At 55.6% G+C, this 57671-nt stretch carries 50 protein-coding genes and 1 pseudogene (1 of these 51 only partly in view); 26 read left to right on the top strand and 25 right to left on the bottom strand.

All coding sequences use genetic code 11. The features are described 5' to 3' along the window. From fhuA to hrpB, 3 genes are all read right to left on the bottom strand, one after another. On the bottom strand, nt 1–1670 hold the 5' portion of the coding sequence (gene fhuA / locus PAG01S_RS17900) for a ferrichrome porin FhuA (RefSeq protein ID WP_062759499.1). It extends 535 nt beyond the left edge of the window; 1670 of the gene's 2205 nt are visible here — the first part of the coding sequence; its start codon is at nt 1668–1670; its stop codon lies beyond the left edge, outside the window. Nucleotides 1671–1869: 199 nt separating this feature from the next. Next, on the bottom strand, nt 1870–4410 hold the full coding sequence (gene mrcB / locus PAG01S_RS17895; RefSeq protein WP_010671853.1) for a bifunctional glycosyl transferase/transpeptidase: 2541 nt from the start codon (nt 4408–4410) through the stop codon (nt 1870–1872). A gap of 98 nt (nt 4411–4508) precedes the next feature. Beyond that, nucleotides 4509–6992, bottom strand: coding sequence for an ATP-dependent helicase HrpB (hrpB, locus tag PAG01S_RS17890; RefSeq protein ID WP_062759498.1), 2484 nt, complete (start codon nt 6990–6992; stop codon nt 4509–4511). A gap of 36 nt (nt 6993–7028) precedes the next feature. Between hrpB and thpR the strand changes: the two genes are divergently transcribed. The 9 genes from thpR to panD all read left to right on the top strand — a co-directional run bounded on the left by thpR (nt 7029) and on the right by panD (nt 14086). Beyond that, nucleotides 7029–7586: an RNA 2',3'-cyclic phosphodiesterase gene (gene thpR, locus PAG01S_RS17885; protein ID WP_010671851.1), complete on the top strand. Its 558-nt coding sequence runs from the start codon at nt 7029–7031 to the stop codon at nt 7584–7586. Further along, a complete protein-coding gene (gene sfsA / locus PAG01S_RS17880; RefSeq protein ID WP_033756614.1) occupies nt 7564–8268 on the top strand; it encodes a DNA/RNA nuclease SfsA in 705 nt (234 codons plus the stop codon). The genes thpR and sfsA overlap by 23 nt, the downstream gene beginning before the upstream one ends. Nucleotides 8269–8515: 247 nt before the next feature. Beyond that, on the top strand, nt 8516–8971 hold the full coding sequence (dksA, locus tag PAG01S_RS17875; RefSeq protein WP_010254035.1) for an RNA polymerase-binding protein DksA: 456 nt from the start codon (nt 8516–8518) through the stop codon (nt 8969–8971). Nucleotides 8972–9044: 73 nt separating this feature from the next. Next, nucleotides 9045–9923, top strand: a complete 879-nt coding sequence (gene gluQRS, locus PAG01S_RS17870) for a tRNA glutamyl-Q(34) synthetase GluQRS (protein WP_033756612.1) — start codon at nt 9045–9047, stop codon at nt 9921–9923. A gap of 86 nt (nt 9924–10009) precedes the next feature. Beyond that, complete coding sequence (gene pcnB, locus PAG01S_RS17865; RefSeq protein ID WP_203583884.1) at nt 10010–11428, top strand: polynucleotide adenylyltransferase PcnB; 1419 nt, start codon at nt 10010–10012, stop codon at nt 11426–11428. Then, nucleotides 11425–11910: a 2-amino-4-hydroxy-6-hydroxymethyldihydropteridine diphosphokinase gene (gene folK / locus PAG01S_RS17860; RefSeq protein WP_022625440.1), complete on the top strand. Its 486-nt coding sequence runs from the start codon at nt 11425–11427 to the stop codon at nt 11908–11910. The genes pcnB and folK overlap by 4 nt, the downstream gene beginning before the upstream one ends. 83 nt (nt 11911–11993) lie before the next feature. Beyond that, entirely contained in the window at nt 11994–12788 is a 795-nt protein-coding gene (panB, locus tag PAG01S_RS17855) for a 3-methyl-2-oxobutanoate hydroxymethyltransferase (RefSeq protein WP_010254026.1), read from the top strand. A 15-nt stretch (nt 12789–12803) separates the two neighbouring features. After that, a complete protein-coding gene (gene panC, locus PAG01S_RS17850; RefSeq protein WP_010671847.1) occupies nt 12804–13658 on the top strand; it encodes a pantoate--beta-alanine ligase in 855 nt (284 codons plus the stop codon). A 47-nt stretch (nt 13659–13705) separates the two neighbouring features. After that, complete coding sequence (panD, locus tag PAG01S_RS17845) at nt 13706–14086, top strand: aspartate 1-decarboxylase (protein ID WP_010254022.1); 381 nt, start codon at nt 13706–13708, stop codon at nt 14084–14086. Between the two features lie 65 nt (nt 14087–14151). On the opposite strand, the gene PAG01S_RS17840 is transcribed toward panD, so the two are convergent. The 3 genes from PAG01S_RS17840 to PAG01S_RS17825 form a co-directional block, all read right to left on the bottom strand. Continuing rightward, the gene (locus tag PAG01S_RS17840) at nt 14152–15165 is read right to left on the bottom strand and encodes an acyltransferase family protein (RefSeq protein ID WP_010671846.1); all 1014 of its coding nucleotides are present in this window, start codon (nt 15163–15165) and stop codon (nt 14152–14154) included. A gap of 424 nt (nt 15166–15589) precedes the next feature. After that, on the bottom strand, nt 15590–16360 hold the full coding sequence (locus PAG01S_RS17830; protein ID WP_010254018.1) for an ABC transporter permease: 771 nt from the start codon (nt 16358–16360) through the stop codon (nt 15590–15592). Then, entirely contained in the window at nt 16357–17286 is a 930-nt protein-coding gene (locus PAG01S_RS17825) for an ABC transporter ATP-binding protein (RefSeq protein ID WP_010254017.1), read from the bottom strand. Before PAG01S_RS17825 ends, PAG01S_RS17830 begins: the two co-directional genes overlap by 4 nt. A gap of 108 nt (nt 17287–17394) precedes the next feature. Here PAG01S_RS17825 and can point away from each other — a divergent pair, with 108 nt between their 5' ends. Further along, nucleotides 17395–18051: a carbonate dehydratase gene (gene can / locus PAG01S_RS17820; RefSeq protein WP_029519477.1), complete on the top strand. Its 657-nt coding sequence runs from the start codon at nt 17395–17397 to the stop codon at nt 18049–18051. 80 nt (nt 18052–18131) lie between these two features. On the opposite strand, the gene hpt is transcribed toward can, so the two are convergent. Next, nucleotides 18132–18668: a hypoxanthine phosphoribosyltransferase gene (gene hpt, locus PAG01S_RS17815; RefSeq protein WP_010254010.1), complete on the bottom strand. Its 537-nt coding sequence runs from the start codon at nt 18666–18668 to the stop codon at nt 18132–18134. Between the two features lie 235 nt (nt 18669–18903). On the opposite strand from hpt, the gene PAG01S_RS17810 reads away from it, so the two are divergent. Then, entirely contained in the window at nt 18904–20187 is a 1284-nt protein-coding gene (locus tag PAG01S_RS17810) for a cystathionine gamma-synthase family protein (protein WP_062759497.1), read from the top strand. On the opposite strand, the gene cueO is transcribed toward PAG01S_RS17810, so the two are convergent. Continuing rightward, entirely contained in the window at nt 20188–21774 is a 1587-nt protein-coding gene (gene cueO / locus PAG01S_RS17805) for a multicopper oxidase CueO (protein WP_062759496.1), read from the bottom strand. Nucleotides 21775–21955: 181 nt separating this feature from the next. Here cueO and PAG01S_RS17800 point away from each other — a divergent pair, with 181 nt between their 5' ends. From PAG01S_RS17800 to PAG01S_RS17785, 4 genes are all read left to right on the top strand, one after another. Continuing rightward, a complete protein-coding gene (locus tag PAG01S_RS17800; RefSeq protein WP_003854673.1) occupies nt 21956–22303 on the top strand; it encodes a YacC family pilotin-like protein in 348 nt (115 codons plus the stop codon). 102 nt (nt 22304–22405) lie between these two features. After that, nucleotides 22406–23269: a polyamine aminopropyltransferase gene (speE, locus tag PAG01S_RS17795; protein ID WP_010253980.1), complete on the top strand. Its 864-nt coding sequence runs from the start codon at nt 22406–22408 to the stop codon at nt 23267–23269. A gap of 28 nt (nt 23270–23297) precedes the next feature. Then, nucleotides 23298–24107, top strand: coding sequence for an adenosylmethionine decarboxylase (speD, locus tag PAG01S_RS17790; protein ID WP_010253978.1), 810 nt, complete (start codon nt 23298–23300; stop codon nt 24105–24107). A 177-nt stretch (nt 24108–24284) separates the two neighbouring features. Then, nucleotides 24285–25577: a glycoside hydrolase family 28 protein gene (locus tag PAG01S_RS17785; RefSeq protein ID WP_010671842.1), complete on the top strand. Its 1293-nt coding sequence runs from the start codon at nt 24285–24287 to the stop codon at nt 25575–25577. Nucleotides 25578–25932: 355 nt separating this feature from the next. On the opposite strand, the gene yacL is transcribed toward PAG01S_RS17785, so the two are convergent. The 3 genes from yacL to PAG01S_RS17770 form a co-directional block, all read right to left on the bottom strand. Then, complete coding sequence (gene yacL / locus PAG01S_RS17780; RefSeq protein ID WP_010253973.1) at nt 25933–26310, bottom strand: protein YacL; 378 nt, start codon at nt 26308–26310, stop codon at nt 25933–25935. A 190-nt stretch (nt 26311–26500) separates the two neighbouring features. Then, nucleotides 26501–29098: a bifunctional aconitate hydratase 2/2-methylisocitrate dehydratase gene (acnB, locus tag PAG01S_RS17775; RefSeq protein WP_031593569.1), complete on the bottom strand. Its 2598-nt coding sequence runs from the start codon at nt 29096–29098 to the stop codon at nt 26501–26503. A 553-nt stretch (nt 29099–29651) separates the two neighbouring features. Continuing rightward, nucleotides 29652–30161 (bottom strand): phenolic acid decarboxylase, encoded by a 510-nt coding sequence (locus tag PAG01S_RS17770; protein WP_010253965.1) that lies wholly within the window; start codon nt 30159–30161, stop codon nt 29652–29654. Between the two features lie 105 nt (nt 30162–30266). Here PAG01S_RS17770 and PAG01S_RS17765 point away from each other — a divergent pair, with 105 nt between their 5' ends. Next, the gene (locus PAG01S_RS17765; protein WP_062759495.1) at nt 30267–31166 is read left to right on the top strand and encodes a LysR family transcriptional regulator; all 900 of its coding nucleotides are present in this window, start codon (nt 30267–30269) and stop codon (nt 31164–31166) included. A gap of 428 nt (nt 31167–31594) precedes the next feature. Here PAG01S_RS17765 and PAG01S_RS17760 read toward each other — a convergent pair whose 3' ends face one another. The 8 genes and pseudogenes from PAG01S_RS17760 to pdhR all read right to left on the bottom strand — a co-directional run bounded on the left by PAG01S_RS17760 (nt 31595) and on the right by pdhR (nt 40779). Next, complete coding sequence (locus PAG01S_RS17760) at nt 31595–32524, bottom strand: Rpn family recombination-promoting nuclease/putative transposase (protein WP_033770970.1); 930 nt, start codon at nt 32522–32524, stop codon at nt 31595–31597. A gap of 236 nt (nt 32525–32760) precedes the next feature. Further along, nucleotides 32761–32850: pseudogene (locus tag PAG01S_RS22670) on the bottom strand (CRISPR-associated protein Cas1); the annotation flags it as partial. An 81-nt stretch (nt 32851–32931) separates the two neighbouring features. Beyond that, nucleotides 32932–33357 (bottom strand): type II toxin-antitoxin system HicB family antitoxin, encoded by a 426-nt coding sequence (locus PAG01S_RS17750; protein ID WP_033756573.1) that lies wholly within the window; start codon nt 33355–33357, stop codon nt 32932–32934. Between the two features lie 26 nt (nt 33358–33383). After that, a complete protein-coding gene (locus PAG01S_RS21945) occupies nt 33384–33563 on the bottom strand; it encodes a type II toxin-antitoxin system HicA family toxin (protein ID WP_010253953.1) in 180 nt (59 codons plus the stop codon). A gap of 182 nt (nt 33564–33745) precedes the next feature. Next, nucleotides 33746–35170 carry a dihydrolipoyl dehydrogenase gene (lpdA, locus tag PAG01S_RS17745; protein ID WP_010253950.1) on the bottom strand — a complete coding sequence of 475 codons (1425 nt, stop codon included), beginning with the start codon at nt 35168–35170 and terminating at the stop codon, nt 33746–33748. 160 nt (nt 35171–35330) lie between these two features. Further along, a complete protein-coding gene (gene aceF / locus PAG01S_RS17740) occupies nt 35331–37232 on the bottom strand; it encodes a pyruvate dehydrogenase complex dihydrolipoyllysine-residue acetyltransferase (protein ID WP_010671838.1) in 1902 nt (633 codons plus the stop codon). Between the two features lie 14 nt (nt 37233–37246). Beyond that, a complete protein-coding gene (gene aceE / locus PAG01S_RS17735; protein ID WP_010253944.1) occupies nt 37247–39913 on the bottom strand; it encodes a pyruvate dehydrogenase (acetyl-transferring), homodimeric type in 2667 nt (888 codons plus the stop codon). A 101-nt stretch (nt 39914–40014) separates the two neighbouring features. Beyond that, nucleotides 40015–40779, bottom strand: coding sequence for a pyruvate dehydrogenase complex transcriptional repressor PdhR (gene pdhR / locus PAG01S_RS17730; protein ID WP_010253942.1), 765 nt, complete (start codon nt 40777–40779; stop codon nt 40015–40017). Nucleotides 40780–41294: 515 nt separating this feature from the next. Here pdhR and aroP point away from each other — a divergent pair. From aroP to PAG01S_RS17715, 3 genes are all read left to right on the top strand, one after another. Beyond that, complete coding sequence (gene aroP, locus PAG01S_RS17725; RefSeq protein WP_010253939.1) at nt 41295–42650, top strand: aromatic amino acid transporter AroP; 1356 nt, start codon at nt 41295–41297, stop codon at nt 42648–42650. Nucleotides 42651–42848: 198 nt separating this feature from the next. After that, a complete protein-coding gene (locus PAG01S_RS17720; protein ID WP_062759494.1) occupies nt 42849–44261 on the top strand; it encodes a glycoside-pentoside-hexuronide (GPH):cation symporter in 1413 nt (470 codons plus the stop codon). Then, nucleotides 44258–45217, top strand: a complete 960-nt coding sequence (locus tag PAG01S_RS17715) for a glycoside hydrolase family 43 protein (protein WP_062759493.1) — start codon at nt 44258–44260, stop codon at nt 45215–45217. The genes PAG01S_RS17720 and PAG01S_RS17715 overlap by 4 nt, the downstream gene beginning before the upstream one ends. On the opposite strand, the gene ampE is transcribed toward PAG01S_RS17715, so the two are convergent. Both ampE and ampD read right to left on the bottom strand, forming a co-directional pair. Beyond that, nucleotides 45199–46053 carry a beta-lactamase regulator AmpE gene (ampE, locus tag PAG01S_RS17710; protein WP_031593556.1) on the bottom strand — a complete coding sequence of 285 codons (855 nt, stop codon included), beginning with the start codon at nt 46051–46053 and terminating at the stop codon, nt 45199–45201. The two genes, PAG01S_RS17715 and ampE, sit on opposite strands and share 19 nt — an antisense overlap. A 16-nt stretch (nt 46054–46069) precedes the next feature. Continuing rightward, nucleotides 46070–46621, bottom strand: a complete 552-nt coding sequence (ampD, locus tag PAG01S_RS17705; RefSeq protein ID WP_062759492.1) for a 1,6-anhydro-N-acetylmuramyl-L-alanine amidase AmpD — start codon at nt 46619–46621, stop codon at nt 46070–46072. Between the two features lie 196 nt (nt 46622–46817). Here ampD and nadC point away from each other — a divergent pair, with 196 nt between their 5' ends. From nadC to hofC, 4 genes are all read left to right on the top strand, one after another. Then, nucleotides 46818–47714, top strand: a complete 897-nt coding sequence (gene nadC, locus PAG01S_RS17700) for a carboxylating nicotinate-nucleotide diphosphorylase (protein ID WP_062759491.1) — start codon at nt 46818–46820, stop codon at nt 47712–47714. 174 nt (nt 47715–47888) lie between these two features. Beyond that, the gene (ppdD, locus tag PAG01S_RS17695) at nt 47889–48344 is read left to right on the top strand and encodes a prepilin peptidase-dependent pilin (protein WP_062759490.1); all 456 of its coding nucleotides are present in this window, start codon (nt 47889–47891) and stop codon (nt 48342–48344) included. Continuing rightward, nucleotides 48331–49716 carry a type II secretion system protein GspE gene (gene gspE, locus PAG01S_RS17690; protein WP_033770961.1) on the top strand — a complete coding sequence of 462 codons (1386 nt, stop codon included), beginning with the start codon at nt 48331–48333 and terminating at the stop codon, nt 49714–49716. The genes ppdD and gspE overlap by 14 nt, the downstream gene beginning before the upstream one ends. Then, nucleotides 49709–50908: a protein transport protein HofC gene (gene hofC / locus PAG01S_RS17685; RefSeq protein ID WP_062759489.1), complete on the top strand. Its 1200-nt coding sequence runs from the start codon at nt 49709–49711 to the stop codon at nt 50906–50908. Before gspE ends, hofC begins: the two co-directional genes overlap by 8 nt. A 25-nt stretch (nt 50909–50933) precedes the next feature. Here hofC and PAG01S_RS17680 read toward each other — a convergent pair whose 3' ends face one another. Continuing rightward, complete coding sequence (locus tag PAG01S_RS17680) at nt 50934–51974, bottom strand: GMP reductase (protein WP_010671832.1); 1041 nt, start codon at nt 51972–51974, stop codon at nt 50934–50936. A 234-nt stretch (nt 51975–52208) separates the two neighbouring features. On the opposite strand from PAG01S_RS17680, the gene coaE reads away from it, so the two are divergent. The 3 genes from coaE to yacG are packed head-to-tail and all read left to right on the top strand — an operon-like array spanning nt 52209 to nt 53771. After that, nucleotides 52209–52817 (top strand): dephospho-CoA kinase, encoded by a 609-nt coding sequence (gene coaE, locus PAG01S_RS17675; RefSeq protein ID WP_010253911.1) that lies wholly within the window; start codon nt 52209–52211, stop codon nt 52815–52817. A gap of 4 nt (nt 52818–52821) precedes the next feature. Next, nucleotides 52822–53565 (top strand): cell division protein ZapD, encoded by a 744-nt coding sequence (gene zapD, locus PAG01S_RS17670; protein ID WP_033756556.1) that lies wholly within the window; start codon nt 52822–52824, stop codon nt 53563–53565. Nucleotides 53566–53573: 8 nt separating this feature from the next. Next, complete coding sequence (gene yacG, locus PAG01S_RS17665) at nt 53574–53771, top strand: DNA gyrase inhibitor YacG (protein WP_010253903.1); 198 nt, start codon at nt 53574–53576, stop codon at nt 53769–53771. Between the two features lie 35 nt (nt 53772–53806). On the opposite strand, the gene mutT is transcribed toward yacG, so the two are convergent. The 3 genes from mutT to secM form a co-directional block, all read right to left on the bottom strand. Continuing rightward, nucleotides 53807–54202 carry an 8-oxo-dGTP diphosphatase MutT gene (gene mutT, locus PAG01S_RS17660; RefSeq protein ID WP_010253900.1) on the bottom strand — a complete coding sequence of 132 codons (396 nt, stop codon included), beginning with the start codon at nt 54200–54202 and terminating at the stop codon, nt 53807–53809. Nucleotides 54203–54356: 154 nt separating this feature from the next. Beyond that, nucleotides 54357–57065: a preprotein translocase subunit SecA gene (gene secA, locus PAG01S_RS17655; RefSeq protein ID WP_010671827.1), complete on the bottom strand. Its 2709-nt coding sequence runs from the start codon at nt 57063–57065 to the stop codon at nt 54357–54359. A gap of 74 nt (nt 57066–57139) precedes the next feature. Continuing rightward, on the bottom strand, nt 57140–57646 hold the full coding sequence (gene secM, locus PAG01S_RS17650; RefSeq protein ID WP_323054595.1) for a secA translation cis-regulator SecM: 507 nt from the start codon (nt 57644–57646) through the stop codon (nt 57140–57142). Nucleotides 57647–57671: the final 25 nt, after the last annotated feature.

The raw sequence follows: 57671 nt of genomic DNA, 5'->3' as shown, positions 1-57671 counted from the left end.
TTGGTCAGCTGATAAAGCGCTGCGGTGAGCACCACCGGACGATCTTTCGGCACATATTTCACGCCCGCTTCATACTGCTTAGCGCGTGACGGATCAAATGCCTGACCGTCATAGGTCGCACCCGCATTCGGAATAAAAGCTTCGCTGTAGCTGAAGTAAGGCGCGATGCCGTTATCAAACACATAGTTCAGGCCGCCGCGCCAGGTAAAGGCCTGATCGTTCTGGCGATCAACGCTATCCGCCACCCGATCGTAAACCGAGTTCATGGCATAGTCGTAGCGGCCACCCAGCGTCAGCACCCAGCGGTTCCACTCCATCTGGTCCTGAGCATAGAGGCCGGTCTGACGCTGTTTGTTGAGATGCTGATAAGGATCGGCAAATGGCGTTACGCTGTTATCACCATATTGCGGATTAACCGCATTCAGGCTGGAGGCAGTGCCAAACTGTGCGTCGATATCATTGCGGGTACGCTGGAAGTCCACGCCCAGCAGCAGCGTATGATCAACCTGGCCGGTGGCGAATTTCGCCTGCGCCTGGGTATCGACCGCCAGTTGGTTGAGCTTCTCTTCTGAAACCGCCGAACCGCGCGTGATTTCCTGAGTCGCCGGCAGGAAACCATTGCCGTAAATGCTGCGGTAATCGGTGCGCAGGTCGGCATAACGCAGGTTCTGGCGCAGCGTCCAGGTGTCGTTAAAGCTGTGCTCGGCGTTATAACCGACCATTTTGGTGTTGCGTGAAATCTTGTTGCTCTGCTCGCCTTCATCAAAGTTGGTCGGCAGTTTGTACTGGCTGCCATCGGCGCGGGTGATCGGTACCACCGAGCCCTGACGCGGCAGCCAGCCGTAATAACCGGTTTCTGGCTCGTTCTGGAAATAGGTCAGCAGGTCAATGCGGGTGCGATCGTCGGGACGCCAGCTGAAAGCCGGTGCGATGGTGTAGCGCTTCTCTTTGTTCATCGCCTGCTGCGCATCCTGACTGCGCGCCTGGCCGGTCAGGCGATAGCTGTAGACGCCGTCGTCGTCCAGCGCGCCGCCAAAGTCAAAGCCGGTCGAGAAGAGGTTATCGTTGCCCATCTGGAACTGCACTTCGCGCAGGGTTTCCTGGGTCGGACGCTTACTCACCAGCGAGACCACGCCGCCGGGATTGCTCTTACCGTAGAGCACCGAAACCGGGCCGCGCAGCAGTTCAGCGCGTTCCAGGAAGTAAGGATCGATGGCAAACTCAGAGTAGTTATCACCCTGCAGTTTCAGACCATCCAGATACTGATTGGTGTTGGTTTCGCTGAAACCGCGAATCGACAGCGCATCAATCACGTCTGAGCTGCCCCGGTTACCGGTCAGCACGCCAGGCGTGTAGTTAAACGCCCCTTTCACGCTGGTTACGTTACGCATCTCCATCTCTTCACGGGTGACCACGGAGATGGACTGCGGATTTTTTTCAATGGGGGTATCAGTTTTGGTCCCGGTGGCGCTGCGTTTCGCTGCCACGGTGGGTGCTGGTCCCCAGGCGCTTTCCGCCTCGACGCCGCTGCCGCCATCAGCCGAGACGACCATCGTCTCCGCCTGCGCGGCGTAAAGAGAGGAGCTCAGGCTCAGTGAGATCATGATGCCCAGAAGCGGTCGGGAAAATGTTTTTTTGGTGTTGTCAGAAAAAGTCGTTCGCGCATTCATAAAAGTGTCTCTTAACAATAGGCTCAGGCAGGCGAATCGAAACGATAATGATTATTATAACGCTTAGATAATATGCGAAATTCAGCAGGCACTGCAAGCAGAAATCCCAGTAGTGACGCCGTTTGCAGGCCGATTGACGCGTATTGATCAGGAACAAAAAAAGGGCGCCGAAGCGCCCTTTTTAACCTGTCTGACTGATTTATTTGCCAAACATATCTTTTATCCACCCTGCTACGCCGTCGCTATCTTTCTGCTCCTGCTGTTGCTGGGCCGGTTGTTGCGGCTGCTGCTGTTGCTGTTGTTGCTGCTGCTGATCGAAGAGCTGTTGTTGCTGCTGAACCTGCTGCTGCTGTTGCTGACACAGCGCATTCGGATCCAGCGCCCACACTGGCAGAGAACGCCAGGTGCTGCTGCCCGTGCCGCAGACAAAGTTACCGGCAGAATCCACATTCATCAGCGACACATCTTCCGGCGGCGTCAGCTGTAACGGCATCGGGGCCTGAATGTCCAGGTAGCGACGGTAGAGCTGCATCGCGCCGCTGGCACCATAGAGTTTGGTCGGCTGGTTGTTATCGCGTCCCACCCAGGTGATCGCCACTTCTTTGCCATCAATACCGGCAAACCAGCTGTCCACCAGATCGTTGGTAGTACCGGTTTTGCCCGCCAGATGCGCATTCGGGAAACGCGCGCCCAGCGCACGGGCGGTACCGTGGTCAGCTACCTGTTGCATGGTGTAGAGCGTCAGATAAGCGGCCTGCGCCGGCTCAACACGCTGCGCCTGCGGATAGCTCTGATAGAGCACGCTGCCATCTTCCGCAATCACCGAACGCACCGCTGACAGCGACGCGCGGTTGCCGCCGCTGGCAATCGACTGGAACGCCTGAGCCACTTCAACCGGCGTCAGGTTTAAGGCACCCAGCAGCATCGATGGCACCGGATGCAGCTGCTCTTTCGGCACGCCCAGCTTGTTCCAGGTATCCACCACCGCATCCAGCCCCAGCGTCATGCCGAGGTTTACGGTCGGCACGTTCATTGAGTTGGTCAGCGCATCCACCAGCATCACTTTGCCGCTGAAGCGACGATCGTCGTTCATCGGTTTCCAGATGCTGCCGTTTGGCTGTTTCAGCGCAATCGGTTCATCGGCGATCCAGCTGTTCAGCCGGTAGCTGTTTGGCTGACTCAGCGCGGTCAGGTAAGTCGCCGGTTTCGCCAGTGAGCCGATAGAGCGGCGTGCCTGCAGCGCACGGTTGTAACCCGCATACTGTGGATCGGCACCGCCGACCATGGCGCGGACTTCACCGCTGAAACGGTCAACCACCACCATCGCGGTTTCCAGATCTTTCAGACCACGCTGTTTTTTCAGCGTCGGAATGCCATCGATCACCGCCTTTTCGGCCGCATCCTGCGACACCGGATCCAGCGTGGTGAAGATTTTCACCCCGGAGAGATCTTTCACCTTGTCGCCCAGTTTCGCCTGAAGCTCGTTACGCACCATCTGCATAAAGGCCGGCTGCGGCGTAATCACGCCGCCTTTTGGCTGCACGCCCAGCGGACGGGCCGACAGCATGTCATACAGCTCCTGGTCGATCACTTTCTGCTGCTGCAACAGGCGCAGCACGAGGTTGCGTCGTTCCAGCGCCAGTTTCGGGTTACGCCACGGATTATAGAGCGACGCGCCTTTCACCATGCCGACCAGCATCGCCTGCTGATCCAGACTCAGCTCATCAACCGGACGGCCAAAGTAGTAGAGGCTGGCCAGCGGGAAACCGCGGATCTGATCGCTGCCAGCCTGACCGAGATAGACCTCGTTCAGGTAGAGCTCCAGGATGCGATCTTTGCTGTAGCGCGCATCCATGATCACCGCCATGTAGGCTTCACGCGCTTTACGCCACAGCGAACGCTCGTTGGTGAGGAACAGGTTCTTCACCAGCTGCTGCGTCAGCGTACTGCCGCCCTGCACCGCTTTCCCGGCCGTGATGTTCGCCAGGAAGGCGCGGCCGATGGAGTAAGGGCTGATGCCATCATGCTCATAGAAATGGCGATCTTCGGTGGCGATCAGCGTATCGACCAGCAGATCCGGGAAACCGGCGCGCGGTACGAAGAGTCGCTGTTCACCGTTCGGCGACTGCAGCATGGTGATCAGGCGCGGATCGAGGCGGAAAAAGCCAAAATCACGACCGGTTTCAAGGTTTTTAATCTCGCTCAGCTCATCTTTACTGAAGCTCATGCGCGCGTGGATCTGCCCCTCTTTACTGTCGGGGAAATCAAACGGGCGACGCAGCAGATCGATGGTGTTGCCCTTCACCGAAAACTCGCCAGGGCGGGTAATACGGGAGACTTCGCGATACTGAGTACCTTCCAGCAGCGCCACCATTTCACTTTTGTTGTAGGCCATGCCGGGTTCCAGGCTGACCATGCGGCCATAGACGGTGGCGGGCAGTTGCCACACTTTACCGTCAATCCGGCTGCGAATTTCCGAGTCGAGGTAGATGCCCCACGCGGCCATGACCACCACAAACACCAGGAACAGTTTGATTACCCATCCCAGCCAACGGCGTTTGCCGCGCGGCGGTTTTCCACCTTTACCTTTACGTGGCACCGGCGCTTCCTCCTCGTCATCATTAAAATCGTCCTGATCGATATCCTGTTCGATATCCCTGCGTCGTCCCCGGCCCGCACTGCTGCGCGGCGGCAACGGTTTACCTTTGCGCCCTATTGGTTCGCGATCGTTCCCAGACATTACTTTTCTTCTCCAGGCAGTGCTTACGGCAGCGCCGCTACTCTAACTGCTTTCTCGCGTGCCGCATGGCAGAACCCTCTGAATTCGATCCAGCGGACTCAACCCTGCGGGGACATTTTTTTGGTTCGCCTTGTTGGCAAGGCGGTGGCCGGATCCTCGGGCCAGGGATGTTTAGGATAACGTCCCTTCATCTCTTTCCTGACCTCCGGCCAGGCACCGCGCCAGAACGCCGCCAGATCGCGGGTGATCTGCAACGGGCGCTGGGCGGGCGATAACAGCTCCAGCACCAGCGGAATTCGTCCTTCCGCCACGGTGGGATTCTGCGCCTCGCCAAACATCTCCTGAATCCTTACCGCCAGCGCGGGCGGCTTCTCCGCATCGTAGCGGATTGGCAGCCGGCTTCCGGTGGGCACAGTGTAATGAGTTGGCAGCACAGTATCCAGCCGCTGACGCTGTGACCATGTGAGTAAATGTAAGAGTGCCGTGGTCAGGTTCACCGCCTGCAGGCTGCGGAGATCGCGTACCGCTGACATCTGCGGCAACAGCCACTGCGGCAGGCTCTCAAGCAGGGTTTCATCGTCGGTCGCGGGCCAGCTCTCTTCCGGCAGCCACCGGGCCGCACACTGGATGCGCAGGCGCAGCTGTTCGGCCTCCGGCGTCCAGCCCAGTACCGACAGACCTTTTTCGGCGATCCAGCGCAGCATGGCCGCGTGCAGCACCTCCGGTTCCGGGCGCGCCATCGGCTGGGTTTTCAGTATCAGCGCGCCAATCTGCTCACGTCTGAAAGCACGCAGCGTGCCTTTCTCTTCGTCCCATTCCACTTCGGTCCGGCGCTCAATCAGGGCGGGCTGCTGCTGGCACAGCGTTTCAATATCGACCGGCAGTGCCAGCAACATCCGGGCATCCGGTGTGGCACTGCCCTGCAACAGAGCAGGCGCAATCAGCCATTCATTACGCGTCAGGCCATCCTGCTCATCGAGTCTGGCGCCCAGCCCGTTGGCCAGCTGATAGCGACCACTCTGATCGCGTCGCCGCGCCAGCCGATCGCCAAAGCCCACCGCCAGCAATCCGGCGAAACGATCTTCATCGATGCGCCCGCCACGGATTTTAAGCCGCTGCTGCCACTGCTGCGCCCGCCGCTGCCATTGCGCCTGCAGCCGATGCAGCGCATCACGCAGGTCGGCGCTGCCGCTGCGGGGAGGATCTTCCAGAATCGCCACCAGCAGCGCGGCGCTGGCGACCGCATCCGGCTCATCGCCTGCGGCACACAGTATGGCGGCGAGTCGGGGATCGCATCCCAGCTGCGCCATGCGCCGTCCCAGCGTGTTGAGCAGGCCGTTGTTGTCCAGTGCTCCCAGTCGGGTCAGCTGCTGCTGCGCCGCATCCAGATTTCTGGCGGGCGGCAGATCCAGCCACTGCAGCTGTTGCGGCTGGGTACAGCCCCACTGCAGCAGATCCAGCCACAGTGACGAGAGATCGCTGTTAACGATTTCCGGTTCGCTCTGCGCCGCCGCTCGTGATGCCTGCTCCTGCGGCACCAGATGCAGGCAGAGCCCCGGCATCAGTCGCCCGGCGCGACCCGCTCGCTGGATCATCGATGCCTGGCTGATTCGCTGGGTCTGCAGACGCGTCACGCCGCTGCGGGCGTCAAACAGAGCGCTGCGTTCCAGCGCACTGTCGACCACCAGCCGAATCCCCTCAATGGTCAGGCTGGTTTCGGCGATATTGGTGGCAAGCACCACTTTGCGGCGGCCGTCGGCGGCAGGCAGAATTGCCCGGCGCTGCGCCGCCAGCGGCAGTGCGCCATAGAGCGGCGTCAGATCAACGTCGTCACTGATGCGTGATTCCAGCTCGCGCTTCACCCGTTCGATCTCCGCCACACCCGGCAGAAACAGCAGCAGCGAACCGCTCTCATCCCGCAGCAGCTGGGCGACTTCACGCGCGACCGCCTCTTCAAAACGCACATTCTGATTCAGTGACGCGTAACGCCGCTCAACCGGATAGCTGCGCCCTTCTGAGACGATCAGTGGCGCATCCGGCAGCAGCGCCGCCAGCCGGGCGTTGTCCAGCGTGGCGGACATCAGCATGATTTTAAGGTCGTCGCGCAGCCCCTGCTGTACATCAAGCAGCAGCGCCAGCGCCAGATCGGCCTGCAGGCTGCGCTCGTGAAATTCATCGAGGATCACCAGCGACACGCCTTCCAGCATCGGGTCGTGCTGAAGCATGCGCGTGAGCATGCCTTCGGTCACCACTTCCAGCCGGGTCTGTGGCCCGACGCAGCTTTCGCCACGCATCCGGAATCCCACCGTGCCACCCGGCTGCTCGCCGAGTTGCTCCGCCAGCCGCTGCGCCACATTACGCGCCGCCAGCCGACGTGGCTCCAGCATGATGATCCGTCCTGGCAGCGCCGCCTGCTGTAACAACTGCAGCGGCAGCCAGGTCGATTTGCCTGCCCCCGTGGGCGCGGCCAGCAGGATTTGTGGGGCGTCACTCAGCGCCGCCAGGATGTCAGGCAGCACCGCGCTGACCGGTAAATCGCTCACAGCAAACTCCGCTTCTGCCTGTGCTAAGATGGCGCGCATTGTAGCATCCATCCGTGATATTTGCCGGAGAGCGCCATGGCGACACAACGCTTATTTTTTGCCATCAGCCTGCCTGACGAGATGCAGCAAGAGCTGGTGCGCTGGCGGGCCGATACCTTTCCTGCGGAGGCGGGCCAGCCGGTGGTCGCGGCGAATCTGCACCTGACGCTGGCGTTTCTGGGTGAAGTTGCGCCGGAAACCTCACAGCGCCTGCAGACGCTGGCCTCCCGTATTGTGCAGCCCGGTTTTGATCTCGACCTTGATGATGCCGGACACTGGCCGCGCCCCGGCGTGGTCTGGCTCGGCTGCCAGCGCGCGCCACGCGGTCTGTTGCAGCTCGCCAGCCTGCTGCGGGCCCAGGCCGCCCGGCATGGCTGTTACCAGAGCCCCCAGCCGTTTCATCCGCACATCACGCTGTTACGCCACGCCACGCAGCCGGTGACGTTACCGCCGCGCGGCTTTCACTGGCGTTTTCGCGTCTCTACCTTTTCTCTGTTCGCCTCTGAATATGCCCGGGGCCGCACCCGCTATCGCGCCCTGGCTAGCTGGCCATTACATTCTCAGGATCCACATGCACTTCTCTCCGCCCCTTAAACCCGCCCGTCTGATTGCCCGTTACAAACGTTTTTTGGCCGATGTGGTGACGCCAGAGGGCGACGTTCTGACGATTCACTGCGCCAATACCGGCGCCATGACCGGCTGCGCCACGCCGGGCGATCGGGTCTGGTATTCGACGTCCGACAGCCTGACGCGCAAATACCCCCACAGCTGGGAGCTGACCGAAACACAACAGGGCCACTGGATCTGCGTGAATACGCTGCGCGCCAACCAACTGGTGGCTGAGGCGCTGGAGCAGGAACGGCTGCCGGCGCTGGCCGGTTATACGCATCGTCAGGCGGAAGTGAGATATGGCACTGAAAAAAGCAGAATTGATTTCCTGCTCAAAGCAGAGGCCCGGCGCAACTGCTATATTGAGGTGAAATCCGTAACCCTTCTACATGAAGGAAAAGGGTATTTTCCGGATGCGGTGACGATTCGAGGACAGAAACACCTGCGTGAACTGGCGACAGTTGCGGCAGAGGGTCATCGGGCCGTTTTGTTGTTTGCCGTTTTGCACTCGGGGATTGAGGACGTTTCTCCGGCACGTCACATTGATGTGGCGTATGCAGAACAACTGGCTCAGGCGCAGCAGGAGGGCGTAGAGGTTTTAGCGTATCAGGCAGACTTATCGGCGGAGGGAATGTTTCTTAAATCGCCGATCAACGTAACCTTGTAATATCTTTTGCAATTTTATGTGTTAAGAATGTTCTGAGCTAAGGGCCAACTACGCTGTTCCTCACAGGCTTGTCAAGGTGTGTTCATGAAGAATTGCCAACCCTGACTGCTTCTGTTATTTATAGCGGCCTGTTTTTTTCCCCAATGGGGGATCGATGTACCCCGCAGACGTCAAATGCAGGCTGGCAGCAAGGCCCCTGCGAGACGAATTTCGAAGGGTATAGTGCGTGTTATCCAGGAGAAGCAACATGCAAGAAGGTCAAAACCGTAAAACATCGTCCCTGAGTATTCTCTCTATTGCTGGCGTCGAACCTTATCAGGTGAAGCCTGGCGAAGAGTATATGAATGATGCGCAGCTGACCCATTTTCGCAAGATTCTGGAAGCCTGGCGTAATCAATTACGGGACGAAGTCGATCGTACCGTTTCTCATATGCAGGATGAAGCCGCTAACTTCCCGGACCCGGTTGACCGTGCCGCGCAGGAAGAGGAGTTCAGCCTGGAGCTGCGTAACCGCGATCGCGAACGTAAACTGATCAAAAAGATCGAGAAGACGCTGAAGAAAGTTGAAGATGACGACTTCGGCTATTGCGATTCCTGTGGCGTTGAGATTGGTATCCGCCGTCTCGAAGCCCGTCCTACTGCCGATCTCTGCATCGACTGTAAGACGTTAGCAGAAATTCGTGAGAAACAAATGGCCGGCTGATGCCGCGTCCAGCCTGTTACCACGCAGTGGAACAACTGCTGTTTTGTCCGCTGCGTGGTCACTTCTGAAACCTATGTCATCCTCCTGTATCGGTCGCTTCGCCCCTTCTCCCTCTGGTGAACTCCACTTCGGATCGCTGATTGCTGCCCTGGGCAGTTACCTGAGCGCGCGTGCGCAAAACGGCGTCTGGCGGGTGAGAATTGAAGATATCGATCCGCCACGGGAAGTACCGGGTGCCGCCAGCCGTATCCTGCATCAGCTGGAGCACTATGGTTTAGAGTGGGATGGCGAGGTTCTGTGGCAGTCACAACGTCATGAGGCCTACCGTGACGCGCTGGCCTGGCTGCAGCAGCATCGTCAGAGCTATTACTGCACCTGCCCCCGGCGTCGCATTCAGCAGATTGGCGGTTTCTATGATGGTTACTGCCGTGAACGGCAACGCGGACCGGAGAATGCCGCGCTGCGTTTACGCCAGCATGCGCCGGTCTTTGCGTTTGACGATCGTCTGCGTGGCCGTGTGGAGGCGGACAGACGTCTGGCACAGGAAGATTTTATTATTCACCGCCGTGATGGCCTGTTTGCCTATAACCTGGCGGTCGTTGTCGATGATCATTTTCAGGGCATTACCGAAGTGGTTCGCGGTGCAGATTTGATTGAGCCGACGGTGCGACAGATTGCGCTCTGCCAGCAATTTGGCTGGCCGGTGCCTGACTGGCTGCATCTGCCGCTGGCGCTTAACCACGATGGTCATAAGTTGTCGAAGCAGAATCATGCACCTGCGCTGCCGGATGGCGATGCCAGACCCCTGTTGGTGGCGGCGTTACGCTTCCTCGGACAGCCGGTTTCAGGCGGCTGGCAGGACTTAACGCAGGACAAACTGCTGTCTGATGCGGTGGCGCAGTGGAATATCGCTTTGATGCCGCAAGAGAACGCCCTGAAACCGGATGCATAGACAACAGCATTCTCAAACGGTTCTCAACAGGCTATGATTAGCCGCTGATTTTACCTACACCCTAATTGCCACTGTCGAGGTGTCCCATTTTTACCCGAGTAGCTAATTTTTGCCGGAAAGTCCTGAAGCGTGATGAAGAGGAAGCCCCAGCAGAGGTTGAACCAGAGCGTCTGATGACCATCATTCCTCGTGAAAGCCATACCATCTCACGTAAAGACATCAGCGAAAATGCCCTCAAAGTGCTCTATCGCCTGAACAAAGCCGGTTATGAAGCCTATCTGGTAGGCGGTGGCGTGCGCGATTTGCTACTGGGGCAAAAACCCAAAGATTTCGACGTGACCACCAATGCCACGCCTGAGCAGATGCGTAAGTTGTTCCGCAACTGTCGCCTGGTTGGCCGTCGTTTCCGTCTGGCGCACGTGATGTTTGGCCCGGAAGTGATCGAAGTCGCCACCTTCCGTGGACATCATCAGGCGGAAGAGCCGGAAGAGGATCGCAACAGCTCGCAGCGTGCCCAGAGCGGTATGCTGCTGCGCGACAACATCTTCGGCTCAATCGAAGATGATGCCCAGCGACGCGATCTCACCATCAACAGCCTCTACTACAGCGTGGCTGATTTCAGCGTGCGTGACTATGTCGGCGGCATCAGCGATCTCGAACAGGGCATCATTCGCCTGATTGGCGATCCGGAAACCCGCTACCGCGAAGATCCGGTCCGCATGCTGCGCGTCGCACGCTTTGCTGCCAAACTCAATATGAGCATTGCGCCGGAAACCGCCGAGCCGATTCCACGTCTGGCCTCGCTGTTGCGTGATATTCCGCCTGCTCGCCTGTTTGAAGAGTCGCTGAAGATGTTGCAGGCTGGCTACGGCTACAGCACATATCTCAAGCTGTGTGAATATCAGCTGTTCCAGCCACTGTTCCCGACGCTGGCGCGCAACTTCACCGAAAACAGCGACAGCCACATGGAGCGGATGCTGGCGCAGGTGCTGAAAAACACCGATAACCGCATTCACAACGACATGCGCGTTAATCCGGCGTTCCTGTTTGCCGCGATGTTCTGGTATCCGCAGCTTGAAACGGCAGAACGCATTGCGCAGGAGAGTGGCCTGACCTACTTCGAAGCTTTTGCGATGGCGATGAACGATACGCTGGACGAAGCCTGCCGTGCGCTGGCGATTCCGAAACGTATTACGTCGCTAATTCGCGATATCTGGCTGCTGCAGTTACGTATGTCCCGCCGTCACGGTAAACGCGCCTGGAAACTGATGGAGCATCCGAAATTCCGCGCCGCTTACGATCTGCTGGCACTGCGTGCAGAAGTGGAAAATAACCCGGAACTGCTGCGCCTGAGCCAGTGGTGGGGTGAATTCCAGGTGGCTGCGCCGCCGCATCAGAAAAACATGCTCAATAACCTGGGTGACGATCCGGTGCCGCGTAATAAATCGCGTCGTCCGCGCCGCCGTCCTTCCGCACCGCGTCGTGACAACCAGAACGTCTCATGACACGGGTTTACCTCGCGTTAGGCAGTAACCTGGCCGATCCGCTGCATCAGGTTGATGCAGCGCTGACCGCACTGGATGCGTTGCCGCAGACGCAACGCATCGCTACCTCGCCGTTCTACCGCACGCCGCCTTATGGCCCGCCCGATCAGCCCGATTTTCTCAATGCCGCCGTGGCGCTGGAGACCGATCTCAGTGCCGAAGCGCTGCTTGACCATACCCAGCGGATCGAGCGGGAGCATGGCCGGGTGCGCAAGGCAGAACGCTGGGGTCCGCGCACGCTGGATATCGATCTGATGCTGTTTGGCGAGGCGCACATCAACACGGAGCGGCTGATTGTGCCGCACTATGATCTGCTGAATCGTGCGTTTATGCTGGTGCCCCTGCTGGCGATTGCGCCAGACGCCCGCCTGCCCGACGGCCGCGCACTCAGCACAATCCTGGCTACCCTCGACAGCAGCAGCATCGTGCTGTGGCACGGCTGAGCAGACAAACGCACATCTCTGATTCCGCTCTTTCACGCTATCCAGTAAACTGCGCCCATCAGAATTCCTGAGTTGAGAGCGCCATGAAACCCACCACGATTTCACATCTGCGTCAGGCGAAAGCCAGCGGTAAAAAATTCGCGACCCTGACCGCCTACGATTTCAGTTTTGCCCGCTTGTTTGCCGATGAAGGCATTCAGGTGCTGCTGGTTGGTGATTCTTTAGGGATGACGGTGCAGGGGCATGATTCCACCCTGCCGGTCACGGTCAGCGACATCGCCTATCACACCGCCGCCGTGCGCCGTGGCGCACCACAGGCACTGCTGCTCGCCGACCTGCCGTTTATGAGTTATGCCACGCCACAGCAGACCTTTGACAACGCCGCGCAGCTGATGCGTGCCGGTGCTAACATGGTGAAGCTGGAAGGCGGCAGCTGGCTGGCTGAGACCGTGCAGATGCTGACCGAGCGGGCCGTTCCGGTATGTGGTCATCTGGGCCTGACACCGCAGTCGGTCAATATCTTTGGCGGCTATAAAGTGCAGGGCCGGGATGAAGCCGGTGCAGAGCAGTTGCTGGCCGATGCGCTGGCGCTGGAAGCCGCAGGTGCACAGCTGATGGTGCTGGAGTGTGTGCCGGTGTCGGTAGCGCAGCGGATTACCGACGCGCTCACCATCCCGGTGATCGGTATCGGTGCCGGCAATGTCACCGATGGTCAGATTCTGGTGATGCATGACGCGCTGGGCGTGACCGGCGGCCACATTCCCAAATTTGCCAAAAATTTCCTGGCGGAGACCGGCGATGTTCGCGCGGCGATTCGCCACTATATCGCCGAAGTCGAGGCCGGAACCTATCCGGCGGCAGAGCACAGTTTCCAGTAATCCAGGAGAGTCACCGTGTTGATCATTGAAACGCTGCTGATGCTGCGCCAGGAAGTCCGTCGCTGGCGCCAGCAGGGTAAACGCATTGCGCTGGTGCCGACCATGGGCAACCTGCATGAAGGTCATCTGACGCTGGTGGATGAAGCACGGGCGCGCGGCGACATCGTGATTGTCTCGATCTTTGTCAATCCGATGCAGTTCGATCGCGCCGATGATTTAGCGCGCTACCCGCGCACGCTGCAGGAAGATTGTGAAAAGCTGAATCGCCACCAGGTTGACGTGGTCTTCGCCCCCTCACCTGCTGAAGTCTATCCGCAGGGCGCGCAGAATCAGACCTTTGTTGAGGTGCCTGTGCTCTCTTCCCTGCTGGAAGGGGCCACACGTCCAGGTCATTTTCGCGGTGTGGCCACTATCGTCAGCAAACTGTTTAATCTGGTACAGCCCGATATTGCCTGTTTCGGTGAAAAGGATTTTCAGCAGCTGGCTATCATTCGTAAGATGGTGGCCGATATGGGCTTCGACATTGAGATTGTTGGTGTGCCTACGGTGCGCGCTAAAGATGGCCTGGCGCTGAGTTCGCGCAACGGCTACCTGACGGCAGATGAGCGTAAGCTGGCTCCGGTCCTGAGCCAGGTGATGCATGAGATGGCGACGCGGCTGGAGAATGGCGAGCGTCATATTGACGAGATCATTGAGGCTGCCAGTGAGGCACTGCTGGCGCAGGGATTGCGTCCTGATGGCCTGGCGATCTGTGATGCGGAAACGCTGCAACCGCTGACGGTGGACAGCCAGCGCGCGGTGGTGCTGATGGCCGCCTGGCTGGGCAAGGCCCGCCTGATTGATAATCAAACCGTTGACCTGACGCAGTAATCAATCCCGCTGCAGGTTATTTTATTTCTCTGACAAGGTTTCTGGCTATGATTCGCACAGTTCTGCAAGGCAAATTGCACCGCGTGAAGGTGACGCAGGCGGACCTCAATTATGAAGGTTCCTGCGCTATCGATCAGGATTTCCTGGATGCTTCCGGCATTCTGCAATATGAAGCGATCGATATTTATAACGTCACCAACGGTCAGCGCTTTTCCACTTACGCTATCGCGGCTGAGCGTGGCTCGAAAATCATCTCGGTCAACGGTGCGGCCGCCCGCTGCGCCTGCGAAGGCGATATTTTAATTATCTGCTCCTATGTGCAGGTAGACGATGCCGAGGCGCGTCAGTGGCAGCCTAAGGTCGCCTATTTTGAAGGTGACAACCAGATGAAGCGTCTGGCGAAAGCGCTGCCGGTGCAGATTGCCTGATTAAAACCTGATTAAAAAAGGGCCGCCGTTAAAACGGGCGGCCCTTTTTATTTCTGCTGCAGTAATTAAACCGGTTTGGTTGTCATCGGCTTCGATGACTTTTTCATCGTAAAGAGGAAATTAAACCAGCCGCGTTTTCTCATCAGACATAATGTCCACGGTAACGCCAGCGCCACCAGGAACGCCGAAATAAACTTCAGGTCATTTACCCAGGCTGACGGGCTTTCAAACTTCACAATCTTACTGAAGAACTGAATCGCCAGATAATGCGACAGATAGAAGACGATAGAATTGACGCCTATGTAGTAGACCAGTTCAGACTTCAGTTTCAGCGCAATCCAGACAAAGAACGGAACCGATAATAGTGCCAGCGGTGACAATAACGCCTGGGAATGACGCTCCAGTACAAAGATATTCAGGCAGGAGAGCAGCACAAAACTAATTACCGAGATAAACAGCGTCGGGCCATGCTGCACTTTCTCTGCGATATCCACCTGCTTCCTCACGACGTAATCGCCGAGATAGAAGAATACAAACAGATAAAGCGATTTATTGATGTGGGTATTGTCGAAGCTGGCAAACACGCCATCCGCCTCAATCGCTGGCAGCGCCCAGCTCAGCGTCATACAGATGGCAAATACCAGCAGGAACGGCAAGTGACGGGCAAAGATAATCACAATAAAGAAGATAAACAGCGAATGCAGGAACCAGGTCATATCACCGCCACCGGTCAGGTGGGAGAGAATAATATTCATCGGTGATTGCGGCGTATTAGCCATCGAGCTAAACAGGATTTTCAACCCGCCGTAGACTGCAACCCAGACCACAAATGGATAGAGAATACTGCGCACCTTGTTATTAAAAAAAGGACCCAGGCCTTTTCTTAACCCGGCATCGACAAATAAACCTGAAACAAAGAACATCAGCCCCAGCCTTACCGGTGCCAGCATCTCATTTAACAGGCCGCTGAAGGCGGTAAAGTGTCCGGCGTTATTATGTACGGCAATAGTGCTGTGCAAAAAAATGATTGCGAGAATACTCAATCCCCGCAGATTATCGATCCACGTTATACGATTCATCTTTTCCTGCCTTTGATTAAAAACTGGCCCTGATTCGGTTGCCATTTTTCTTATTAAGAAGACTCTTAGCCTACTCATTCGTCCCTGAGCAGAGGAATAACCTTATTCCGGCGCTATTCTGATAATTCATAATCAAATAAACAACAGCCAGACTTTAAGGCTATTCTTAAAAAATATTTAATAGTTAAGAATCATTCAGATAGCGAAAGATGTCAGAGTATTATCAGATAATACTTAGGGTTATTTTTTGTGAGCAAGGGTGTAAGCGAGGCGTCGGGCGGCTTCAGAGACAAAATATAACGAATGAGGCGGGTTTTAAGGTGATTTTTAAGGCCAGGCAGAACCGTAGTCAGCGTGATTTGCTCTCCACCCAAAAAAAAGCCACGCCCTTATCGCAGCGTGGCCCTTACCATTCAGCTTAACGTCAGGTGCGTAATCCGCGTCCGCGCTGTATCAGCGCATAGACCAGCCAGTAGAACACCAGAATAAAGGCCACCAGCACCGAGAGGGTAAACACTAGCGGCACATCATTAATGCCGAGGAAGCCATAACGGAATCCGCTAATCATATAAACGATTGGATTGAGTTTAGAGACAGCCTGCCAGATCGGCGGCAGCAAACTCAGTGAATAGAATACGCCGCCCAGATAAGTCAGTGGCGTCAGCACAAAGGTCGGGATCAGGCTGATATCGTCAAACGTGCGCGCAAAGACAGCGTTCAGCAGACCTGCCAGTGAAAACAGAATCGCGGTCAGCAGCAGCGTGACCGCCACCATCGTCCAGGAATGCACGTGGAACGGCACAAAGAACAGCGAGATGGCCGTCACCAGAATACCCACGCAGACACCACGCGCCACGCCGCCGCCAACATAGCCGGCAATGATGATGTGGGTCGGCACCGGCGCGACCAGCAGCTCTTCAATATTGCGCTGGAACTTGGCGCTGAAGAACGACGACGCCACGTTGGCATAGGCGTTAGTGATGACCGCCATCATGATCAATCCCGGCACGATGAACTGCATATAGCTGAAGCCGTGCATTTCACCGATGCGCGACCCGATCAGGTTGCCAAAAATGATGAAATAGAGCGTCATGGTGATGACCGGCGGTACCAGCGTCTGGATCCAGATGCGGGCGAAACGGTTAACCTCTTTGGCCCAGATGCTCTTCAGCGCCACCCAGTAGAGATGTGTCATGCTTTTGCTCCTGTTTTTCCCTGCGTCGTCAGACCCACAAACAGCTCTTCAAGACGGTTGGCTTTATTGCGCATACTCAGCACCTGCACACCCTGCGCGCTAAGCTGGCTGAAGACGCTGTTGAGCCCCTGCTCACGCAGCACTTCCACTTCGAGCGTTGAGGTATCGGTCAGCCGGTACTGGAACCCTTCCAGCGTGGGCAGCGGACTGCGGGGTGCCAGATCCAGGATAAAGGTTTCTGATTTGAGCTTGGAGAGCAGCCCTTTCATTGAGGTGTTCTCCACCAGCTCACCGCTCTGGATGATACCGATGTTGCGGCACAGCATCTCCGCCTCTTCCAGATAGTGGGTAGTGAGAATAATGGTCGTGCCTTTGGCATTGAGATCTTTCAGGAACACCCACATTGAGCGTCGCAGTTCGATATCCACGCCAGCGGTGGGTTCATCCAGAATCAGCAGCTTAGGCTCATGCATCAGCGCACGGGCGATCATCAGCCGACGCTTCATCCCGCCGGAAAGCATGCGTGCACGTTCAGCGCGTTTTCCCCACAGATCGAGCTGCTTCAGATACTTTTCTGCCCGCTCATTGGCTTCACGACGCTCAACGCCGTAGTAACCCGCCTGATTAACAACGATTTGCATCACCGTCTCAAACGGGTTGAAGTTAAACTCCTGCGGCACCAGGCCGAGCTGGCGCTTGGCATTCACCACATCTTTTTCGAGATCGTAGCCAAACACCCGCACGCTGCCCTCGGATTTGTTAACCAGCGAACTGATAATTCCGATGGTGGTCGATTTACCGGCACCGTTTGGCCCCAGCAGCGCATAAAAGTCACCCGCTTCAACGTTAAGATCGATGCCCTTCAGCGCCTGCACGCCGCCGGGATAGGTCTTGGTCAGCCGGGAAAGTTCCAGTGCATAAGTCATTCTGCATCCATACCCTGTTTTGATGGCATTGCAATGCCGTTTAAATTTATCAGGCCCTGTCATATAGTACGCGCGCGCACTCTGCGCAGTAACCGGTCGCTCTACACCATGACAGACATCAACACCCTGATCAGAAACAACCGCGAATGGTCAAAATTACTGGTTGAAGAAGATCCCAGCTTTTTTGAGCGGCTCGCCCAGGCACAAAAACCGCGCTTCCTGTGGATTGGCTGTTCTGACAGCCGGGTTCCTGCCGAACGTCTGACCGGGCTCGAACCCGGCGAACTCTTCGTTCACCGCAACGTGGCCAATCTGGTAATCCACACCGACCTGAACTGTCTGTCCGTGGTGCAGTACGCTATCGAAGTGCTGGAAGTGGAACACGTTATCGTCTGCGGCCATTACGGCTGCGGCGGCGTGCAGGCGGCGATGGATAACCCGGAACTGGGATTAATCGACAACTGGCTGCTGCACATCCGCGACCTCTGGTACAAGCATAGCGTGTTGCTGGGGGAACTCCCGCCGGATAAGCGCCTGGACAAACTGTGCGAAATCAACGTTATTGAACAAGTCTATAACCTGGGGCACTCCACCGTACTGCAATCTGCCTGGAAACGCGGAAAGGATGTCTCCCTGCACGGCTGGGTATACGGCATTCAGGACGGCTGTCTGCGTAACCTTGATGTGACGGCAAACAGCCGGGAGATCCTCGAACAGCGCTACCGCCACGGCATTGCAAATCTGCGGAAGAACGGCGAGGCCTGAGCCGATCGCAGCGTAAAGCGCGGCATAGCCTACACCAGGCAACCGGTGCAGGCCTTGGAAGAATGTGCGGTAGAGCGGTATCAGGATTCCAGCGGCACCACTTTGCCAATATAAGGCAGATGGCGATAGTGCTGAGCATAGTCGATACCAAAGCCCACCACGAACTCATCCGGAATCGCAAAGCCGACATATTCGACGTTCACTTCAACTTCACGGCGCTCTGGCTTATCCAGCAGGGTACAGATCGCCAGAGATTTTGGCTGACGCAGTTGCAGAATCTCTCGCACTTTGCTCAGGGTGTTGCCGGAGTCGATGATATCTTCGACGATCAGCACATCCTTGCCACGAATGTCTTCATCCAGATCTTTCAGGATTTTCACATCACGCGTGCTGGACATCCCGCTGCCGTAACTGGAAGCCGTCATAAAGTCGACTTCATGCGGCACATCGATGGCGCGACAGAGATCAGCCATGAACATAAAGGAGCCGCGCAGCAGCCCCACCAGCACCATATCGCTGCCGCTGTCGCGGTAGTGGTCGTTAATCTCTTTGCCCAGTTCAGCGATGCGCGTGGCGATTGCCTGTTCAGGGATCATCACTTCAACAGTGTGTTTCATTGCGTTCAGCCCGGTTACGTCAGAAAAGCCCCGGAGTCTATCACAGACGCAGCAGCGACGGCTGCGCGGCCCCATAAGCAAACGATTACGTCGCGAAAATTATTACCCGCCGCCTGCGGCTCGCTGAAATGCGCATTACCTTAGAACATTCTGGCATTTACCAGCATGATTCGCTGCATGGTAGCCTTTATCCAACAGATCGTTACCCTACTCGCGCCGCTGGCCGGAGATCACAATGACTTCATCTTCAAGCAAAAAAACGCATATCGGCGACAGGCCGCTGCACCCTGAAACCCAGATGCTGAACTATGGCTATGATCCCCGCCTCTCTGAAGGTGCGGTGAAGCCGCCGGTGTTTCTGACATCAACCTTTGTCTTTGACAGCGCCGAAGAGGGACGGGATTTCTTTGATTACGTCTCTGGCCGACGTGAGCCGCCGGAAGGCAAATCGGGCGGGCTGGTCTATTCCCGCTTTAACCACCCTAACAGCGAAATTGTAGAAGATCGGCTGGCGGTCTATGAGCAGGCGGAGAGCTGTTCGCTCTTCTCTTCCGGTATGGCCGCCATCTCCACTGCCCTGCTGACGTTTGCCCGTCCGGGCGAGGTGATCCTGCATTCCCAGCCGCTGTATGGCGGCACCGAAACCCTGCTTAGCAAGACGCTGCACAATCTGGACATCAAAGCGGTGGGTTTCAGCGACGGCAATGATGAAGTCAAAGTGCGTGAAGCCGCTCAGCAGGCGATGGCCCAGGGCCGGGTAGCGTTGATCCTGATTGAAACGCCAGCGAATCCCACCAACAGCCTGGTCAATATCCGTCTGATGGCGCGTATCGCTGATGAGATTGATCAGCAGCAGGGTTCACGACCGATTATCGCCTGTGACAACACGCTGCTCGGCCCGCTGTTCCAGCAGCCGCTAACGCTGGGCGCTGACCTGTCGCTCTACTCGCTGACCAAGTATGTTGGCGGTCACTCTGACCTGATTGCAGGCGCGGCGATGGGCAGTAAAGCGCTGATGGCGAAAGTGCGCGCCCTGCGCAGCGCTATCGGCACGCAGCTGGATCCACACTCAAGCTGGATGCTCAGCCGCTCGCTGGAAACGCTGTCGCTACGCATGGAGAAAGCCTGGCAGAATGCGGAAGCGGTCGCGGCGTTTCTGCGCGATCACCCGAAAGTGGCGAAGCTGCACTGGCTGCCCTATCTGGATGCGGAGAGCGCCGAAGGGAAAACCTATCGCGAGCAGTGCAGCGGTGCCGGTTCGACCTTCTCATTTGATATCGTCGGCGATCAGCCCGCTGCGTTCCGTTTTCTTAATGCGCTGTCGCTGTTTAAGCAGGCGGTAAGCCTGGGCGGGACCGAGTCGCTGGCCAGCCATCCTGGCAGCACCACCCACTCCGGCGTGCCGCAGGCGGTGCGTCAGCGTATTGGGATCACTGACGCCACGGTGCGGCTGTCGATTGGCATCGAAAACGCCGGCGACCTGATTGAAGATGTGAAGCTGGCGCTGGATCAGGCGTAATCAGCTGACGGTAAAGCCCAGCATCATGCCGGTGTCTTCATGCTCCAGCAGATGGCAGTGGGCCATGTAAGCGTGTTCTGCGGCGGCGACATAGTTGAAGCGTACCAGCACTTCGCTGCGCCAGCCGTCGACATTCACCATATCTTTCCAGCCCTGCCGGTGCGGGGCTGGCGGTTTGCCGTTTTCTGAAAGAATACGAAACTGGGTGCCGTGAATGTGGAACGGGTGCAGCATCGCGTCGCCTTCACCTGAAATCGTCCACTTCTCGTAATCACCCAGCTTCACCGCAAACGACGGCTTCGTCATATCAAAGGCCTGGCCATTAATCTTATTGCCGTTGCGGAAATCGTAACCGGCGGGCGGCGTATTGCCGTGCATGCTGTGATCCATATTTTCCATTGGTGGCATCGGCTCGGCAGCCGTTTTTTCCGGCATCGTGTGATGACCGCCCTTGCCCATCGCTTTCTCGCCGTAGCGCTGCATCAGCGCCTGCATGCCCTGCTGGTCCAGCTGCGGGTCCATCATCAACTGCAGCCAGCGTGTCGTCAGGCCGTCTGTTGAGGGTAGCGCTGGCAGCGTCGCCAGCTGATCCGGCAGCGTGGCGCTGGCCATCACCCGCAGCGGCAGGATCTGCACCAGCGGCAGCGGCTGGTCAAACGGCGGCAGCGTCATGCCCATCTGCTCTGTCGGCAGCGTCACCAGATCGAAGCTGTTACCGTCAGAAGTATCGATCATCACCTCAAAACGCTCGCCCGGCAGGATCGGCAGCGAGTCGAGCTTTACCGGCTCAGCCAGCAGGCCACCATCGCTGGCGATCACGTAGAAAGGACGTTTATCGCTGGCGGCAACATGCAGCGAACGGGCATTGCAGCCGTTGAGCAGGCGCAGACGCAGCCAGCCACGCGGCACCGCATGCTGCGGATAGTGCACGCCGTTGGTCAGCATCATGTTGCCAAACCAGCCCACCGCGGCGCGCATCACGTCGAGCTGATAATCAATGCGGCTGCCATCTTTGGTCAGTTGCTTATCCTGAAAAATCAGCGGCACATCATCCACACCCCACTGCGAGGGCAAACGCAGCGTTCCGCTCTCTTTATCTTCCAGCAGGATCAGTCCCGCCAGCCCCTGAGCCACCTGATGCCCGGTCTTGCCATGCAGATGCGGGTGATACCAGCAGGTTGCAGCGGGCTGATCGGGCGTAAAAGAGACCTGACGCGAGCCGCCAGGCGCAATCACTGCCTGCGGGCCGCCATCCACTGCGCCGGGGATTTCCAGCCCGTGCCAGTGCAGTGTGGTCGCTTCGCTGAGCCGGTTATGGATGTTCACCGTCACCGGTTTACCACTCTGCATCTTCAGCACCGGCCCCAGCAGGCTGCCGTTATAGCCCCAGGTCGGCACCGCTTTGCCGTTCCACTGGGTGGTACCCTGCATCGCGGTGAGGCTGTAGCTGCCCCTGGCATCGGGTTCCAGCAGAGACGGAATCGGCAGCAGCGGACGGGTGGCTGCCATCAGCGAACGGCTCCAGAGCGGTAATGCTCCGGCTGCACTCAGTGCGGCAGTGAGTTTCAGGAAATGGCGACGTTGCATGGTGATCATCCTTGTGGCATCAGAGCGCACAGCCTAAACCCTGACCTTATGGGAAGGTCAAGTCCTGACCGTGCGAATCTGACGAAAAAAGGCGGTGCAGCGGCCCACAGCGGCAAATTAATCGAAAACCTGAGAGCAACTGTGCTAACGTCATTAGCAATATCCATTGAAGAGAACGACTATGAAGCAAAGTATCAGGATCCTGCTGCTGACGGGACTCCTTGGCTTCTCCTCCACCAGTTTTGCCCTGAGCGAATCCGAAGCGGAAGATCTGGCCGATCTGACGGCGGTTTTCGTCTATCTGAAAAATGATTGTGGCTATCAGGATTTACCGGACGCGCAGATTCGCAAAGCGCTGGTCTTTTTTGCTCAGCAGAACCGCTGGGATTTAAGCAACTACAGCAACTACAACATGAAAGCGCTGGGTGAAGATAGCTATCGCGATCTCAGCGGCATCGCCATCACCAACGACAAAAAGTGCAAGTCACTGGCCCGCGATTCGCTGAGCCTGCTGGCCTACGTCAGGTAACGATTCTTCCCTCTGCAGCCGGACATTGACCGTGCAACCACGGTCAGTGTTAGCTATCATATGCCGCCCATCTTCATGGCGATGTCATCAGAGGAGAGCACCATGGCCCACAATGAAACGTGGTATGAAACCCTTCATGCCGGTTTTGGCCAGTATTTCACGGTCGATAAAGAGCTGTACCGTGAGAAGACTGCGCATCAGGATTTAATCATTTTCGAAAATGCCGCGATGGGCCGCGTAATGGCGCTGGACGGCGTCGTTCAGACCACCGAACGCGACGAATTTATCTACCATGAAATGATGACCCACGTTCCGCTGCTGGCGCACGGCGCGGCGAAGAGCGTTCTGATTATCGGTGGCGGTGACGGCGCAATGCTGCGTGAAGTGTCACGTCATCCCGGGATCGAAAAGATTACCATGGTGGAGATCGATGCGGGCGTGGTGACCTTTTGTCGCCAGTATCTGCCGAACCACAGCGCGGGTGCCTATGACGATCCGCGCTTTACGCTGGTGATTGATGACGGGGTGAACTTCGTTAATCAGACGCAGGAAAAGTTTGATGTCATTATCTCCGACTGCACCGATCCGATTGGTCCGGGCGAGAGTCTGTTTACCTCGGAATTTTATGCCGGGTGCAAAGCGGCCCTTAATGAAAATGGCATCTTTGTGGCGCAGAATGGCGTCTGCTTCCTGCAACAGGATGAGGCCGTTAACAGCCATCGTAAGCTGGGACATTACTTTGCGGACGTCAGTTTCTATCAGGCGGCGATTCCGACCTACTACGGCGGCATTATGACCTTTGCCTGGGCGAGTGATAATCCGGCGCTGCGCCAGCTCGACACCGCGACCTTAAAGGCGCGTTTCGAGGCCGCTGGCCTGACCTGCCGTTATTACACGCCAGCAATCCATACCGGCAGCTTTGCCCTGCCGCAATATCTGTTGAATGCGTTATCTGCCGCGTGCTGATAGTGCATTTCTAAGGGGGTGAACGAAATTGCAAAAGCTAAAACTACATGGCTTCAACAACCTGACGAAAAGCCTGAGTTTTTGTATTTACGATATTTGCTATGCGAATACTGAAGCTGAACGCGATGGTTACATCGCCTACATTGACGAACAATATAACGCTAACCGTCTGACGGAAATCCTGACTGAGACCTGCTCCATTATCGGGGCTAACGTGCTCAACATTGCGCGCCAGGATTATGAACCGCAGGGAGCCAGCGTCACGATTCTGGTCAGCGAAGAGCCTATCGATCCGAAAGATATCGATAACTCAGAGCACCCCGGTCCGCTGCCCAACTCGGTGGTGGCTCATCTCGATAAAAGTCATATCTGCGTGCACACCTATCCGGAGAGCCATCCGGCAGGCGGCCTGTGCACCTTCCGTGCGGACATTGAAGTCTCCACCTGTGGCGTCATTTCGCCACTAAAAGCGCTGAACTATCTGATCCACCAGCTGGAGTCCGATATTGTCACCGTCGATTACCGGGTGCGCGGTTTTACCCGTGACGTGAAAGGGATGAAGCACTTCATCGATCACGAGATCAATTCGATTCAGAACTTCATGTCTGAAGATATGAAAGCGATGTATGACATGGTGGATGTGAATGTCTATCAGGAAAACATCTTCCATACCAAGATGTTGCTGAAAGAGTTCGACCTTAAACACTACCTGTTTAACACCCGCCCGGAAGATCTCACTCCGCAGGAGCACAAGCGCATTACCGATCTGCTCTGGAAAGAGATGCGCGAGATCTACTACGGCAGAAATATCCCCTCAGTGGGCCTGAAGACCCTCTGATTATCAGGCGCGCAGCGTTATAGCTCATAACCTGCGCGTCTCCTTCCCTCTTGTTCCCCCTGCTTTTTCATCACGGCAACCGCCGGAATTCCCTGATCGCCAGCAATAATTTTCCTGTCCGGGCGTGCTACTTTCAGCGCTGAACGCTTATTTCTTAATCCACGACAGGCAAAAAAAATGGCAAGAATTAACATCATTGATTTCGATGCCGTCCCGGACGCCACCTCACTTTCCACTCAGGCGATACAGCGCGCGATCGACAGCGCAGCAGAAGGCGACACGGTGCTAATCCCGGCAGGCCGCTTTCTGACTGGCGCGCTGTTTTTGAAAAGTAAGATGACGCTGGAGCTGGCAAAAGATGCCGTATTGCTCGGCAGCCAGCAGCTGGAGGATTATCCGGAAATCGCTACCCGCGTGGCGGGGATTGATATGGTCTGGCCCACAGCAATGCTTAACATCAATCAGTGTCGCAATGTCACCGTCTGCGGCAGCGGCACTCTCGATGGCCAGGGCGCGGTCTGGTGGCATAAGTTCTGGGGCGACGATGAAAACAGCGGAATGCTGGCGGACTATACCCGCCGCGGGCTGCGCTGGGTGGTGGATTACGACTGCAGGCGCCCGCGTAATCTGGTGGTTTATCAGAGCGAATGCGTGACGCTGCAGGACTTTACCTCAAAGGATTCCGGCTTCTGGAACCTGCACGTCTGTTACTCGAAACAGGTGAATTTGCAGAGACTCAATGTGATGAACGCCACCGGCCCCAGCACTGACGGTATTGATATCGACTCCAGTCAGTTAGTTCGCGTTGAGGGCTGTACGGTCTCCTGTAATGACGACAATATCTGCGTAAAATCGGGGCGCGGCGCAGAAGCGCAACAGCTGGCCAGAACCGCGCGCGATATTATTATTCGCGACTGCACATTGCTGAAAGGCTCGGGCATCACCCTGGGCAGCGAAACCTCTGGCGGTATCGAAAATGTCATCATCGAACATAACCGCTTCTCCGGCACCGGCGTCGGCTTCCGCATCAAGTCAGCCCGCAATCGCGGCGGCTGGATTAAAAACATCATTGTTCGCCATCTCATAATGGAAGATGTCGGCTATCCGTTTATGCTGCAGCTGAACTGGTTCCCGCAATACAGCTACAGCGAGCAGCCTGCCGACACAGAACAGCCATCGTACTGGCGTAAGCTGGCCGCGGGCGTCACGGGCGATGCCGGGCTGACGAGAGTAGAGAATATCCGCATCAGCCATATCAGCAGCAGCCTGACTCAGCCCACGACCTTTTCCCGCGCCTTCTTTATTGAAGGCACGCCGGAAAATCCGATTGAGCAGCTGAGTTTCAGCGATATCACGCTGCAGGCGCAGGAGTTTGGCAAAATAGCGGGCGTAAATAATCTGAGGTTTGAACGGGTTACGGTGGACGCACCCGCGATTACGCGTGAAGAAAATGATACCTACGCGCGTTAACGGCGCGTTTTAACGGCGAGAGATAAAAATAAACGCGCGGTGCTGCTCTCGTCCTGCTGATCAGGTCAGAGCAACACGGCGCGTTCTGTTCAGGCGGAGGTCAGCGCCAGCGTAATCCCGCGCTGCTGGGGAAGCTGGTTCTGAACGCCCGCACACGCTTATGGCAACTGCATGTGGCCGCTGTAAATTATTTTACGCCCCGGTGGGGCTGGCGACAGTATTGGGCTTCTGGGCAGCCGAACGGCTATGGGACGCATTCAGTATGTAGCCACCACATCGGCGATGATCGGCATGATGCGCAGCCGGGCTGCTGAGTTCGCCCGGCCTTATAACCGTAAAGGATTGCCTTACTGTCTTACCGTACGGGTTTGCCGTACTGGTTCATAAACTGGCGATAAGCAGCGATCACCAGCTGAAAATCTTCAATGCCGCAGAACGAGAGGCTCTCTTCGTCATAGTAGTTCATCCCCTCTTCCATACCGTCATCTTCCAGAGCCAGCAGGTTGGCGCGGATCATCACCTCCTCTTCATCCAGCAGAATGGTGTACTCGCTGCCGATCCGCTGCCACTGACGTACGCTGCCTTTGACATCTTCAATGGCGGCTTCAACTTCATCCAGCAATCCCGGATCGTTTTTGACCTCTTCGTTGAACCAGTGGCCGACCGCTTCATGATCCATCGACATGCGAACCTTAATCTGTCCGGTCACATCGCGTAAAAATTCATATTCCATCGCCCGTTCCTCTCAACGTCGTCGTCTCACCTGGTAAGTGTCCGTGCTGCTCTCGCGGCAAAGTGTGACACGTCGCGCATTATTACAGGCTGTCTGCCGAAAGCCAGCTTTTGATCGTCTATCTACCCCATGCTGAGACGAAAAAAAGGGGCGAATCATCGCCCCTTATTCATGCCTGCAAGGTGAAGAATCAGACCGCGGTCTGGAAAATCACACCATCAGCTTTGTCGGTGTACTGCGTCAGCTGGTCGAAGTTGAGATAGCGATACGTGTCGCTGGCCGTTTTATCGACCTGCGCCATGAATTGCTGATACTCATCCGGCGTTGGCAGTTTGCCAAGCAGAGACGCGACCGCAGCCAGCTCCGCTGACGCCAGGTAGACGTTAGCGCCGTTACCCAGACGGTTCGGGAAGTTACGGGTCGAAGTCGAGACCACCGTCGAACCATCTGCAACACGTGCCTGGTTACCCATGCAGAGTGAACAGCCCGGGATCTCGATACGCGCACCGCTTTTGCCGAATACGCTGTAGTAGCCTTCTTCGGTCAGCTGTGCCGCATCCATCTTGGTTGGCGGTGCCACCCACAGACGGGTTGGCAGCTGGCCTTTGTGGCTATCCAGCAGTTTACCCGCAGCACGGAAGTGACCAATGTTGGTCATGCATGAGCCGATAAACACTTCGTCGATCTTCTCACCCTGAACGTCAGAGAGCAGACGTGCATCGTCCGGATCGTTTGGCGCACAGAGGATTGGCTCTTTGATTTCAGCCAGATCGATTTCGATCACGGCGGCATATTCAGCATCGGCATCCGGCTCAAGCAACTGAGGATCGGCCAGCCATTTCTCCATACCTTCAATGCGACGCTCCAGCGTACGACGATCGCCGTAGCCTTCTGCGATCATCCACTTCAGCAGCACGATGTTAGAGCTGAGGTATTCGATAATCGGCGCTTTATCCAGCTTGATGGTACAGCCCGCAGCGGAACGTTCTGCTGACGCATCGGACAACTCAAACGCCTGCTCGACTTTCAGATCCGGCAGACCTTCAATCTCCAGGATGCGACCAGAGAAGATGTTTTTCTTACCTTTCTTCTCAACGGTCAGCAGACCCTGTTTGATGGCATACAGCGGAATGGCGTGAACCAGATCGCGCAGGGTAATGCCCGGCTCCATCTTACCTTTGAAGCGCACCAGAACCGATTCCGGCATGTCGAGCGGCATTACGCCAGTCGCGGCGGCAAACGCCACCAGGCCTGAACCCGCCGGGAAAGAGATGCCGATAGGGAAACGGGTGTGCGAGTCACCACCGGTACCGACGGTATCCGGCAGCAGCATACGGTTCAGCCAGCTGTGGATAATGCCGTCACCCGGACGCAGTGACACACCACCGCGGTTCATGATGAAGTCTGGCAGCGTATGGTGCGTGCTCACATCCACCGGCTTCGGATACGCGGCGGTGTGACAGAACGACTGCATCACCAGATCGGTCGAAAAGCCCAGGCAAGCCAGATCTTTCAGCTCGTCACGGGTCATCGGGCCGGTGGTATCCTGCGAGCCAACCGAGGTCATCTTAGGTTCGCAATAGGCGCCAGGACGAACACCGGTCACGCCACAGGCGCGGCCAACCATTTTCTGCGCCAGCGAGAAACCACGGGTGCTCTCCGCGACATCTTTCGCCTGACGGAATACGGTGCTGTGCGGCAGACCCAGCGACTCGCGCGCTTTGGTGGTCAGACCGCGACCGATGATCAGCGGAATACGGCCACCGGCGCGCACTTCGTCAATCACTACTTCGGTTTTGAGCTCGAAGCTGGCCAGCAGCTCATTGGTTTCGTGGTTGCGGACTTCGCCTTTGAATGGATAGATGTCGATCACATCGCCCATGTTCAGGTTGTTTACGTCCACTTCAATGGGCAGTGCGCCCGCATCTTCCATGGTGTTGAAGAAGATGGGTGCAATTTTGCTGCCCAGCACCACGCCGCCGCCTTTTTTATTTGGCACGTTCGGGATGTCGTCGCCCATAAACCACAGCACCGAGTTGGTGGCGGATTTACGTGAAGAACCGGTTCCGACAACATCACCGACATACGCCAGCGGGAAACCTTTGGTCTTCAGAGCTTCGATCTGTTTGATCGGGCCGATATTGCCCGCGTCATCAGGCTCAATGCCTTCACGGGCATTTTTCAGCATCGCCAGGGCGTGCAGAGGAATGTCTGGACGTGACCAGGCATCCTGGGCCGGAGAGAGATCGTCGGTGTTGGTTTCGCCAGTGACTTTAAACACTGTAACCGTGATCTTCTCTGCCAGTTCAGGCCGTGACAGATACCATTCCGCATCTGCCCAGGATTGCATCACCTGCTTCGCGTATTCATTACCCGCTTTCGCTTTCTCTTCGACATCATAGAAGTTGTCGAACATCAGCAGCGTGTGTGAAAGGGCTTTCGCGGCAATCGGAGCCAGTTTGCTATCGTCCAGCGCCTCAATCAGCGGATGAATATTGTAACCGCCCTGCATGGTGCCAAGCAGTTCAACCGCTTTTTCAGAAGATATCAGAGGAGAGGTTGCTTCGCCTTTGGCGACAGCCGCCAGGAAACCGGCTTTGACATACGCCGCTTCATCGACGCCAGGTGGGACGCGGTTGACCAATAAATCGATCAAAAATTCTTCTTCACCCGCAGGTGGATTTTTTAGCAGTTCAACCAGCGCGGCCATTTGGGAAGCCTCTAAAGGCTTAGGTACAATTCCCTGGGCAGCACGCTCGGCAACGTGCTTACGGTATTCTTCTAGCACGACGTTATCCTCGCTCTCATTATGTAGGGCTTTCCGACCACCTTGCTCACTTATGGAGAACAATCTTCCCTTTCTCGTCCAGGTTGAGGTGCCCGGTTTCGCGGAGGGCAGAATAGCAGTATTTCGTCTGTTTGTTAATCTGTTTACAAAAATACAACATAATCCACTACGGCCATTCTGCCCGCTTAACTCCCTGCATCAGCCAGCTGAGTCGGCTGAATGGGTCTCTCTGCAGCGTACCGCATTCCACACAAATGGCTGCAGGTTTATGTCAGTTTTGCCGTGGCTTTAGCGAAGTGATTCAGGGAAATAGATAACTGGCAGGAATAGAAGCCGGCGTGTTTATGGGGTACAGCGGAGTTGAGCTCAGGAGGATAACAACACCAGGCCGGAAATCAGCCTGATGCAACTGACACCGAATCTGTCCTGCTGATTACTACTGATAAAACCCTGGTCGGTAAATCTCTTTTTCATCCTCGCAAGTTACACGTCAGAAGCTACAAGACAGAAACTGCTATTCAGAAGAGGTCGTCATGACCTCTTCTGTGCATGCTTAATTTTTCAGATTTTCCGGAAAATTGGCGGGCAACTGGTCAGGCGGACAGTCGATCACGCTTTCGTTATTTTCACCCACATCACGGATTACGGTCAGCGTTGCGAACTCATCAATCACTTCGGTTGGATAAGCCGGACCCGCTTCGCGGAATTTTGCCATCTCTTCCAGATGATCATTCTGGAAGCAGACGGTTTTTTCCGGATTATTCATTACCCAGCGCGGGAAGAAGATGGTGCCGTGGAAAATTTTATCAGCCAGATTAACGGCCAGGCTGACATCGGTTCCGGTTGGTTCAGTCCAGGAAACTTTATAGACATCCTGCGCCAGACGGACGACATAGACATGCTGATTTTTAACCCAGCGATTACCGACCATACCGCTGTGAATGCGATAGTCGATGGTGCTGGCATTTTTAATGTAGAGCTCGTAATTCCAGCCGTTGTCATAAGTGTAAACCAGATGTTTGCCGACGATGCCAGACAGGTCATGTTTATCGAAAGTGCTCATGGTTAATTCCTCATTTGTTTTCCTTGAGGAGATTATTGCTCGTTACAAAACCGATGAATAACGCTATTTTTAGCACTAAATAATTTAATTTTTAGATGAGTGAGCATGTACAAGACAACACTCGAACAGTGGTATCTGCTCGAAGCAGTAGTGAATGAGGGGAGTTTTGCGCTGGCAGCGGAGAAGAACAATCGCAGCCAGTCATCACTGAGTTATCAGCTGAGCCTGTTACAGCAGCGGCTGGGTTTGACCCTGCTTCAGCAGGAGGGCCGCCGCGCTGTCCTGAGTGCAGAGGGACATCAGTTGCTGGCACAGGTGCGTCCGCTGCTGGAGGGATTCGGCGCGCTTGAGGCGCAGGCCAGTGCACTGCAACGCGGCGAGCGTTCGCGCATCGATCTGATGGTCGATGCGACTCTGCCCAAACCCTTGCTATTCGATGTGCTTCAGACCTTTCAGCAACGCTATCCGCATGTCCGCATCTGGTTTAGCGAAATCGTCCGAAGCGAAACGCCTGACAGACTGGCGGAAAATCAGGCTGATCTCTGGCTGGTGGCACAATATGGCGACACGCCGTTAGCAGGCGAAAGCCTGATGAGTGTCGATTTCGTCGCCGTCGCCCATCGCGACCACCCGCTGCACCGCGAATCCGCCCCGCTTAGTGCTGCTACGCTGGCACGCTGGCCCTGCATTACCATTCTGGATCGTCAGCAACAGCAGCAGTCGGAGGTCAATGGCGATCAGGCGGAGAACTGGTCATTCACGACGCTGTCGGCAGCCATTGAAGCGGTCCAGCATCAGTTAGGTTATGGCTGGCTGCCGGAACAGAATATCGCCGCGCTGTTAGAGAGCGGTGAGCTCCGTCCCCTGCCGCTGCTGCAGGGCCGCCGACGCAGTAGTTCGCTGGTGATGTATATCAATGAAGAAAGACTACCCGGCAACAGCGCCATTACTGCCCTGGCGCAGATGTTTATTGAACGGGTGGCTGCATGGGAGATGCGTGGTTAGATGAAGGTTAGCTTGCTGCCTAATCTTCTGAGAATTTGACTGTCAGAGTGCCACCGTCCAGCATCCCATATTGTGTTTTATCGGGTTTACTGGAAACAGTGAAAGGGATAAGCCAGACCTTAGCCGAACCCTGAATTTTAGCATCCAGGAAGGTTATGCCCTGCTGATCTGCAGCCCTCTTCGCTTCCTCCCAGGAGCGCCACCTATCCTGATGTTTCAGCCAGGAGACCCGGTAATTTTGTCATAACAGTCGAATTGCTTTGTGATGAGTTTCGGGAATGGCAGAAAAGCACGCTCGTACTTATAGTCAGTTAACCCGGGAGACTGCATCAGCGCACTGTCTGATGAGCAGCGCCTGCGTTTCATTAAATTTGTTAAGCCCTGTAGTGCAGGGCTTTACGTTGCCGAGCCGTTTTCTGACATCAAAATCAGTGACGGATCTGTGAAAGTTCATCTTCTGAGAGACCGGTCATTTTCATGACGGTGTTACGGTCGATGCCGTTCTGCAGCATAGTGCGGGCAACCTCGAGTTTGCCTTCATTTCGGCCTTTCTCGATTCCACGCTGTTCACCAAGCTGAATACCTTTCTCGATGCCCTTCTGCTCCAGCTGCTGTGCGATGGTCATAAGTGCGTCTCCGTGTTGCGGCACTCGCTGTGCCAGTTCGCGCACGAAGGCTTCGGAGTCAGCCGACTCGCCTGCCTGCAGTAAATAGTGTATCAGCGCTGTTACCTGGGGTGAAGAAAGATAATCAGCCATCAGTAACGTGGCCAGCCGATCGGTGAGAGTCGCGATGTCACGCTGATGAATGTGCTTCTGTAACAGCGTCAGCGCCGCCATGCTGCGGTGCCCCATGATTTCCTCATCCGGGATCACCGTGACATCCACCAGTGGAAAGGCGCTGCCATAGAGGTTTTCCGCCAGCGAAGGGTCTTCAAATTCGTCGAGCCAGCGTGTTGAATACGGATAAGGGCTGCGTTTGCCGGTATAGAACAGTACCGGTATAACCAGCGGCAGCTGCTTATGGCCCGCTTCAAGGTGGCGGTGCATAGCCGCCACAGCGTATCGCATCAGCCTGAATGCCATATGCCTGTCCGGCGTAGACTGATGCTCAACCAGGACGTGTATGTACCCATCCCCGTTACTGGTCTTCAGGCTGTAGAGGATATCGCTGAAATACTGGCGAAGATCGTCTTCAACGAACGAACCGGATTCAAGTTTCAGGGTGCTGAGGTCGCATATAGCGCGCAGTTCGGCGGGCAGATGCAGTTCCATGAAGTCGCGGGCAATGTCCGGCTGTGAGAGAAACTGGCGGAAAGTGGCATCGTGAGGTGTGGGAGTGCTGTTCTTTTTTTTCATCGGGCCTGACTCTGATATTCACATTCGTAGGGGATCACAGGCCAGATGTCTGCCCACCTCCATCATCAATGCGGTTTATCCCCGCTTGAGCGGGGAACACTCTTAATGTATGTAGCTGTAAAATATGATGATTTTACCTTCATAAAAAAATCACCACTAAATTCACGTATTTAAAGATCAGTAACTCACTGATTTATAAGAGTCAGGAAGAGAATCAGCAGCAGTCCATCCAGATTCACCGGAATATGCATTCTTACGCCGGTTTTATCAATCTGGATAAAAGCATCATCAAAGACATCAACCTGACCATACGGGAGAAAGATCATGGCAACGGCTTAAGGGGTAAAAACTCATAAACGGTGCCTTTTGATTCCTCTGCCACCAATAAATTTAGCTATCACGCGGACTTACTTTTGAGGCCTGTTAATCGGAGCAGTAATACGCTCAAGCGCTACCTGAGCCAGAAAGCCCGAGCGACTTTTGTATTCGGGGTGTGAAGCCACACAACGATCAATCCGATCAATTAACGACCTGGGTAAAGTGACATTGATTTTTTCAGAGCCGCCCAGCAAGCGAATGACATCTACATCAACCAATGCCCAGATATAACCCTGATATTCAGGATTCGTGGCCAGAGTCTCAATGGTGGACACGGCAGGGATCTCATGACCGAGTTCTACACATAATTCGATATGCCCTGTGATAGCCTCTTTGGCGTTTTTAATGGCTTCATCAAGAGTATCCCCGGCAGAGAAACACCCTGGTAAATCGGGAACGATTACGCCGTATGCGTGTTCGTGATCACCCGCTTCAATCGCGATTGGATAAAACATATTCATACCTCTACGGGCAAGCGGGATTAAATTCTCGCTTGTTTCCTGATGCTCTTTACCGTACCGATCGGTAAGTCTTTTTTAGGATGGGGTACTGTAACCAGCCCCGGTTTTGTCGGATGTGTGAAATGGTGATGGCTACCGTTTATCCCTGTCAGAACCCAGCCATCAGCCTTCATTTCGGAAATTAACGTGCTGCTATCCATCCCTGTGTCCTGTCGCGTCCCGATGAAAGCACGATAACTCTAATAACTCTCACAGGCAACGTTTTCAGGGTTATTGGGGTTACCTTTAGTCTTAACCCAAATCGATTCTTGCCATACAGCACCAAACTCCAGGCGAAAAAAAAGCCCCCATAACGGGAGCTTTTTTCTTTAGTAGCAGAAAGTTATTTCTTCTTCGCTTTTGCGTTAGGCAGATCGGTGATGCTGCCTTCGAAGATTTCTGCCGCCAGACCGACTGACTCATGCAGGGTCGGGTGAGCGTGGATGGTCAGCGCAATATCTTCCGCATCACAACCCATCTCAATCGCCAGACCGATTTCGCCTAACAGCTCGCCGCCGTTAGTACCGACAATCGCGCCACCAATAATCCGGTGCGTCTCTTTGTCGAAAATCAGTTTGGTCATACCGTCTGCACAATCAGAAGCGATAGCACGGCCTGAGGCTGCCCACGGGAAGGTGGAGGTCTCGTAGCTGATGCCCTTCTCTTTCGCTTCTTTCTCGGTCAGACCGACCCAGGCAACTTCTGGCTCAGTATAGGCAATTGAAGGGATCACTTTCGGATCGAAGTAGTGCTTCAGACCGGAGATCACTTCTGCCGCCACGTGGCCTTCGTGCACGCCTTTGTGCGCCAGCATTGGCTGACCGACAATGTCGCCGATAGCATAGATGTGTGGCACGTTGGTGCGCATCTGCTTGTCGACGCGAATGAAGCCGCGATCGTCCACTTCCACGCCCGCTTTACCGGCATCCAGACCTTTACCGTTCGGCACACGACCGATCGCCACCAGCACCGCGTCATAACGCTGCGCTTCGCCTGGTGCTTTTTTACCTTCCATTGAAACGTAAATGCCATCGTCTTTTGCTTCAACGGCGGTCACTTTGGTTTCCAGCATCAGGTTAAATTTCTTGCTGATTTTCTTGGTAAAGACTTTCACCACGTCTTTATCCGCAGCCGGGATAACCTGGTCGAACATCTCAACCACATCAATCTCTGAACCCAGCGCATGATAAACCGTCGCCATTTCCAGACCGATGATGCCGCCGCCCATGACCAGCAAGCGCTTCGGCACTTCTTTCAGTTCCAGCGCATCGGTAGAGTCCCAGACGCGTGGATCTTCATGTGGAATGAATGGCAGTTCGATTGGACGTGAACCCGCAGCGATAATGGCATTATCGAAGTTGATGGTGGTCGCGCCGCCTTCTCCTTCAACCACCAGGGTGTTAGCACCGGTGAATTTGCCGAGGCCGTTAACCACGGTGACTTTACGACCTTTTGCCATTCCTGACAGGCCGCCAGTCAACTGGTTGATAACCTTCTCTTTCCAGCTGCGAATCTTGTTGATATCAGTAGATGGCTGGCCAAACACAATGCCGTGCTCTTCAAGGGCTTTCGCCTCTTCAATCACTTTAGCAACGTGCAGCAGCGCTTTAGATGGGATACAACCGACGTTCAGACAAACACCACCCAGGGTGCTGTAACGCTCTACCAGTACGGTTTCCAGACCTAAATCCGCACAACGGAAGGCTGCAGAGTAACCTGCAGGACCTGCCCCAAGTACTACGACCTGGGTTTTAATCTCTGTACTCATCATGACCTCTTAATTGATATCCGGCGGGTCAGACTTTCTTATAATGCCCTTGTTCCACCGGGACTTTCACCGCAAGAGTTTACAGAATTGTTAACAAACTGCCAACCGCGGCGCGACGAATCGTTACAGGAAGGCCGGCTTCCGCCGGCCTTCTTTACATTTACATAACTAAACGACGAATGTCAGACAACATATTGCCGATGATGGTGATGAATCGCGCACCATCAGCACCGTCGATTACGCGGTGGTCGAAGGAGAGAGAAATCGGCATCATCAGACGCGGAGTAAACTCTTTACCGTTCCACACCGGCTCCATCGCCGATTTAGAGACACCCAGGATAGCCACTTCCGGCGCGTTCACGATTGGCGCGAAGTGCGTGGTGCCCAGGCCGCCCAGGCTGGAGATGGTGAAACATCCGCCCTGCATGTCGCCCGCTGTCAGCTTACCGTCACGCGCTTTCTTCGAAATCGCCATCAGTTCACGCGACAGCTCGGTGATGCCTTTCTTGTTCACGTCTTTAAAGACCGGAACTACCAGGCCATTTGGCGTATCAACCGCCACACCGATGTTGATATATTTTTTCAGCGTCAGTTTCTGCGCATCTTCAGACAGCGAGCTGTTGAAGCGTGGCATCTGCTCAAGCGCCGCCGCGACCGCTTTCATGATGAACACCACCGGGGTGTACTTCACATCCAGCTTACGCTTCTCTGCTTCAGCATTCTGCTGCTTACGGAAGGCTTCCAGATCGGTGATATCGGTTTTGTCGAAATGCGTAACGTGCGGGATCATTACCCAGTTACGGCTCAGGTTCGCGCCAGAAATTTTCTGGATACGACCCAGTTCGACTTCTTCGATTTCGCCAAACTTACTAAAATCAACTTTCGGCCATGGCAGCATGCCTGGCAGACCGCCACCGCTGGCTGCAGCTGGTGCTGCTTCAGCGCGTTTCACGGCCTCTTTCACGTAAGTCTGCACGTCTTCTTTCAGAATGCGACCTTTACGGCCGGTGCCTTTGACTTTCGCCAGGTTAACACCGAACTCGCGCGCCAGGCGACGGATCACCGGGGTAGCGTGAACGTAAGCGTCGTTCTCTGCGAACTCACCTTTGCTTTCCGCTTTAGCTGGAGCGGGTGCCGCGGCTTTAGCTTCAGATTTGGCAGCAGGGGCCGGTGCGGCTTCCTGTTTCGCGGCCGCAGGGGCAGCCGGAGCAGCACCTTCGACTTCGAACACCATGATCAGTGAGCCGGTGCTGACTTTATCGCCGGTCGCCACTTTCAGCTCTTTGACGGTACCTGCAAACGGCGCAGGCACTTCCATAGAGGCTTTGTCGCCTTCAACCACAATCAGTGACTGCTCAGCTTCAACTTTGTCGCCAACTTTGACCAGAATCTCGGTAACTTCAACTTCATCACCGCCGATATCCGGGACGTTAACGTCTTTGGCGCCTGCAGCCGCGGCAGGTGCCGATGCCGCTTCTTCTTTCACTTCTGGCTTCGCGTCAGAGGCCGGTGCTGCGCCTTCTGCTTCAAAGACCATGATGGCTGAACCGGTGCTGACCTTGTCGCCGGTGGAAATAGTGATCTCTTTGACCACACCCGCGAACGGAGCCGGGACTTCCATCGACGCTTTATCGCCTTCCACCACAATCAGTGACTGCTCGGCTTCGACTTTGTCGCCAACCTTAACCAGAATCTCAGTGACTTCAACTTCGTCACCGCCGATATCCGGCACAGCCACTTCTTTGCTGGCAGTGGCCGCAGCAGCGGCTGGCGCTGGCGCCGCGTCCGCTTTTTTCTCTTCGGCGGCGGCAGGTGCTGCTTCCGCAGCGCCTTCAGCATCAAACACCATGATCAGTGAGCCGGTCTCAACTTTGTCACCGGTAGAGATTTTGATCTCTTTCACTACGCCAGCCTGCGGCGACGGCACTTCCATTGAGGCTTTGTCGCCTTCCACGGTGATCAGCGACTGCTCGGCTTCCACCTTGTCGCCAACTTTCACCAGAATCTCGGTGACTTCAACTTCGTCAGACCCGATATCCGGTACCTTAATTTCGATAGCCATTACTCTATTACCTCTTAAGCCAGACGCGGGTTAACTTTATCGGCATCGATATTGAATCGGGTGATCGCGTCGGCCACCACTTTCTTCTCGATCTCGCCGCGTTTAGCCAGCTCACCCAGCGCGGCAACCACCACATAAGATGCATCAACTTCAAAGTGATGACGCAGGTTCTCACGGCTGTCAGAGCGACCAAAGCCATCGGTACCCAGTACGCGATAATCGCTGGCCGGGACATAGCTACGAACCTGCTCAGCGAACAGTTTCATGTAGTCAGTTGAGGCGACAGCAGGTGCGTCGTTCATCACCTGAGCGATGTAAGGTACGCGCGCTTCTTCTGTCGGATGCAGCATGTTCCAGCGCTCACAATCCTGGCCATCACGTGCCAGTTCAGTGAACGAGGTGACGCTGTAGACATCAGAGCCGATACCGTAATCTTTCGCCAGGATCTGCGCAGCTTCACGCACATGACGCAGGATAGAACCTGAGCCCAGCAGCTGCACTTTGCCTTTGCTGCCGTCTACCGTTTCCAGTTTGTAGATACCCTTACGGATACCCTCTTCTGCACCAGCGGGCATTGCTGGCATATGGTAGTTTTCGTTCAGCGTGGTGATGTAGTAGTAAACGTTCTCCTGCGCTTCGCCATACATACGCACCAGACCGTCATGCATGATGACAGCGACTTCATAGGCGTAAGAAGGATCGTAGGAGATACAGTTCGGGATAGTCAGCGACTGAATGTGGCTGTGACCATCTTCATGCTGCAAACCTTCGCCGTTCAGGGTAGTACGACCTGAGGTGCCGCCGACCAGGAAGCCGCGCGCCTGTTGGTCGCCCGCCAGCCACATCAGATCGCCGATACGCTGGAAGCCGAACATCGAGTAATAGATGTAGAACGGGATCATCGGCAGGTTATTGGTGCTGTAAGAGGTCGCCGCAGCCAGCCAGGATGAACCTGCGCCCAGCTCGTTGATCCCTTCCTGCAGAATCTGGCCTTTCTCGTCTTCTTTGTAGTAAGCAACCTGCTCGCGGTCCTGCGGGGTGTACTGCTGACCGTTCGGGCTGTAGATACCAATCTGACGGAACAGACCTTCCATACCAAAGGTACGCGCTTCATCGGCGAGGATCGGAACCAGGCGATCTTTGATCGACTTGTTCTTCAGCATCACGTTCAGGGCACGCACAAAGGCGATGGTGGTTGAGATCTCTTTGTTCTGCTCATCCAGCAGCGCACTGAACTCTTCGAGTGCTGGCATTTCCAGCTTTTCAGTGAACTTCGGCTGACGTGTTGGCAGGTAGCCGCCTAACTTCTCACGCTGACCGTGCAGATACGTGTGCTCTTCAGAGCCCTTTTCAAAGGTCACGTACGGCAGTGATTCAATTTTGTCATCTGCAACTGGCACGTTGAAGCGATCACGGATATAGCGCACGCCATCCATGTTCATCTTCTTCACCTGGTGGGCAATGTTTTTGCCTTCCGCGGTGTCGCCCATACCATAACCTTTGATGGTATGCGCCAGGATCAGTACTGGCTTGCCTTTGGTGTCCTGCGCTTTTTTCAGTGCCGCGTAGATTTTCTTCGGATCGTGGCCGCCACGGTTCAATGCCCAGATTTCATCATCGGACAGATCTTTAACCAGCGCGGCGGTTTCCGGATATTTACCAAAGAAGTGCTCACGCACATAGGCACCATCACGGGATTTGAAGGTCTGGTAGTCGCCGTCGACGGTTTCGTTCATCAGCTGAATCAGCTTGCCGCTGGTATCTTTGCGCAGCAGCTCATCCCAGCGACCGCCCCAGATGACCTTGATCACTTCCCAGCCAGCGCCGGCAAAGATGCCTTCCAGCTCGTTGATGATCTTGCCATTACCGGTAACCGGGCCATCCAGACGCTGCAGGTTGCAGTTGATGATGAAGACCAGGTTATCCAGTTTTTCACGGGTCGCGATGGTGATCGCGCCTTTGGATTCTGGCTCATCCATCTCACCGTCACCCAGGAAGGCGTAAACGGTCTGAGCAGAGGTATCTTTCAGGCCACGGTGTTCCAGATACTTCAGGAACTTCGCCTGGTAGATAGCCGACAGCGGACCCAGACCCATTGATACGGTCGGGAACTGCCAGAATTCCGGCATTAATTTCGGGTGCGGATAAGAAGAGAGGCCTTTACCGTCAACTTCCTGACGGAAGTTATTCATCTGGTCTTCGGTCAGGCGGCCTTCAAGGAACGCACGGGCATAGATGCCGGGAGAGATGTGGCCCTGGAAATAGACCAGATCGCCGCCATCCTTCTCACTGCGCGCGCGGAAGAAGTGGTTGAAGCACACTTCATAAATCGTCGCAGAAGACTGGAAGGAGGACATGTGGCCGCCGAGTTCCAGATCTTTCTTCGATGCGCGCAGCACCGACATGATGGCGTTCCAGCGAATTGCGGAACGGATACGACGTTCAAGAGAGGTATTGCCCGGATAATCGGGTTCATCTTCAACGGCAATAGAGTTGATGTAGTTGCTGATTGCAGAAGATCCTGCAGCCACGTTTACGCCGCCTTTGCGGGCTGCACCCAGTACCTGATCAATCAGATACTGTGCACGTTCAACACCTTCTTCACGGATGACCGATTCGATCGCCTGTAGCCAGTCACGAGTTTCAATCGGATCCACGTCATTGTGTAAACGTTCTGACATGGGTGTGTTCCTTATCTGTGTCTAATACGTTGAATAATCGGGAGCCTGTTAAAGCAGATGCAGGCAGGCTCGTCTGATGTCAGTACGATCTTTGTCGCACGTTATTCCTTACGTTGCTGTAAACGACGCAGGGAGCGTTCTCGACGGCTCTGCTCCCGACTTCTGTCCAGCAAGATTTCCTCTATGAACGCCAGGTGACGGTGTGAAGCCTCGCGCGCTTTTTCTGGCTCACGAGCCACAATCGCCTCAAAGATTCTGGCGCGGTGACCGCTCACTTTTGCCAGCATTTCCCGGCGCGAGTAGAGCAATTCGAAATTCTGGCGAACGTTTTGTTCCAGCATAGGGCCCATTGAGCGTAGCAAATGTAAAAGCACAACATTATGGGCCGCTTCTGTGACAGCGATCTGATACTGCATCACTGCGTCCGCTTCGGCGTCTAAATCGCCGCTGTCCTGCGCCTGCTGGATATTCACATGGCAGTCGCGAATGCGCAGCAGGTCTTCCTCTGTGCCGCGCAGCGCCGCGTAATAGGCGGCGATGCCTTCTAAGGCATGGCGCGTTTCCAGCAGATCAAACTGTGATTCCGGATGGTCGGCGAGAAGCTCAACGAGTGGATCGCTTAAGCTTTGCCAGAGATTCTCCTGCACGAACGTTCCGCCACCCTGTCGGCGCAGCAATAATCCTTTGGCTTCTAAGCGCTGGATCGCTTCGCGGAGAGACGGACGTGAGACATCGAATTGTTTGGCGAGTTCGCGCTCAGGCAGCAGCTTCTCTCCCGGACGCAGGGTCCCTTCCATAATCAGCGATTCGAGCTGTTGCTCGATAGCGTCGGAGAGCTTAGGTTGGCGAATCTTACTGTAAGCCATCGTCCCTTCTTATTAAGCCAATCGTCCGGAGTAAATTGGTAATACCAATTGCAAAGAGGTGCCGGTAAAGTAACAAAGTATTCACCTTGTGTCTATATGGTGTCTGCGACATTCACCTGCCCCCAAAGCCTGTGCTGGCGCTAACTTGCGGTTAAAAAAATGAAAAATGTGCGTTACCGCAAATGTTAAATAATTTCACTTTTACCAAACCTTACACCCGCTTAGCGCGTTAGCGCAGCGGCAGACATAAGTGAAAGCTATTCGTCATTAACGGAATTTCATGGCAGAAGTTGCTGTGGGCAGACGTGACCAGGACGGCGTTTTTTCAGTCAACTCTCAGCACGAAAGGCGAAAGCAGGTGCAAAGCGATTCGCTTATCACTATTCTTGTCGCCAGGGTAGCAGATGGCACTATTCAGCACGCCAGATACCGTAAAATAATCAATACGTTATTGTAACTACTTCATTACAGCGTCCTGCGCTGCGAACGAAGAATAAAAACATCACGAGGTTTGTATGGAACAACAGCAAGGCGAAGCGCTGAAACGTGGTCTCAAGAACCGCCATATTCAGCTCATCGCGCTGGGTGGTGCAGTGGGAACCGGCCTGTTTCTGGGCAGTGCATCGGTCATTGAATCCGCCGGACCGGCCGTAATTCTGGGCTATGCGATTGCCGGTTTTATTGCCTTTTTAATCATGCGTCAGTTAGGCGAAATGGTCGTGGAAGAGCCGGTCGCCGGCAGCTTCAGCCACTTCGCGTATAAATACTGGGGCAACTTTGCAGGCTTCGCCTCAGGCTGGAACTACTGGGTGCTCTATGTGCTGGTCGCCATGGCGGAACTCACCGCCGTTGGCAAATATGTCCAGTTCTGGTGGCCAGACTTTCCGACCTGGGCTTCGGCTGCCATCTTCTTCGTGATGATTAACGCCATTAACCTGACCAATGTGAAAGTGTTTGGTGAGATGGAGTTCTGGTTCGCCATCGTTAAAGTGGTTGCGGTGATTGGCATGATCCTGTTCGGAGGCTGGTTGCTGTTCAGCGGACACGCGGGTCCGCAGGCTACCGTGCGCAACCTGTGGGAACAGGGCGGATTTTTCCCGCATGGCATCGGCGGTCTGGTGATGGTCATGGCGATTATCATGTTCTCGTTTGGTGGGCTGGAGCTGGTAGGTATCACCGCCGCTGAAGCGGATAACCCGGAAGTGAGCATTCCAAAAGCGACCAACCAGGTGCTGTGGCGTATTCTGATTTTCTATATTGGTTCGCTGGCGGTGCTGCTGTCACTGATGCCGTGGACGCGTGTCACGTCAGAAGTCAGCCCGTTTGTCTTTATCTTCCACGAGCTGGGCGATGCCATGGTGGCGAATGCGCTCAACGTGGTCATCCTGACAGCGGCGCTGTCGGTCTATAACAGCTGCGTTTACTGTAACAGCCGTATGCTGTTTGGTCTGGCACAGCAGGGTAATGCGCCAAAAGCGCTGCTGAAAGTCGATCGTCGCGGTGTGCCGGTGTTAACGATTCTGGTCTCTGCTGTCGCCACTGCGCTCTGTGTGCTGATCAACTATCTGATGCCGGGTGAAGCGTTTGGCCTGCTGATGTCGCTGGTCGTCTCTGCGCTGGTGATCAACTGGGCGATGATCAGCCTGGCGCACCTTAAGTTCCGTCGTAAGAAAGATCAGCAGGGCGTAACCACCCGCTTTAAAGCGCTGCTCTATCCGGCGGGTAACTGGATTTGCCTGATTTTCCTGGCGGCGATTCTGGTACTGATGGCGACCACGCCGGGCATGGCGATCTCTGTCTGGCTGATTCCGGTCTGGCTGGTGATTCTGGGCGTGGGTTACTTTATCAAGAACCAGACACAGAAAGCCTGATGCTTTACCACGTGCTGCGACCTCCTGCGGGGTTGCAGCACGTCATCCGCGCCTCCCTGCCCGTCTCAACTGCCCCGATCCAGTTCACACTTCTCTCCCCGCAACTGTTTTGTCCATCTTCATAACGAATTACTCCCGTTCATCTCGCTGATTTCCTGCCAATAATTCCTGTTCACACTGGATGCGCAGGAGAAAACCATGAAAGGTACAGCCCTCCCGTTTCGGGAAAAACTGGGATATGGCATGGGCGATGCCGGATGCAACATGATTGGCGGTGCCATCATGCTGTTCCTGAACTACTTCTATACCGACGTTTTCGGCCTGGCCCCGGCGCTGGTGGGAACCCTGCTGCTCTCGGTCAGAGTGCTCGATGCGGTAACCGATCCGATTATGGGCGCGATCGCCGATCGCACCCAGAGTCGCTGGGGTCGCTTTCGTCCCTGGCTGCTGTGGGTTTCCGTACCTTACGTCGTGTTCAGCGTATTGATGTTCACCACGCCAGACTGGACCTATCACAACAAGGTGATCTGGGCCTTCGTCACCTACTTCCTGATGTCACTGACCTACACGGCGATTAACATTCCTTACTGCTCTCTGGGCGGCGTGATTACCAACGATCCCGGTGAGCGCGTCTCCTGCCAGTCTTATCGCTTTGTCATGGTCGGCATCGCCACGCTGATACTCTCTCTGTCCCTGCTGCCGATGGCAGAGTGGTTCGGTGGCGAAGACAAAGCGCGCGGCTACCAGATGGCGATGGCGGTACTGGCAACCATTGGCCTGGCGATGTTTCTGTTCTGCTTTGCCACGGTACGTGAACGTATCCGCCCTGCCGTGCCGAGCAATGATGACCTGAAAAAAGATCTGCGTGACGTCTGGAAGAATGACCAGTGGGTACGCATTCTCCTGCTGACCTTCTGTAACGTCTGTCCCGGCTTCATCCGCATGGCGGCCACCATGTATTACGTGACCTGGGTCATGGGCCAGTCAACGCATTTCGCCACGCTGTTTATCAGCCTGGGTGTGATTGGCATGATGGTCGGCAGCACGCTGGCGAAACTGCTCACCGATCGCTGGTGCAAACTCAAAGTCTTCTTCTGGACCAATATCGCGCTGGCACTCTTCTCCAGCGGGTTCTACTGGATCGATCCCCACGCCACCGTGATGGTCGTGATCGCCTACTTTGTGCTGAATATCCTGCATCAGATCCCCTCTCCGCTGCACTGGTCACTGATGGCCGATGTGGATGACTACGGCGAATGGAAAACCGGCAAACGCATCACCGGCATTAGCTTCTCCGGCAACCTGTTCTTCCTCAAGGTGGGACTGGCGGTTGCCGGTGCGATGGTCGGCTTTCTGCTGTCGATCTATGGCTACAATGCAGGCGCTAAGCAGCAGTCAACTGAGGCGATTAACGGCATCATGCTGCTGTTCACCATTATTCCGGGTGTCGGCTATCTGATTACCGCCGGTGTGGTACGACTGATGAAGGTCGACCGCAAAATGATGATTACCATCCAGCAGGATCTCGCGCTGCGCCGCGAAAACTTCCATGATTTACACACTGTCCGCCTGCGCGACGGTGCTGCCCCGCAAACAGGAGATGTAAAATGACCCCAGACTGGCCGAATCCTTTTATCGAGCAGCGCGCCGACCCCTTTATCCTGCGTCATGAACAGTACTATTACTTTGTGGCATCGGTGCCGGAGTATGACCGGCTGGAGATCCGTCGCGCCACGACGTTGGCTGGCCTGCGCAGCGCCGAGCCGGTGGTCGTCTGGCGCAAGCCCGAGAGCGGCCCCTTTAGCGAGTTAATCTGGGCACCTGAGCTGCACTACATTGACGGACAGTGGGTCATCTATTTCGCGGCAGCACCGACGCGTGAAATCAAAGAGGGACTGTTTCAGCACCGGATGTATGCGCTGGTGTGTGAGGCGGAAGATCCGCTGCAGGGCGATTGGCAGCCCTGCCGCCGGGTCTTCAGCCAGTTCGACAGCTTCTCACTGGATGCCACCCACTTCATGCATCAGGGTAAAAACTGGTATCTCTGGGCGCAGAAAGATCCATTGATTCCCGGCAACTCTAACCTCTATCTGGCTGAGCTGCTTAATCCCTGGACGCTGAAAGGCACGCCGGTGATGCTGAGCCGGCCGGAATATGAGTGGGAGTGCGCAGGCTTTAGCGTTAATGAAGGACCGGCGGTTATCCGTCACGGGAATCGGCTGTTTGTGACCTACTCTGCCAGCGCCACCGATGAGAATTACTGTCTGGGGATACTGTCGATTGACGTTGATGCCGACCCGCTTGATGTCGCCGCATGGCAAAAGTCTACACGGCCGGTATTTGTCTCCAGCTGGGACAACCATCAGTATGGACCGGGTCACAACAGTTTTACCCAGGATGAGGCGGGACGCGACGTGCTGGTATACCACGCGCGTAACTACACTGAAATTGAAGGCGATCCGTTATGGGATCCGAACCGCCATACCCGACTGAAATATTTCAGCTGGCGGGAAGATGGCACGCCTGATTTCGGCGTGCCGCCTGCCGATTACACCAGCGTGCCGTAAATCGTCAGCAACGCGACAGCGACCACCAGTACCAGTGAGGTACGTTTCGCTAACGCCACGGCAACCCGTGGCGTTTCGACTTTATCGGTGTGCGGATCGCGTGACAATGAGAACTGCGCCAGAGTCGTCAGCACCTGATACTGAGAACGATGCCGATCGGTCAGCGAAGCAAACCAGGCGGGCAGCGCTTTTTCGCCATGACCCAGCAGGGCGTAAGCCACACCCGCCAGCCGCACCGGGATCCAGTCGAGAAGATGCAGAATGGCATCCACGCCAGATTGTGAACGCGCCATCGGTGTTCCGTGCTTTGCCAGCCAGCCTTGCCAGGCCCGCAGAAAAGCGTAACCCACCAGCAGCACCGGCCCCCACGGACCGCCTACCACCAGCCAGAACATTGGCGCAAGGTAGAAACGGAAGTTTATCCAGATCAGGGCATTCTGCAGTTCACGCAGGAACTCGCGCTCGCTGCATTCCACCGGCACGCCATGAATCAGCGTCAGTTCAGCCGCCATCGCCTGATGCGCAGCATCGTCGTCGTGACTGGCCGCTTTCAGGTAGCTGTGGTAGTGCTGTCGCACCGACCCCGCACCGATACAGAGCAGTCCGGCAACAATCCAGAAGAGCAGTTGCAGCACGCCAAACAGCAGCCCTTTCAGACTCCAGATCACCAGCGCGGTCAGCGCCATCGCCAGCACGGTCATCAGCAGGGTACGCATCATTGAGAAATGGTGGCGCTGGCGAAAGATCGGCTCCAGCCGGTGTTCGAGCTGCCAGTGCTCGCCCAGTTTAAACAGGCGCTCCCAGCCTAAAACCAACAACAAGGTAAACAACGTCATACTGACTCCGCAAAAATCAGGATTTTTGCTGCGTTAACAGCTGTTTGTAGTAGTCCCAGTCAAAAGCAGGTCCGGGATCGGTTTTGCGTACCGGTGCGATGTCACTGTGCCCCGTGATACGTGCAGGCGTTAACGGATAGTGTTGCAGCAGTAATTGCGTCACCTGCTGCAAGGCCCGATATTGCGCCTCGCTATAAGGCTCACTGTCTGTTCCTTCCAGTTCGATGCCTATGGAGAAGTCGTTGCAGTTCTCACGTCCTTCGAACTGCGAAATGCCTGCATGCCAGGCGCGTTTATCAAAGGGGACATACTGCACGATCTCCCCGTCACGGCGAATCAGGCAGTGTGCCGCCACTTTCAGCGCGGCGATATCCGCAAAATAGGGATGGGCATCGGGCGGTAAGGAGCCGGTGAACAGTTTATCGATCCATGGCCCGCCAAATTCACCGGGTGGCAGGCTGATATTGTGGATCACCAGCAGTGAAGGTGCCTCATTATCAGGGCGTTCGTTGCAATGCGGCGACGGCACATGACGCACGCGGGTCAGCCAGCCCTGTTTGATTTTCATAGCGGTTTTCCTTATTTCACTGGCTGAGAATAGCATGAATAATAAAGGATTCTTGCTTCTTAGTGTGCCGGTCTGATGACATTCACACACTTCGTGTTAAGGATACTAAACAAAATGCTATCTGTTGCTGGAACCGAATGGCGGTTCAGGCTATTGTGACCGCCTCTGTCATTCCCCTTTCAGGAGTAAAACGCCTATGTCATCCCGTGGTTATGATCCCGACAGCCGTCGTCAGACGCTGATTAAACGCATTGAAAGTGACATTCCGGATAGCGTTGCGCTGGCGTTAAAAGAGGATCTCGGGGGCGAGATCGACGCTGACCGCGATATCACCGCGCAGCTATTACCCGCCGATACCCAGGCCGATGCGCAGGTCATCACCCGCGAAGCCGGTGTTTTCTGTGGTAAACGCTGGGTTGAAGAGGTGTTCATTCAGCTCGGCTCACACGCGACCCTGATCTGGCATGTCGAAGATGGTGATCAGATCGAGGCTGACCAGCTGCTGTTTGAAATGGAGGGGCCTGCCCGGCTGCTGCTGACCGCCGAGCGAACGGCGCTTAATTTTGTGCAGACGCTCTCAGGCGTTGCTACCGAAGTCAGCCGCTATGCCGCGCTGCTGGCGGGAAGCCAGACGCAACTGCTGGACACGCGTAAAACCCTGCCCGGACTGCGGACTGCGCTGAAATATGCCGTGTTGTGCGGCGGTGGCAGCAACCATCGGCTGGGCCTCTCTGACGCTTATCTCATCAAAGAGAACCATATTATTGCCAGCGGCTCGATTCGGCAGGCAGTGGAAAGAGCGCAATGGCTGCAGCCCGATGTGCCGGTTGAAGTTGAGGTGGAATCGCTGGAGGAGTTACGTCAGGCGCTGGAAGCCGAAGCCGATATCGTGATGCTGGATAACTTTAGCCTGGAAGCGATGCGTGCCGCCGTCGAACTTAATCAGGGTCGGGCGTTGCTGGAGGTCTCCGGTAACGTCACCGAAACTACCCTGCCACAGATCGCCCTGACCGGCGTGGACTATGTTTCGGTTGGCGCGCTGACCAAGCATGTGCGGGCGCTGGATCTCTCGATGCGCTTTAAACAAAAATAGCCTGCCTCGCCGTCACTCAGCACGGCGATTTTGCGAGCCTGCTTCCGGCGCAGTTTCGACTGCGCTGTAAGTCTGAAATCTGTTCACATCACGCTTTCCAGTTTGCCCATCTCTGCCTGTCTTTCACTGCTCCCGATTTTTAACCTGTCGCCTTCTTAATACGGAGACGATGTGATGAATTATCAACGTGGATTTACGCTGGTTGAACTGATGATTGTGGTGGGTATTGTGGCAATCTTAAGTGCCATCGGCCTGCCCGCTTATCAAAATTATCTGCAGCGTGCTGCCCTTACCGACATGCTGCAAACCATGGTGCCCTATAAAACCGCTGTTGAGCTTTGCGCCATGGAGCGCGGCGGCCCGACGCAGTGTCAGGCCGGAGAAGCGGGTATTCCTGCTGCCAGGGGATCGCGCTATGTCTCGGCACTGAGCGTGACTAACGGGGTCATTACGCTGACCGGCCAGGAGAGCCTGAATGGCCTGAGCGTTGAAATGCTGCCGCTCTGGGACAGCACCGAGGGCGGCATCAGCTGGCAACGCAGCTGCACCAGCAGCAACAATAGCCTGCGCGACAATTGCCTGCAGCATTTCCGCTTTGCGGATAAAGGAGCCAGCGATGAGCAAGCCTGATGAGGCGATCGCGGCATTATGTCAGCGCTATCGTGCCCTGGTTTTGCACCATGATGCCAGCCAGCTGCGTGTTGCCGTCGCGGAAAGCGTGCCGCCAGGGCTGGCTGAAGCCCTCCATTTTGCCAGCCAGTGTCAGATTGAAATCGAGTGCTGGCCGCAGGCCCGGCTCGACCAGCTTCAGCACGCTGACACACCGCTGGTGGCGCGCGAAGAGGCGCCCACAGAATCAGCGATCGAAGCGACACAGCTGATCCTGCGTCAGGCGCTGGAGCGTCGCGCCTCTGATGTACATATCGAACCCGGCCGTGATGGCCTGCGTGTGCGTCTGCGTATCGATGGTGTATTGCACCCTCTATCTTCCCTGCCCGTCACCCAGCCTGCTGCGCTGCTGGCGCGACTGAAGATCCTCGGCGGACTGGATATCGCCGAACGCCGGTTACCGCAGGATGGTCAGTTCAGTCTGGAGATCGCTGGTAAACCCGCCTCTTTTCGCCTGGCGACCTTACCCATCTACGGTGGTGAGAAAGCGGTGGTCCGGCTGTTGCAGAGTGAAAGCGCGGCGCTGTCGCTGGATAAGCTCGGCTTACCCGCCGCGCAGTTGCGCCTGTTCTGCGCCGCGCTGGCGCAGCCGCAAGGGCTGATTCTGGTCACCGGGCCAACCGGCAGCGGCAAGACGTTTACGCTCTATAGCGGACTCAGTGCCCTGAATACGCCGGAAAAAAATCTGTGCAGCGTTGAAGATCCGATTGAGATCCCCCTGCCCGGCATTAACCAGACGCAGATCCATGCTAAAAACGGCCTCGATTTTAACCGCGTGCTGCGGGCGCTGCTGAGACAGGATCCGGATGTAATCATGGTCGGGGAGATCCGCGATGCTGAAACGGCGGAGATTGCGGTTAAAGCGGCACAGACCGGGCATCTGGTGCTGTCGACGCTGCACACCAACTCCACCGCCGAGACCCTGACCCGGCTGCGACAGATGGGTATTCCCGGTTATCTTCTGGGGTCGGCGCTGAAACTGATTGTTGCTCAGCGCCTGGTTCGACGCCTCTGTCCCCACTGCCGTCAGCCCGCTCAGGCGGTGGCGCACTATCCTGCGGAACTCTGGCCCGGTACCTTGCAAACCTGGCGGGCACCCGGCTGCGACCACTGTTTTTCCGGCTATTTTGGCCGGCTGGCGCTGTTTGAACTGCTGCCGATCAATGCCAGGCTGCAAAATGCGATCGCCGCCGAAATGCCGCTGGAGAATTTGCTCAGCCTGGCGAAACAGCAGGGATTACGCACCCTGCTGGTTTCTGGCCTGGAAGCGGTAAGCCGGGGCGATACCTCGCTGGAAGAGATGCAACGGGTGATTGGGCTGGACGATGGCTGATGCGTCTTTATTTCGCTGGCAGGCGGTCGATAGCCAGGGCCAGTTAGTCAGTGGCCAGCTACTGGCTATCGACAGTGATAACCTGCTGCTGATGCTGACGCAGCGCGATCTTCTGCCGGTGAGCTGGAAGCGAGAAAAAGTGTGGCGTCAGAGGGAGTGGAAGTGGCAGCACAAAACCGATCTGATTCGTCAGCTGGCAACCCTGCTCAAAGCGGGACTGCCGCTGGCAGAGAGTCTGGCTTTGCTGGCTGAGGGCCATCCGCATGCAGGCTGGCGTGCTCTGATGCTTGTCCTGCATCATCGGGTACTCAGCGGTGCCCCTTTTTCGCAGGCTTTACGTGAATGGCCGCAGATTTTTCCGGCACTCTATCCGGCCCTGATGGAGGTGGGCGAACTGACCGGTCAGTTGGATACCTGTTGCAGTGAGCTGGCCCGGCAGCAGATCCGGCAACAGCAGTTATGGCATCAGGTGGCGAAGGCGCTGCGTTATCCTCTGTTCATTCTGCTGGTGGCGATTGCGGTCACCTGCGGCATGCTCCTGTTCGTTCTGCCAGAGTTCGTTGCCGTTTATGACTCCTTTGATGCCCCCCTGCCCGCCTTTACGGCAGCGGTAATGCAGTTATCTGCCGCGCTTCAGGAGTGGGGAGCTGTGTTAGCCATCGGCGTATCGCTGATGCTGGTGGCGTGGCATCAGTTACGACGACGCTCTGCGGGCTGGCAGCGCCGTGAGCAGGCGATTTTCCTGCGCATCCCGCTGCTTTCCGGGTTATGGCGTGGCACGCAGCTGACGCAGATCTACACCATTCTGAATCTGACACAGCGTGCCGGGTTAACTTTGCTACAGGGACTGGCTGCCGTTGAAGTGACGCTCTCATCATTGCTATGGCGGGAAGCAATGGCCGGACTGCAGCAGCACATTGCTCAGGGGAATCCTCTGCATCAGGCGCTGATGCATCATCCGCTGTTCACACCATTATGCGGTCAGCTGGTTCGCGTCGGCGAAGAGGCGGGCGCGCTGGATTTAATGCTGGCTCGTCTGGCGGAATGGCATGAGGCAGAAACCCGTGAGCGCGCTGACACGCTGGCTGCTTCGCTGGAACCGATGATGATGATGGTGATTGGCGGCATTGTCGGCACGCTGGTGATTGCGATGTATCTGCCGGTGTTCGGGCTGGGTGATGCGATGCATTAAGGGGCGCAGGCTGCGCCCCGGATAACTATCGGTTGAAAACGCGGTTTTCCTGCTCATTAACCCGAATAAAGGTGGTGCGCTTGGTCAGCTCTTTCAGCCGCTCCGCCCCCACATAAGTGCAGGCAGAACGCAATCCACCCAGGATATCGCGCGCGGTGTCAGCAACCGGGCCACGTAATGGCAGCTTCACCGTTTTACCTTCTGCTGCGCGATATTGCGCGACACCGCCAACGTGACGCTTCATCGCCGATTCGGAACTCATGCCGTAAAACAGCATAAAGCTTTCGCCATTCTCTTCGACCACCTGCCCTTCACACTCATCATGTGCCGCCAGCATGCCACCCAGCATCACGAAGTCGGCACCGCCGCCAAACGCTTTCGCAATATCGCCAGGCACTGAACAGCCGCCATCACTGACAATCTGTCCGCTTAAGCCATGCGCCGCATCGGCACATTCAATGACAGCGGAAAGCTGCGGATAGCCCACGCCGGTTTTCACCCGGGTTGTACAGACCGAACCCGGGCCAATGCCGACTTTGACGATATCCGCGCCAGAGAGAATCAGCTCTTCCACCATTTCGCCCGTTACCACGTTACCGGCACAGATGGTTTTAGCCGGGAAGGTTTCACGGGCGCGCTGCAGAAAATCAACAAAATGCTGAGAGTAACCGTTGGCCACGTCGATACAGATAAACTGCAGATCGTCTGACAGCGCCATAATCGCAACCAGTTTATTGAGATCGGCCTCCGAGGTGCCGGTTGAAACCATCACATGTTTCAATACCGTCGCGGGGACGCGCTGAATAAACGCGCGCCACTCATCTACGCTGTAATGCTTATGGACTGCTGTAAGGATATTGAAGCTGGCCAGCGCCTCAGCCATTGAAAATGTGCCGACGGTATCCATGTTGGCGGCGATAATCGGTACGCCGCTCCAGCTCAGGCCCGAATGTCTGAAGGTAAAGCTGCGTTCCAGCTCAACCTGTGAGCGACTTTGCAGCGTGGAGCGTTTGGGGCGGATTAAGACATCTTTAAAGCCCAGTTTTAAATCTTCTTCAATACGCATAAACAGTGTCCTGGTAAGTGGCAATGAATCGTCGTTCACGAAGTAAGCACAGCTCCAGTGACGTTATGATACGCGCCTCTCGCTGCGCGACAAGACTGCGAATTTCACTTTATTTACGCTACAATCCGTTAAATTTAATTGTGGTTTATCGGTGTGATCTGACGCGCATTTTTGCGTTTTTTATTCAGATCATTACCCTGAAGCCCTGTCGAACAGAGAAGTCAGGTGAGAAACATGCCCTATATCGTCGCGCTTACAGGGGGGATCGGCAGTGGTAAAAGTACGATTGCCCAGGCATTCGCAGCGTCTGGCGTGGAAATTATTGATGCTGACCTGATAGCACGTGAAGTTGTCGAACCCGGCACCCCCGCTTTGCAGGCCATTCAGGCGCGCTATGGCACGTCGATAGTCACTGATGAGGGGAAGCTTGATCGTAGCCGGCTTCGCGACATTATTTTTCAGCAGCCGGAAGAGAAAAGCTGGTTAAACGCGCTGCTGCATCCACTGATTAATGCCCGGACGCGTCAATTGATCGCCGAAGCCACCACACCTTATGTGCTCTGGGTGGTGCCGCTACTGGTGGAAAATCAGTTACAGCACCAGGCTGATCGGGTACTGGTGGTGGATGTTGATGAGGCAACGCAGTTAGCGCGCACCCGGCAGCGTGATCATCTTTCCGTCGCGCAGGCGAAACGCATTCTTGCCGCACAGGCGACGCGCCAGCAGCGCCTCGCCTGTGCCGATGACATTATTGATAACAGTGGCGAGCCCGACGACGCCTTGCCGCAGGTTGCCGAACTCCATCAGCGCTATCTCAGGCTGGCGGCAACGAAACAGGATTAATACCATGAGCACACCCGTTCTGTTTGAACACCCACTGAATGAAAAAATGCGAACCTGGTTACGGGTTGAGTTTTTGATCAATCAGTTAGATGAAATTGTCCCACTGGATAAAACCGTTAATGCGCTGACCTTTTTTCGCCTGATTAGCGAGCTGCTCGACATTTTTGAGCGTGGCGATATGCGTACTGAATTGTTAAAAGAGCTGGAGCGTCAGCAGCAAAAGTTACGTGCATGGGCTGATGTGCCAGGTGTTGATATGACGCTGGTTAATGCCCTGCGCGATAAACTCAAAATTCAGTCGACGCAGTTAATGAATGCCCCACGTATGGGCCAGCAACTCCGCGAGGACCGTCTGATTGCCCTGGTGCGGCAGCGTCTGAGCATCCCTGGAGGATGCTGCAGCTTTGATTTGCCGGGCCTGCACATCTGGCTCCATCTGCCGCAGGAAGCACGCGATGCGCAGGTCGAAGCCTGGATGCTGACGCTGGAGCCACTGCATCATGCGCTGGCGATGATACTGGATCTGATCCGCCAGTCCGGCGCGTTTCATGTGCAGACCAGCCTTAATGGTTTTTATCAGGATAATGCCGAAGGCGCCGATCTGTTGCGACTGCAGTTGTCGCTGGAAGATGCGCTCTATCCACAGGTGTCCGGACATAAAAGCCGCTACGCCATTCGTTTTATGCCGCTTGATAGTGAGCGTGGTGAAGTTCCGGCCCGCCTTAATTTTCAACTGGCCTGTTGTTAGAGGTAAAAATGCAGCAAGAAGTGATGACCGTTGCCTGTCCGCAGTGCGGCAAAGATGTGATCTGGGATGAACTCAGCCCGTGGCGCCCCTTTTGCAGTAAGCGCTGCCAGCTCATTGATTTAGGTGAGTGGGCCGCAGAAGAGAAACGCATTCCCAGCCGCGACGATATGAACGACAGTGACAACTGGAGTGAAGAAGATCGCTGACAGCCGAACCGGATGGGGCGCGCTGCCCCATCCGCTCAGAGTTCGCCGGCGATCAGACGCGCAATCAGCTGATGATTCGCGGGCGGAAACTCCTCCGCGACCAACGCATGCTGATCAACCCAACGCTGCGGCTGACCCTCTTTGCCCCACGGCTCTCCTTTCCACCCTTCAACCAGAAAGAAATGCAGCGTCACCCGCAGATCGTCATAGCTGTGGTCTGCATGACCAATCGGGCGTGCCTCGGTGACCTCAATCCCGGTCTCTTCCTGAAGTTCCCTTATCAATCCCTGTTCGGCGCTTTCGCCCGCTTCAATCTTACCGCCAGGAAACTCCCACTTGTTCGCCATGTAAGAGGTCGCCGCGCGCTGGGCAAGGAAAATTTGTTTACTGGCATTGCGAATGATGCCAACTGCAACCTGCAGGTGCTTCATGGAGACTATCCGGTAGTAATGGGTGAATGAAGCCTGATTTTAGAGCATGCCGTAGCGGATGTTAACCGCTTTAGCTCAGCGGAGTCGCTGTTGCCTGGGTGGCAGAGACCATAAAAAAAGGAGCCAGCGGCTCCTTTTTTATTAGCATTCAGTCTCAGGCGATGCGGCCATGACACTGCTTGTACTTTTTACCGGAACCACATGGGCAGGGATCGTTGCGGCCGACTTTGCGTTCACCACTCTGCTCCGCCACAGGCTCTGCGGCTGCCAGCAGATCCTCTTCAACATGGCTCAGTTGCTGTTGCTGTGCCAGACGTTCAGCTTCTTCGCGACGTTGTTGCTCCATCGCTTCAACTTCCTCTGGCATGCGCACCTGCACTTTGCTCAGCGTACTGATCACTTCATATTTCAGTGATTCAAGCATCGCGGCAAACATGGCGAAGGATTCACGCTTGTACTCCTGCTTCGGATCTTTCTGCGCATAGCCGCGCAGATGGATGCCCTGACGCAGATAGTCCATCGCGGCCAGATGCTCTTTCCACAGCGAATCCAGCGTCTGAAGCATCACGCCTTTTTCGAAGTTGCGCATCATCTCTGCGCCAACGATCTCTTCTTTCTCAGCGTAGCTTTCCATAGCATGGGTCATGATGCGCTCACGCAGCACTTCTTCATGCAGGTCAGGCTCTTTATCCAGCCACTCTGCAATCGGCAGGTTCAGATCGAAGTCAGTACGCAGACGCTCTTCCAGGCCTGGCACGTCCCACATCTCCTCCAGCGACTGTGGCGGAATGTAAGTATCAATAGTAACTTTGTAGACATCATGGCGAATGCTGTTGATGGTTTCGCTAACGTCAGACACATCCAGCAGCTCATTACGCTGACTGTAGATCGCGCGACGCTGGTCATTAGCCACATCATCATATTCCAGCAGCTGCTTACGAATATCGAAGTTACGGCTCTCAACTTTGCGCTGGGCATTGGCAATCGCTTTGGTGACCCACGGATGCTCAATCGCTTCGCCTGGCTTCATGCCCAGTTTACGCATCATATTCGAGACGCGGTCTGAGGCAAAAATACGCATCAGCGCATCTTCCATCGACAGGTAGAAGCGAGAAGAACCGGCGTCACCCTGACGACCTGCACGACCACGCAGCTGGTTGTCGATACGACGCGATTCGTGACGCTCAGTACCGACGATGTGCAAACCACCTGACGCCAGAACCGCATCATGACGAATCTGCCATGCCGCTTTAATCTCTTCGATTTGCGCTTCAGTTGGCTCTTCCAGTTCGGCCACTTCAGCGTGCCAGCTGCCGCCCAGCATAATATCCGTACCACGTCCGGCCATGTTGGTGGCGATAGTGACCGCACCCGGCTGACCAGCCTGCGCCACGATATCCGCTTCGCGGGCGTGGAATTTGGCGTTCAGAACGTTATGTTTGATACCGGCACGGGTCAGTTCGTTAGAGACCACTTCTGATTTCTCAATCGAGATGGTTCCCACCAGCACCGGCTGACCATTTGCAGTACGCTCACGGATATCTTCGATAATGGCATCGATCTTCTCTTTCTCGGTCATGTAGACCAGGTCAGCCAGATCTTTACGCACCATCGGACGGTTAGTCGGCACGACAATGGTGTCGAGCTTATAAATGGAGCTGAATTCAAATGCTTCGGTATCAGCGGTACCGGTCATACCGGCCAGCTTCTCGTAAATACGGAAGTAGTTCTGGAAGGTGATAGAGGCCAGCGTCTGGTTCTCGTTCTGAATCTCAACGCCTTCTTTCGCTTCAATCGCCTGATGCAGACCATCAGACCAGCGACGACCCTGCATGGTACGGCCGGTGTGTTCATCAACAATCACCACTTCACCATCTTTCACGATGTAATCCACATCGCGGGTAAAGAGTGCGTGCGCACGCAGCGCCGCAGTGACGTGGTGCATCAGCATGATGTTGGTCGGAGAGTAGAGTGACTCGCCCGCTTCCATGATGCCCTCGCTGACCAGCAGCTCTTCCACTTTGACCAGACCGCGCTCAGACATGTGAGCCTGACGCGCTTTTTCATCGACCCAGAAGTCGCCTTCACCCTGATGGGTTTCGGTATCTTCTTTATCCTGGCGAACCAGATGAGGGATGATCTTGTTCACTTTGGTGTAAAGCTCAGAACTGTCTTCTGCCGGACCAGAGATGATCAGCGGCGTACGCGCTTCATCGATCAGGATGGAGTCGACCTCATCCACCAGCGCATAGTGCAGTTTACGCTGTACACGCTCTTCCGGGCTGAAAGCCATGTTGTCGCGCAGGTAGTCGAAGCCATATTCGTTGTTGGTGCCGTAGGTGATGTCTGCTGCGTAAGCTTCACGCTTTGCCACCGCCGGCAGGCCCGACATGTTGATACCAATGGTTAAACCCAGGAACTCAAACAGCGGACGGTTGTTTTCCGCATCACGCTGTGCCAGATAGTCGTTGACGGTAACCACGTGAACGCCTTTGCCGGACAGCGCATTCAGGTAGGCTGGCAGCGTTGCGGTCAGCGTTTTACCTTCACCGGTTCGCATCTCAGCAATGCAGCGATCGTTCAGCACCATACCGCCGATCAGCTGCACGTCGAAGTGACGCATCCCGAACACGCGTTTACTCGCTTCACGCACGGTTGCGAACGCTTCCGGGATCAGGCTTTCCAGCGATTCACCTTTTTTCAGGCGTTCGCGGAACAGATCCGTTTTAGCTTTCAGTTCATCATCAGAGAGCTTCTCAAAATCGGGCTCCATCTTATTGATGACGTCCACCACTTTACGCATACGACGCAGGGTACGATCGTTACTGCTACCAAAAACCTTGGTTAAAATTTTGCTTAACATAGTAAATATATTCTCAATTCAGCCGGAGCATTCCGGACTGCGAAATCTTAACAGAGTGAATAAAACCAAAAATATTAGCAGAACAATCGGGCAGGTCCGGCGCGAATGCCATGCACGCTGGCATGCCACTCTACCCATGAACGGGTAACGGCCGTGAAAAGAGGCGGCGTAGAGATCTGCTGCGGTGCAGTGTGCAGCGCAGAATGTGATGTCAGTAAACTATGCAGTGAGTCGATCAGCGCCAGCTTTTGTGCCGCCAGCGGTAATGTCTGTTGCTCCGCCTGCGCCTGGGGCGCCAGCGTGAAAGAGAGATGACGAATAACGGTACGGATGGCGTGCTGATGCCAGTAATCCACGCTGAAGCTCGGGCGTCGGGATGCTTCCTGCAGCCGGATCAGGTGATCAAAGCGTGTGGCATTGCCAAGAAAGAGACTGCTGGCCGGAGATTCAGACGACGCGTTGAGTTCGGAGCTTTGCGCACAGGCTGGCAGGCCAAAGCTGGCCGCTACCATCCCTAACAGGAGATGAGGCCAGAAGTAGCGTCTACCTAATTGTCGCCAGCGCAGAAGAATCCCGATCACAACCTTTCCATCGCGCATGCTCTGT

Source organism: Pantoea agglomerans NBRC 102470, from assembly GCF_001598475.1.
GTDB lineage: Bacteria > Pseudomonadota > Gammaproteobacteria > Enterobacterales > Enterobacteriaceae > Pantoea > Pantoea agglomerans.
The sequence above is the reverse complement of the archived record's forward strand: the minus strand, read 5'-3'. Positions and strand labels throughout refer to the sequence as shown.

Coding starts and splice junctions, on each gene's coding strand:
- mrcB (WP_010671853.1), bottom strand. CDS start 4,410: ATGTCTGGGAACGATCGCGAACCAATAGGGCGCAAAGGTAAACCGTTG.
- hrpB (WP_062759498.1), bottom strand. CDS start 6,992: ATGCGCGCCATCTTAGCACAGGCAGAAGCGGAGTTTGCTGTGAGCGAT.
- thpR (WP_010671851.1), top strand. CDS start 7,029: ATGGCGACACAACGCTTATTTTTTGCCATCAGCCTGCCTGACGAGATG.
- sfsA (WP_033756614.1), top strand. CDS start 7,564: ATGCACTTCTCTCCGCCCCTTAAACCCGCCCGTCTGATTGCCCGTTAC.
- dksA (WP_010254035.1), top strand. CDS start 8,516: ATGCAAGAAGGTCAAAACCGTAAAACATCGTCCCTGAGTATTCTCTCT.
- gluQRS (WP_033756612.1), top strand. CDS start 9,045: ATGTCATCCTCCTGTATCGGTCGCTTCGCCCCTTCTCCCTCTGGTGAA.
- folK (WP_022625440.1), top strand. CDS start 11,425: ATGACACGGGTTTACCTCGCGTTAGGCAGTAACCTGGCCGATCCGCTG.
- panB (WP_010254026.1), top strand. CDS start 11,994: ATGAAACCCACCACGATTTCACATCTGCGTCAGGCGAAAGCCAGCGGT.
- panD (WP_010254022.1), top strand. CDS start 13,706: ATGATTCGCACAGTTCTGCAAGGCAAATTGCACCGCGTGAAGGTGACG.
- PAG01S_RS17840 (WP_010671846.1), bottom strand. CDS start 15,165: ATGAATCGTATAACGTGGATCGATAATCTGCGGGGATTGAGTATTCTC.
- PAG01S_RS17830 (WP_010254018.1), bottom strand. CDS start 16,360: ATGACACATCTCTACTGGGTGGCGCTGAAGAGCATCTGGGCCAAAGAG.
- PAG01S_RS17825 (WP_010254017.1), bottom strand. CDS start 17,286: ATGACTTATGCACTGGAACTTTCCCGGCTGACCAAGACCTATCCCGGC.
- can (WP_029519477.1), top strand. CDS start 17,395: ATGACAGACATCAACACCCTGATCAGAAACAACCGCGAATGGTCAAAA.
- hpt (WP_010254010.1), bottom strand. CDS start 18,668: ATGAAACACACTGTTGAAGTGATGATCCCTGAACAGGCAATCGCCACG.
- PAG01S_RS17810 (WP_062759497.1), top strand. CDS start 18,904: ATGACTTCATCTTCAAGCAAAAAAACGCATATCGGCGACAGGCCGCTG.
- cueO (WP_062759496.1), bottom strand. CDS start 21,774: ATGCAACGTCGCCATTTCCTGAAACTCACTGCCGCACTGAGTGCAGCC.
- PAG01S_RS17800 (WP_003854673.1), top strand. CDS start 21,956: ATGAAGCAAAGTATCAGGATCCTGCTGCTGACGGGACTCCTTGGCTTC.
- speE (WP_010253980.1), top strand. CDS start 22,406: ATGGCCCACAATGAAACGTGGTATGAAACCCTTCATGCCGGTTTTGGC.
- PAG01S_RS17785 (WP_010671842.1), top strand. CDS start 24,285: ATGGCAAGAATTAACATCATTGATTTCGATGCCGTCCCGGACGCCACC.
- yacL (WP_010253973.1), bottom strand. CDS start 26,310: ATGGAATATGAATTTTTACGCGATGTGACCGGACAGATTAAGGTTCGC.
- PAG01S_RS17770 (WP_010253965.1), bottom strand. CDS start 30,161: ATGAGCACTTTCGATAAACATGACCTGTCTGGCATCGTCGGCAAACAT.
- PAG01S_RS17765 (WP_062759495.1), top strand. CDS start 30,267: ATGTACAAGACAACACTCGAACAGTGGTATCTGCTCGAAGCAGTAGTG.
- PAG01S_RS17760 (WP_033770970.1), bottom strand. CDS start 32,524: ATGAAAAAAAAGAACAGCACTCCCACACCTCACGATGCCACTTTCCGC.
- PAG01S_RS17750 (WP_033756573.1), bottom strand. CDS start 33,357: ATGTTTTATCCAATCGCGATTGAAGCGGGTGATCACGAACACGCATAC.
- PAG01S_RS21945 (WP_010253953.1), bottom strand. CDS start 33,563: ATGGATAGCAGCACGTTAATTTCCGAAATGAAGGCTGATGGCTGGGTT.
- lpdA (WP_010253950.1), bottom strand. CDS start 35,170: ATGAGTACAGAGATTAAAACCCAGGTCGTAGTACTTGGGGCAGGTCCT.
- aceF (WP_010671838.1), bottom strand. CDS start 37,232: ATGGCTATCGAAATTAAGGTACCGGATATCGGGTCTGACGAAGTTGAA.
- aceE (WP_010253944.1), bottom strand. CDS start 39,913: ATGTCAGAACGTTTACACAATGACGTGGATCCGATTGAAACTCGTGAC.
- pdhR (WP_010253942.1), bottom strand. CDS start 40,779: ATGGCTTACAGTAAGATTCGCCAACCTAAGCTCTCCGACGCTATCGAG.
- aroP (WP_010253939.1), top strand. CDS start 41,295: ATGGAACAACAGCAAGGCGAAGCGCTGAAACGTGGTCTCAAGAACCGC.
- PAG01S_RS17720 (WP_062759494.1), top strand. CDS start 42,849: ATGAAAGGTACAGCCCTCCCGTTTCGGGAAAAACTGGGATATGGCATG.
- PAG01S_RS17715 (WP_062759493.1), top strand. CDS start 44,258: ATGACCCCAGACTGGCCGAATCCTTTTATCGAGCAGCGCGCCGACCCC.
- ampE (WP_031593556.1), bottom strand. CDS start 46,053: ATGACGTTGTTTACCTTGTTGTTGGTTTTAGGCTGGGAGCGCCTGTTT.
- ampD (WP_062759492.1), bottom strand. CDS start 46,621: ATGAAAATCAAACAGGGCTGGCTGACCCGCGTGCGTCATGTGCCGTCG.
- nadC (WP_062759491.1), top strand. CDS start 46,818: ATGTCATCCCGTGGTTATGATCCCGACAGCCGTCGTCAGACGCTGATT.
- ppdD (WP_062759490.1), top strand. CDS start 47,889: ATGAATTATCAACGTGGATTTACGCTGGTTGAACTGATGATTGTGGTG.
- gspE (WP_033770961.1), top strand. CDS start 48,331: ATGAGCAAGCCTGATGAGGCGATCGCGGCATTATGTCAGCGCTATCGT.
- hofC (WP_062759489.1), top strand. CDS start 49,709: ATGGCTGATGCGTCTTTATTTCGCTGGCAGGCGGTCGATAGCCAGGGC.
- PAG01S_RS17680 (WP_010671832.1), bottom strand. CDS start 51,974: ATGCGTATTGAAGAAGATTTAAAACTGGGCTTTAAAGATGTCTTAATC.
- coaE (WP_010253911.1), top strand. CDS start 52,209: ATGCCCTATATCGTCGCGCTTACAGGGGGGATCGGCAGTGGTAAAAGT.
- zapD (WP_033756556.1), top strand. CDS start 52,822: ATGAGCACACCCGTTCTGTTTGAACACCCACTGAATGAAAAAATGCGA.
- yacG (WP_010253903.1), top strand. CDS start 53,574: ATGCAGCAAGAAGTGATGACCGTTGCCTGTCCGCAGTGCGGCAAAGAT.
- mutT (WP_010253900.1), bottom strand. CDS start 54,202: ATGAAGCACCTGCAGGTTGCAGTTGGCATCATTCGCAATGCCAGTAAA.
- secA (WP_010671827.1), bottom strand. CDS start 57,065: ATGTTAAGCAAAATTTTAACCAAGGTTTTTGGTAGCAGTAACGATCGT.